Source organism: Massilia horti (assembly GCF_004614195.1).
Classification (GTDB): Bacteria; Pseudomonadota; Gammaproteobacteria; order Burkholderiales; family Burkholderiaceae_D; genus Telluria; species Telluria horti.
Map to the genome: position 1 here is coordinate 1 of NZ_SPUM01000037.1, position 51,762 is coordinate 51,762.

Consider the following 51,762-nt stretch of genomic DNA (forward strand, 5'->3'; position numbering starts at 1 on the left):
GTAAGCGCAGGCGTAACACAATTTTCGATGGCCTACTCAGGTCAGGACGCTGCACATCCGTACAGTGCTTTCTTTCACGTTACGATCCCTTCCGCTCCGCGTTCTCAGTTCTTCATGTCCTGCGCCGCCTTTGGCACCGGCCGTTTGAGCCAATCCTCCGGCACCGGCACGATGCAGATGTTCATGCTGCGCCCGTCCTCCGACAGCATCGCCGACTGGATCTCGATCTTGGTGCCGTCGGCATTGAAGGTCGGGTGCGGGTGGTCGGCCGCAGTGGTCTTGTGTCCGGTGGTGAGCATCCTCATTTCGCGTGTGTTCCGGTCGATCAGGTAGACACTGCGCGAGAAGTCGTCGCCCACTGCCCAGCGGCCGTCGCTGGAGCCGTGCACGTGCCACAGGCCGCTGCCGGATGGCGTCTGGCCCGCGATCGTCATCTGGCGCGTGCGCAGGTTGACGATCGCAAGGCCGGTCGGTTTTTCGCGGGTGCCGCTGTCGCCCCACGCCGTGTCCTGGCCCGGGTTGGCGCCGCCCACGTCGGTACCCGGTGCGTTGACCGCGGCGGCCGCGCCCGGAATCTGGCGGTGGCCCATGATCGCCATTGCCACTTCGTCTTTCGAGATCACCGCTTCATGCGTGACCCATTCGTACGGCGCTTCCGGGTACAGCGGGCGCAGGCCGCTGCCGTCGGCCTTGACGGTCCAGGTGCGCTGCGGCGATTTGCCGCCGGTCTCCCAGCAGAACACGATCTCGCCCGGGTTCCACAGGTTGGCCTGGATGTGGCCGATCTGGAACGGCACCGATACCACGTGCCGAACCTCGCCGGTACGGATGTTGGCGCGGGCGATGCCGTTCGGGCCGGCGCCCATGTTGCGCGGGCCGAAGTTCGGCTCGATCTTGGTCCCTTCAGGCAGGTGGCGCGCGGCTTCGTCTTTGCCGACGCGGAAGTACACCCATTCCTCGTCGGCGTCGAGCGCCATGTCGCCGCCGGCTTCCAGGCTGGCTGGCAGGGTGACGCTGACACGCTGGTAGCTGCTCGCCGGCTGCATTTTGCCGGCCTTGCTGTCTGCGAACACGCGCGCCAGGTCGACCTCGACCACCTGCACGCCATCGTCTGCCTTGCGCATGAAGTACAGCTTCATGGATTTGCGCGCCAGGTTCAGCATGCCTGCATAGCCGCCCTCGGAGACCTGCACGATGTCGCCGGTCGCTTCATTGACCGCCATCGCCTCGCCTTGCGCCAGGCGCGAGCGGAACACGACCCATTTGCCGTCCGCGGTCCATTGCGGATGGGTGGGGTAGATTTTCGAATCGCCGTGCGCTTTGCTGGTGAGGAAGGTGAGCATGGTCCCGGTTACCGGGTCTTTCACAACCTTGCGTTCGGATGGAAAGCGCTTGCCGATCTGGCAGAAGGCGTCGGGTGACGCGATCAGGGCGGCGCACAGGCAGGCGTACAGCGGCAGGCGGGTAAACATGGGCAACACTCCACGGATTGGAAAATGCCCATTTTCACTCTACCAGTTGCCGGCAACCAATCATTTTGCTGATTCTTTCCGGGTAGTGGATTTCGTACCGAACATGGTCGCATAGAATCAAGGCTCTGCAAGAACAACGCGAAGAGTTTGCCATGTCGTTCCTGTCCGTGATGCTGCGCGCTGCCGCAGCCTTGCTGGTCTTGTCCGGCCCGGTCCTGGCGCAATCGCTGCCGCCCGCCGTCAATACCGATCCCGCCCGCGCCCAGGTGGTACTGCCTGAACCGGCCAATCCCAAACTGCCATCGATTATCCTGATCGGCGATTCCACCGTGCGCAATGGACGCGACGACGGCCAGGGCAAAGGGCCGGCCGGCCAGTGGGGTTGGGGTAACCCGATCGCGGCTTACTTCGACCCCGCGAAGGTCAATGTGGTGAACCGCGCGGTCGGCGGCCTTTCCAGCCGCACCTACCTCACCAGCGGCCACTGGGAGCGCACGCTGGCCTTCGTCAAGCCGGGCGACATCGTGCTGATGCAGTTCGGGCACAACGACGCCTCGCCAGTCAACGACACCAGCCGCGCGCGTGGCACCATCAAGGGGGTTGGCGAGGAAACCGAGGAAATCGACAACCTGCTAACGCAAAAGCACGAAGTGGTGCACAGCTATGGCTGGTACCTGCGCAAGTTCGTCGCCGACATCCGCGCCAGGGGCGCCACGCCGGTCATCGTTTCGCTCATTCCCCGCAAGATGTGGGACGAAGAGGGCAAGGTGCGCCGCAACAAGAACGATTACGCCGGCTGGGCGGAGCAGGTTGCGGCTGCGGAGAAGGTCGGCTTCATCGACCTGAACGAGCTGGCCGCACGCCGCTACGACGAGCTGGGGCGCGAAGCCGTGATGAACATGTTCCCGCTGACGACGCCGGACGAACGGGTACACACCAACTGGGCCGGCGCCGAGCTCAATGCGCAGATCGTGGTGCAGGGCCTGAAGGCGCTCGGTGACCCGCGCATCGCCTCGTTCATCAAAGCACGCGAGGACGAACGCCCGGTGCAGGATGCGCGCACCGTGCGGTCGGAGGCGCCGCGCGATCCCAAGCTGCCGACCCTATTCCTGGTCGGCGATTCGACCGTCAAGAGCGGTGGCCAGAACGGCGCCATCGGCTGGGGCGAGCGCATTGCGCCGTTCTTTGACGAGCGCACAATCAACGTCGTCAACAGCGCCATTGGTGGGCGCAGCAGCCGCACCTTCCTTACCGAGGGCCGCTGGGACAAGGTGGTATCGATGCTCAAGGCCGGTGACTGGGTCGTGATCCAGTTCGGCCACAACGACGGCGGGCGCATCGGCGACCCGGCGATGAAGGGACGCGCCTCCGGCCCTGGCACCGGGCCAGAGACGGTGGAAGACGCCAAGCGGGACGGCACCAGGGAACAGGTGCACACCTTTGGCTGGTACATGGCCAAGTACGTGGCCGACGCCAAGGCCAGGGGCGCTACCGTCATCCTCGCTTCGCCGATCCCGCACCGCGACAAATGGCAGGAAGAGCGCGACTTCGCCAACTTCGCCGAATGGGACAAGCAGGTGGCCGCCAGCAGTGGCGCGTTTTTCATGGACCTGACGATGTGGGTTTCGAACGGCTACCGCGAGATCGGCGCGGACAAGGTCAATACCTTTTTCTCGGACGCGCGCACGCATACCAATGCCGCCGGCGCGCACTTCAATGCAGAGCGCGTGGTGGCGGGCCTGAAGGCACTGCCGGGCAATCCGCTGGCGCCGTATTTCTCTGCAATGGCAGGAGCTGTTAAATGATGAAAACGATGAAATGGGGACTGGCCACCGGCGCAATGGCACTCCTTATGACCGCGGGCGCAAGCCAGGCCGCGCCCGCCGATGTGGCCGTCAACTGGGTCGGCGATGCACCTGCCGTCAACACCGGCGTGAGCTGGGGCGTGCCCTGGCCGCAGGGCGCGGTGCGCAAGGACCAGGCGTTCGCCTTGAAAGGCCCGGACGGCAAGGCGCTGCCCCTGCAGACCTGGCCGCTGGCCTACTGGCCGGACGGCTCGCTCAAGTTCAGTGGCTTTGCCACCGTGGCTAGCGCGGCGGGGCCGTATGTGATCTCGGCGGGAGCAGGCGCGGCACCTGGCGCTGCCCTCAACGTGCAGGTCGGGAAGGAGTTCATCGATATCAGCACCGGTGCGTCGAAGGTGCGCGTGGGTACGCGCGGCACGGATTTGATCCAGACGATTTCCGTCGATGGCCGGGAGGTGGCGCGCAGCGGCCGCCTGGTCGGACTGGTCCAGCAAGGCCCGGATCCGGAAGAGGGCGCCATGCCCGCCCGCGCCGGCTTCGCATCCAAGATTGACAAGGTCACGGTGGAGCAGTCCGGCCCGGTGCGTGCCGTGCTCAAGGTCGAGGGCAAGCACAAGCTGGCCAAGGGCGGGCGTGAGTGGCTGCCGTTTTCGCTGCGCCTGTATTTTTACGCAGGCGATCCGGCCATCCACGTGGTCCACACCTTCGTCTACGATGGCGACCAGAAGAAGGACTTCATCCGCGGTCTCGGCCTGCGCTTTACCGTGCCGATGCGCGAAGAGGTGTACAACCGCCACGTGGCGTTCAGCGGCCAGGATGGGGGCCTCTGGATGGAATCGCTGCAGCCGGGTGACCTGAATGCCGATCCGCGCCAGGTGGCTGGCGAGAAGATCGACGGCGGGCGCTTCTACGGCGTCAAGGACAAGGAGCAGCTGGCCATCTGGAGCGATTACAAGCTCACCCAGCCTTCGCCGAACGGCTTCAACATCCTCAAGCGCACCAATGCCCAAAGCACCTGGGTGTTCTCGGATGCTGGCAAGCGCGCATCCGGCCTTGTCTTTGCGGGGGACGTGTCGGGCGGCCTGGCCGTTAGCGTCAAGGATTTCTGGCAGAGCTATCCGACCGCTTTCGATGTGCGCAACGCGGCCGGCAAGGCAGCCGAGCTGACTGCCTGGCTGTGGTCGCCCGAAGCGCCGGCCATGGACATGCGCCACTACGCCACCCGCGCACACGGGTTGACGGCAACCTACGAGGACGTGCAGGACGGGATGTCGCAGGCCTACGGCGTGGCCCGCACTAGCGAGTTCACGCTGTATCCGTCCGCCGCCGTGCCTTCGCGCGACCAGCTGGTGGCCATGGCCAAGGCCGGTGGCGCGCGTGCGCTGCTGTCGGCGTCGCCGGCGTATATCCATTCGGCCGGGGTGTTTGGCGTGTGGAGCCCGGTGGATCGCTCCACGCCGGCGCGGGCGGCGATCGAGGACAAGCTCGATTCGGTGCTGGCGTTTTACAAGCAGCAGCAGGACGACCGCCACTGGTACGGCTTCTGGACGTATGGCGACGTGATCCACAGCTACAACTTCCGCCGCCATGTGTGGAACTACGACCATGGGGGCTACGCCTGGGATAACACGGAACTGGGCACGCCGCTTTGGATCTGGGCCAGCTACCTGCGCAGCGGACGCGCCGACCTGTTCCGCATGGCGGAGGCGCTGGCACGCAACACCAGCGAGACCAACGTGTATCACATCGGCCCGATGATGGGCCTCGGTTCGCGCCACAACGTGGTCAAGTGGGGCGACGGGTCCAAGGAAGGCCGCATCAGCCAGGCCGCGCACTGGCGCCCGTTCTACTACCTGACCACTGACGAGCGTATCGGAGACGTGATGCGCGAGCAGCTGCAGGCGGACAAGGCGATGATCAAGTTCGACCCGATGCGCCTGGCGCAGCCGGTGCTGCCGCAGGACCCGAAGTATCCGGGCCGGATCCGCATCGGCCCAGACTGGTACGTACTGGCCGGGAATTGGATGACCGAATGGGAACGCACCGGCGACACCAAGTGGCGCGATCGCATCAACGCGGGCGTGGACTCGATCCTGCAAATGCCGTTCTGGCTGCGTTCTGGCGTGCGCAACGGCCTCAATCCGGACCTGGGCGGTAACAAGATCGGCCCGCTCAAGGGGCGCGGCAGCATGACCGTTGGCTACGATCCCGCCACCGGCAAGCTGCACCCGATCCCCGACCCGCTCGAGGGCCAGCAAGTGCCGGTGCTGTACAACCTGTCCACCATTCAGGGCGGCGCGGAGGTGATGTTCGAGCTGGTGCCGCTGCTCGGCCGCAAGGACTTTGCTACCGCATGGCTGCAGTATGCGCGCCTGGGCGAAGCGCCGGCGGAGGTCTTGTTGAAGGACAAGGAGACCGGTACCGAAGGCGCCAATGGCGAGTACGTGGAAAAGGCGCAGGGTGGTCCGCGTCTTGCGGCCTACGCCTACGCGCAGACGAAGAATCCGGCCTTCGCCAAACACGCGATCGAGAACATGGTCCGCTGGCGCGGCGCGGTTCCGCGTCCGTTGAGCGGCCCGGATGTGCTCAATCCGACCACCGAAGCATTCGGCGTCTCGACCAACGACGCGGCCCAGAGTGGACTGACGATGATCGAATCGCTGGCCCTGTTGGGCGACGCGCTGCCGCATGAATTGCCGCCACCGCCGCCGATGGCTGAGCGCCGCGGAACGGGCGAGGGCCCGGCGCGCAGGCAGTAAGGAGACGCCAGCATGCTGATCAAACTGCTGGCCGCCGCCGCTATCGCCACCGTTACCGCCGGTGCGCAAGCGGCGCCGGCCGCCTGCACCCAGTGGGGGCAGCGGGGCGCACTGCTGTACCAGGACGACTTTGAAGGTCCGCTCAGTGGCTACGTGACCGAGTACGCAAAAAAGCCCGGCAACGTGATCGCCAACCAGGACGGGCGCCTGCTGATCGACGTCGATTCCGGCGCGACCGTATGGCTTGACAAGCCGCTGTCCGGCAACCTGGTGATCACGTACACGCGGCGCGTGGTGATGGACGGCGGAAAGAACGACCGCCTGTCCGACTTCAACCACTTCTGGATGGCGCACGATCCCAACAATGCCAAGCTGTTCACGCGTTCCGGCAAGTTCGAGGATTACGACAACCTGAACATGTACTACGTCGGCTTCGGCGGCAACACCAACTCGACCACGCGCTTTCGCCGTTATGGCAACGGCCAGCGCGTGGTGCTGGGCGAGTACCTCGATTCCTCCCACCTGCTCGAGCCGAACCGCGACTATGCCGTGGAGATCGCCGTCTACAACGGCTGCACACGCATGCTCGTGGACGGCAAAGAATACTTTTCATACCGCGATCCGCAGCCGTTCACGAGCGGCTATTTCGGCTTTCGCACCACATGGTCGCGCCAGACGATCGACAACCTGAAGATCTATCAGCTCAAATGAAGGAGACGTGTTTGATGAATGCCTCGAAGCTGCGCCGCCCCCTGATCGGCATGCTCGTCGCCGGCCTGTTCCCGGTGGCGCTGAACGTATCCGCCCAGGAAGCGCCGGCCGCTCAGGAGAAGGGCCCGGCCGCCGCCGACGCCATGCTGCACGCGCTGGAGGTCAAGTACCCGACCCCGTACCGCGCGATGGACGCGGCCGAAGTCAAGGCTGTGCTGGACCGCGTGTTCACCTACCTGGACCGCACCACTCCGGCCGAAATCATCAACAAGACCACCGGCGCACCGGTCACCGACCTGTCCAGCGCCGATCCGGAAGCTGTGCTCAAGCCGGGCGACTTCCGCCTGACCAGCTACGAATGGGGCGTGACCTATAGCGGCATGCTGGCCGCGGGCGCGGCCACCGGCGACAAGCGCTACACCGACTACGTGATGAAGCGGCATCAGCTGCTCTCGGATCTGACGAAGGCCTACTATCCGGCAGTGAAGGCGGACCCCAAGAATTCGCATGCGCCGATCAAAAGCTTCCTGAACCCGCATGCACTCGATGATGCGGGCGCCCTGTGCCACAGCTTCATGAAAGCCAAGCTGGCGGGTTCCGCCGTCGACTACTCCCAGATGATCGGCATCTGCGGCGACTTCGTGACCAAGAAGGAGTACCGCCTCAAGGACGGCACGCTGGCGCGCGGAGGCCCGGACGGCAATGGCGGCGCCAAGATGCGGCCGCTGCCCAACACCCTGTGGCTGGACGACCTGTTCATGGGCGTGCCGACCATGGCTTACATGGGCAAGACCACGGGCGAGCGCAAGTACTATGACGACGCCGTCAAGCAGGTGGTGCAGTTCTCCAAGCGCATGTTCAATCCAAGGCTCGGCATCTTCATGCACGGCTACGTGGAAGGGATGCGCGACCACCCCGAGATGCACTGGGCGCGCGCCAACGGCTGGGCGTTGATGGCCATGGTCGAGGTGCTGGAAGTGCTGCCGAAGGACCACAAGGGCTACAACGCGGTGCTGGAACAGCTGCGCGCCCACATCAAGGGCCTGGCCTCATATCAGACCAAGGAAGGCTTCTGGCACCAGCTGATCGACCGTAACGACTCGTACCAGGAAACCTCGGCCACGGCGATCTACACCTACGCGATCGCACGCGCAGTCAATCGCGGCTACGTGGACGCGCAGATGTACGGCCCGATGGCCAACCTGGCCTGGAACGCCGTCGCCACCAAGGTCACGGGCAACGGCCAGATCGAAGGCATCTGCGTCGGCACCGGCATGGCGTTCGACCCTGCGTTCTACTACTTCCGCCCGACCAGCGTGAAGGCCGCGCATGGCTACGGCCCGACCCTGCTGGCCGGCGCCGAGATCATCGAGATGAACAAGAAGTTCAAGTTCGGGTTGAACGACAGCGGCCTGATGTTCCAGGGCGTGCGCCAATAACCGCGGAGACAGCATGAAACTCAAACATATCGCGGGACTGGTGCTGGCGTCATGCCTGACCCATGTCGCAATCGGTCAGGAAGTGGTCGAAACCGGGTCACGCAAGCCGATGCCGGCCGAGTGGATCGACAAGGACACTGGCCACCGTGTGGTGCGACTTTCGGGGCTGGATGGCCAACCGATCAGCAACTGGTACTTCCACAACAATCCCTTCATCGAGCAGTTGCGCGACGAAGGCGACAAAATGGTGTTCCAGAATCAGGTTGACGGCGTCAACCAGATCTTTACCATCAACCTGAAGGACCGCAAGGTCGAGCAGGTGACCACCGATCCGGCGCAAAAGCGCATGCTCTCAATGCTCGCCAAGACCACGCGCGAGGTGCTGTACCAGAGCGCCGACACCATCTACGCGACCAGCGTGGACACCAAGAAGACGCGCAAGCTGTACACCTTCCCGGCTGGTACGCGTGGCGGCATCGCGACCATCAACGCCGACGGCACCATGTTAGCGGGCAGCATTGCCAGCCCCGAGCAGATGGAGATCCTGCGTCAGTATCCGAAGAAGAGCGATTACTTCAACCGCATCTACGACGCGCACCTGGAAAACAAGATCTTCACAATCGACATCAGGACCGGTGAATTCAAGATTGTCCATGCGGAGAACAACTGGCTCGGCCACATCCAGTTTTCGCCGACCGATCCGGACGTGCTGATGTTCTGCCACGAAGGGCCGTGGCATAAAGTCGACCGCATCTGGCGCTACAACATCAAGGACAAGACCACGACCCTGATGCACAAGCGTTCCATGGATATGGAAATCGCCGGCCATGAATACTTTTCCCCGGATGGCAAGTCGATCTGGTTCGACTTGCAAAAGCCACGCGGCGAGACCTTCTACATGGCCGGCGCCGACGTCAAGACCGGGAACCAAGTGGGCATCTACCAGCTGACCGCGGATGAATGGTCGATCCACTACACGCTGTCGCCGGACCAGAAGATGTTCGCCGGCGATGGTGGCGACCCGACCCAGGTGGCGCGTGCGCAGAACGGCACGTGGATCTATGCGTTCTACCCCGAGGGCAAACGCTTCCGTTCAGAAAAGCTGGTGAACATGAAGGCGCATGACTATCGCGGCCTCGAGCCGAACGTGCATTTCTCGCCGGACGGGAAGTGGATTGTCTTCGGCGGCACTTTCGAGGGCCGCAAGGAGACCTACGCGGTGGAGATCGCGAAGAAGAAATAGGGCCAGCGCCTGAGAACGCCGGCTGCGTCATTCCGATCGTACGGCTTATCGAAGGGTGCGCACCTGTGCGCACGCGGTCACCGCATGCTGACTTGCGGCTGACACTCGGTCACGCGTCGTTCGCGAACCGCGTGCGCACAGGTGCGCACCCTACGACGGTCCGCCTCCGCAGGGGCGACGTGGCTACGCAGGGCAGACCCGCTGGGTGTAACCGCGTTCAAGGTGTTATGCTTGTACCAGGCCGACTGCTCAGCCGGCTGTCCAACCAGCAAAGGAGACATCCCATGGCCCAGTCAGTGAGACCGTTTCTAATGTTCGAAGGATCCGCCGAGGAGGCGATGAACTTCTACGTCTCCTTGTTCCATGGCTCTCAGATTAGGCGGATCGAGCGCTACGGCCCCGGCCAGCAGGGTGCCGAGGGCACAGTATTTCGCGCCGAATTCACGCTGGCGGGCCAGGAGATTCTCTGTATCGACAGTCCGATACATCACGCCTTCACTTTCACTCCATCGTTTTCGCTCTTCGTCGAGTGCGAAAGCGAAGCGGAGCTCGACAATGCATTCAGCCAGCTTTCCATCGGCGGATCAGTTCTGATGCCACCGGGGAACTACGGTTTCAGCAACAAGTTCAGTTGGGTAAGCGATCGCTACGGGGTTTCGTGGCAGCTGAATCTTCAATGACGCGCGGAATTAGCGTTGCGCTTCGGCGCTCGGCCATAACCGAACCTTGTTTTGGGGGTTCTACAAGGAAGGCACTTGCATAATGAGTTCTATCGTTGGCAGCGCACTACCAATTTGCCTGTTTATTCCGCTGGCTCAGGTGACCGGTTTTTGGTATTTTTGGCGAGAGAAACTTACTAGTCCTTGGCCGGACCGATCAAACGAGGAGCAAGTTGAAGGCGCCATCTCATATGCGGCAAGGGTGTTCAAACGATGTACGTTTTCATGAGCGGCTAACTTTCTCAGAAAATGGCAACCCGGCGGTGAATCACCGCGTTGCCCGTCGTCCCCGCGCAGGCGGGGACGACGAATATTTTAAGGCCTGCTATTGTTGTGACGTTCGCTTTCCTTGATTGACGAGCTCTACTTTACGTTTTTCGAGATGACCTCATCCTTTATTGGCTGCGCTCGCAGCGCGGTGATGAGCGCGCGCGGCACCGCGATCGCCGTCCCGTGGCGCATGCGCTGCGGCGTGCCTTCGTCCGGAAAATGCATCTGCCCGGTCACATCCTCCCAGTGCACCAGGTCGCGTGAACGCAGCGCGCCGTAGTGCTTGGTGGTGTAGGCGTCGTAATAGACGATCACGTCCTGCCCGATCTGCAGCGCGGTCGGCCCTTCGGTCCACAGGCCCTTGGGCGTGATCGGTTCGCTCAGCTTGCCGTACGGGCCATGCAGGTCGGGCGCCTCGGCGATCTGCAGGTACTTTTTGGCCGGGTAGCGCGTCTCGTCCTTGACCAGCAGGTAGCTGCGGCCATTCGCGCGCAAGAAGGTCGCGTCGATCACCGAAAAGCCCGGATCGTACAGCACCGTGGTCGGCGTAAAGCTGGCGAAGTCCTTCGTCGTGGTCGCGTAGATGCGGTGGTTGTACTTGGCGTCGGACGCGCCGTCCGTTTGCGGGAACTTGCCCGGCATGGTCGACGACCAGAAGATCAGGTACTCGCCGCGCTGTTCGTCGTAGACGATCTCCGGCGCCCAGGAGTTGAGCACGCCCGCCTCGTGGGCCATCACCGGTAGTTCCTTCTGCTCCGACCAGTGCACCAGATCCTTGGACGACGCATAGCCGATATTGTTCTCGTTCCAGCCCGAGGTCCAGACCATGTGATACACGCCGTCCGGCCCGCGCAGGATGCATGGGTCGCGCATCAGTTTCGATTTGCCGACCTTCGGCTGCAGGTAGCTGGCGCCGCCGCCCAGCTTTTGCCAGTGGTAGCCGTCGTCGCTCGCGGCCAGGTGCAGGCCGTCTTCGCCGTTCTTGGTGAAGTACGCGAAGACGTAGCCAGCGCCATCCGGTTCTGGGACGCGCGTGGCGCTGCCGGCGCAGCCCGCCAGCAGTGCCAGGATGGGGAGCAGGGCGCACAGCTTCATTTGTTGGCCTCGTCGCCGAGCGGGCGTTCGCGGGTGATGTTGGGGCTGGGCGGCACCGAGAACGACGCCACCGGGTCCGGATGCGCCGGGTCGAAGCTAAAGCCATCGACCACGTAGTCGGCAACCGGCAGCTTGGCCTGGCGCAGTCCGGTCACCACGGCCTTGGCCAGCTCGTAGCTGCCGTAGCTGTTGTGGTGCGTGTTGTCCAGCTGGCGCTGCGGCGGATGCGCGAAGGCGAGCTTGGACTGTTCGGGGCCGAGCGCCTCGTACAGCGTCTTGCTCATCGCATTCAGGTCAATGAACGGCACGCCCAGTTCCTGCGCCGATTGCCGCGCGGCGGTGGCGTATTCGATCAGCGAGGGGATCACGTGCCCCTCGGCGTCGAAGGCGCGCCGCTCCATTGACGAGACGATGACCGGCAGGCCGCCGCGCGCGCGAATCGCGTCGACGTGGGTCTTGATCTCGGCCTTGTAGGTGGTGAACGGGCCGCCGTTGCCGGCTTTGATCTGCTTCTGGTCGTTGTGCCCGAACTGCATCAGCACAGTGTCGCCCGGCTTGAGCACGCTGACGATCTTGTCGAGCCGGCGCCGCGCGATCGAATCGCGGTAGGTTTCGCCCGATTCGCCGTGGTTGGCCACCGCGATGCCTGGCTTGAAAAAACGCGTGAGCATCTGGCCCCAACTGTTGAAGGGTTCGCCCGGTTGATCGCAGACGGTCGAATCGCCGATCAGGAACAACGTCGGGCCGCTGGCGGGCGTGATGTCGACGGTGCGCACGGCCGGGTGGTCGCCATTGAATTCGAGCGTCAGGCGGCGGTCCCAGGCCCAGGCCTCCTGGACGGTTTCGCGCGGCTCCTTCAGGCGCACCTGGCCCGCTGCGATGTTGTCCACTGCCGCAATCTGGGGCGTGCGGATGTTGACGGTGAAGGTGCGGGTGACGGTTTCGCCGGGCGCGGTCTTGACGTTCTCGAGCATCAGCCTGCGCAGCTCGGCCTTGACGGTGGTCGTGGCCGGCGCCTTGTCTTCGCCCAGCGTGACCGTGACGTTGTAATTACCTTCCGGGAGATCGACCGAGAAGTAGTATGGCTTGCCGCTGTCGGGCTGCGTGCCGGGTTCGAAGCCGTAACCGCGCGCCTGGCTGTAGGTGGCGCTTGGTGCCACCGCGGTGTAGCCGGCAGGCGCCTTGGCGCCGAATGCGAACTTGTATGATTCTGCCGCATTGACTTGAGTGGCGGCGAGCAGGGTCGCGCAAAGCGCGAGCCGATAGGGTGCTTTCATTAGTGTCCTCCTGTGGATGCCGTATCGCTGGCGATGCTTATTTCGATTTGCCCGAGTATTCGAACGCGCCCAGGTCAGGCGCCTTTCCATGGAACGGCAAACCGACATCGGTGCCCTTGTCGATCAGGGCGCTGCCGGCACGCAGGCGCAGGTTCCGGATCACGGGCAGGCTCCCGTCCGGCTGGCGCGGCGCGTCCCAGCCGGCGTTGGAGACGGCTTCGAAATCGGCTTCCGAAACGGTCAAGGGCAAATCCCAGGAGTTGAAAGCGGAATCCACGCCGTCGATCTTCAGCTTCGATTTGGGTTGCAAGGCGAGGTTATTGCGCAGCTTGCCAAAGTTGATCGGCGAGCCATCCGGCGCGATGCCGAGCATGTTGAAATCGGTGCCGTTGTTGAATGCCGTGTTGTTGTAGAAGTCGATTTCGACCGGGTGGTGGTTGGCGTAAATGCCATTTACCTTATTGTCGAAAGCGACCGAGAAACGAACGATGTGCCTGACGCCATTGGGTACGTATTTACCGCCGTAGCCGCCGGCCTTGATGCCATTGCCATTTCCGGCTGGGAGCGACGTATGGGTGCCCGGCAGGTAGCCGTGCTGCCAGGCCCATGAATATTCGATCGTGACCGGCGAAAACGCATTGATCAGGTCGAATCCGTCGTCCGTGTTGGCCCATGCGCGGCAGCCGCGGAACGCGTTGCCCGGCTGATTGACGCCGACATGGGCGCCAAAGCCGTCCGCACTCTGGCCGGCGCCGTTCGAGGTGTAGGGGTCGTAATTGTGGTGCGAATCGCTGTTGAGTACCAGGTTGTAGCTGCCGTTCTTGATGAACAGACCTGGACCCATGTTGTGGTGCAGGTTAAGCAGTTCGAAGATGTTGTGGCTGCCGCTGACCCAAATTCCCCACGATTCGTGATTAAGACGGTTTTCCGGCTGCTGTGGCGCGCCGGTCACTTCCAGGCCTTTCAGGTGGACCCAGTCGGCGGTGACGTTAAAGCCCTTGACCCGGCAGTCGTCTTTCATCTGCGAGAAATCGAATACCGGCGTTTCGCCCGGATAGGCCCAGTAGCGGATCGGCTGTCCTTCGGCGCCGCTCTTGTTCAGGTCGATGCCGCTGACCACCGCTCTGCGCGTGGCGCAAGTGGAGGTGGCAACCGTGTAGGCGTAGGTCCCGCCGCGGAAGAAGACAGTATCGCCCGGCACTGCGACCGATTGGGCGTGCGCGAACGATTTCCAGGGCTTGTCGATCGTGCCAGCAGCATTGTCATCGCCGGATGGGGAGACGTAATACGTTGCTGCGCTGGCGCCGGCGGCGGCAAAGCCTGCGAACAGGCCGGCGAGGAGTTTGATGCGACGGAGTTTGTTCAATTCGGGTCCCCCGGATGAGTGGCTTTTCGCCAGATTCTAGATGAGCGATCGGCCGATTGAGGCGAACGGCCGGGAATAATCATGGGCTTGATTGGCGGGACTTGCGCGATAATGACGCCGCACGGATCGGTTTTCCCGCATCGAGAGAATGGAATGAGTGATACAAATCCGCTGGTGGCGCAGCTTTTGCAAGAAGCCGTGGCCCTGCACCAGCAAGGCAAGCTGCAAGCGGCACAGGCGCTGTATGAGCGCATCCTGGCTGTGGCTGCGCGCCAGTTCGATGCGCTGCACCTGTCGGGCGTGATCGCGCGGCAGCAGGGGCGGCCCGAGCGTGCCGTCGAACTGATTTGCGACGCGTTGACCATCGACCCGATGCACGCCACTGCCCGCTGCAATCTGGGCGCCGCGCTGCAGGACATGGGGCGAACGCAGGATGCGCTGGCCAGCTACGATCTGGCGGTGCAGCTCAATCCACGCTACGCGCTGGCGCTCAGCAATCGCGGCAATACGCTGCGCAAGCTCGGGCGGTTGGAAGAGGCACTGGCCAGTTATGATCGCGCGCTTGCGTGCCGGCCGGACTATCCCGAGGCCTGGTGCAATCGCGCCATTACTCTGCACGACCTGGACCGGCCGGGCGACGCTTTGGTGAGCGCCGAGCGGGCGCTGGCGGGGCGTTCGAACAATGTCGATGCGTGGTGCGCGCGTGCAAACGCGTTACAGGCCCTGGGCCGGTTTGAAGAGGCGGTGCAAAGCTACGATCGGGCACTCGCGGGCAAGGGCGGTGACGCGAAGATGTGGTGCTCGCGCGGCACCGCCCTCAAAAAATTGAACGACCTGCCCGGTGCGCTGCAAAGTTACGAGCGAGCGATCGAGCTCGATGCCAGTTACGCCACCGCCTACCATTACCGCGCCAATACCTTACGGGCGCTGGGCCGTAGTGACGAGGCGGTCGCGGCCTACAGGCAGGCCCTTGAGCTTGGCGCCGACGCGCAGCAGATCGGGTTTGCGCTGGCCGCGCTCGGCGTGCAGGAGGTGCCCGCCGCCTCTCCGACCGGCTATGTCAAGGAGCTGTTCGACCAGTACGCGGATCACTTCGACCGGCACCTCGTGGATGTGCTGAAGTACCGTACCCCGGAGCTGCTTGGCGCCGTGCTGCGCAAGTGCGTCGCCCCGCAATCGATGGACGTGCTGGACCTGGGCTGTGGCACGGGCCTGTTCGGTGGCCATCTGCGCGAGTATGCGCGGACCCTGGTCGGCGTCGACCTGTCGGAAAAGATGCTCGAGAAGGGGCGTGAGCGCGGGCTCTACGACAAGCTCGAATGCGGCGACATCGTGCAGTACATGGAAGGCAGGACCGGCGAATTCGATTTGGTCGCCGCAGCCGATGTGCTGGTGTACTTTGGTGAGCTGGACCAGTTGTTCGCGCAAGTGCACAGGGCGCTGCGCGCAGGTGGCTGGTTCTGCTTTTCAATCGAGGCGGTGCAGGAGGGCGACTACAGGCTCACGGCGGCGAACCGCTATGCCCATTCGAAGCGCTACCTCCAGCGTCTGGCCGATGCCGCCGGGTTTTCGATCATCGCTTTGGAAACCGGCCCGTTAAGGACGGAGAACGAAGTAGCGGTACTGGGCAACCTGGTCGTGCTACAAGCCCGCTAGGCGTCTGCGCTGTTTATCTGGCACAGGATGCTGATTAACCTCCTAATTCAACAGTTCGTCTCAAGGCGTGGATAGCCTGGTGCTAACGGGTTTATTGTTCAGCATCCAAACAATAGGGTAATCGGATGCGCGTCCGTATTTTTCTCATCTTGCTGGCCGTTGCGAGCAGTGCCCAAGCGGCCGATATCAGCGGCGGTCATCGGTTCGTCACGGACGAAGGCCCCGCTGTCCAACTACGCCTGCTTTCGCCGGATGCGATTGAAGTCAGCTACACATTGCCGGCGCAATGCACCGCTGTTCCCTTTATTAAAAAAGGGCAGGATGGCCAGGAAACGCGCGCCAATTGGCAAGCGTTGGACGACTGCGGCGCCGCTGGGGCGGACCAGCTAAGTCGCAACAAAGGCGCATGTCCAGTATTACGCTTTCGTGTGCCGCCAGCAATCAGTCAACCGGGCTACCCGGCAGCGTTCCCGTTGGGGCAAGGCGTATATGTCCACCTATCCAAATACGCCTTGGCTGACAGCTGCGGCAAGGTTGGCTACCATTTTTCCGCCCCCGGCATCTTGATGGATGGTCATTCCTATCAAGGCGCCGCTGTTGCGAATGCGGCTGAAGACACTGCGGCGCTGTTATTGCAGGCACCCCAGGCACAGCGCGACGGCGAGCCGGTAGCCTGGTTCGATCCCCGCCTGTCTGCGGCTGCTGTCGCGCAAATTAAAGCGGTGGCCGAAGGCACGGTGAATTACTTGCGCGTTGCGCTTCCGGACGCTCGGTACCACCCCCCGATTATGGCGGCAGTGTATGCGACCCGACCTGGCGGTCCAGGGATCGGCGGAGATGCGGGCGATGTCCTGCGCCTGTCTTTGTTCAACTGGCCGAGCGCTCCAGGCCCGGACGAACAGGCTAATCTGCGGCTATTGGTGGCGCATGAATTCAGCCACCGTTTTCAGCTGCGCGATGCGGTCGATGTTTATCCTGACGCGAGCTTGATCCATGAAGGAGGCGGCGAATTCTTGCGTTGGATGACCTCGGTGCAGCAAGGTTGGCTTACGCGTGCGCAAGCGGCCGCCGATCTGGATCAGGCATTGACCAATTGTGCTCTATACGCCGAACAGCGAAGTTGGCGTGCCCTGACGCCGCGATTCATCCGTGCCAACCGGCTGCAGTACAGCTGCGGACTGGCGATATACACGTATGTTCTGGCGGCACGCCAGGGAGTGGGTACGGCGATGTCGCGTATCAACGGTTTCTATAAGGAGCTTGGCAGCGGCGGCAAGCCCGATTTTGGGAAGTCGATGGAATGCGGCTCCAGTTCTCCTTGCGAACCACGTTGGCTGAACTTACTGCTAAGCGCAAATGGCAGTATGGATCAACACTGGATCGACTTATTTGGCGCGACTGGCTTAGCCACGCTGCAGCAGCCTAGCCAGGCACAGCGCGATGCGATGGTGTTACGCGCGGTCGTCAAGCTGATGAAGGACAATTGCGGCGGCAGTAGCGGCACGACGGAAACACCAGAAGGCATCATCCTGGACGGTATAAAGGACTGTAAAACATTCTCACAAGATGCTTACGTGACGCGCATTGAAGGCTTACCGGTATTTGGCAATCCAGCTACCGGAGAAGCCATCACGGCCGCCTGTAAGTTGCGTCACCGAATTGAACTTGGCTTACGGGATGGCGGAAAACTGGATGCACCATGCCAGCAACCTTATGTCATGCGACAGCAGTTCTACCACGCCGATATTGATAAGGTACTTGCTGCACTAACGTCGGCGAGACGCGAGGCCGAGTACAAGTAGCTGGCCGGCGATTTCGCTGCCCGCCGCGGACGCGCTGTCCGCCACCGGCAAGGTGACGGCCAGCGCGCTGGCCTTTAAGAAGTCGCGGCGGGTCAGCGGCGGCACGTCAGTTGCTGGACGAGAGGGTGACCTTCACCGGTGAGCGCAGGCGTGCCGCCTCGTCGGCAACGTAGCGCTGCCATTGCTGCTGTGAGGTGATCTCGCCGCCGCGGTTCCAGGCCGCCCCGACGTAGTAGCGCAGCGGCTGGCCGGAAATGACGGTCGCAGTCATCATCGAGTTGCGCGCGTCTTCCGCGTAGGTTGGCTGCGCCGACGGCAGGACCACGGCCACGCCGAACTCGCCCTTGGTGCGCTGCGTTACACATTGCACCAGCGCGGCGTCGTCGCGTTGCTGGGCGTAGCTGATCTTCGGTTCCTCGCCCTTGTCGCTCGGGGTCTTGTTCAGGCCGACGGCGGCGGTGAGCTGTTGCGGACCCGTGAAGGTGAAGGTGCTATCGATGCGGTCGAGGTAGTGGCCGGCATCGACCGTGAAGCGCTTGACCTCGGAGACCTTGGTGCCGCCGGCATCCCACTCGTCATAGGTCAGTTCGAAGATCGCGCGGATCGGGCCGTTGGCCAGCACGTTCCACTTGACGAAGTTGATGCCGCTGTAAAGCTTGGTGCCGTCCCAGATGCCGGTGCCGCCGGCGCCCATCGTGGTGCCGACGTTGTACATGTCCATGCCTTCGCCTTCGTCCACGTGGTAGTGGTCATGTCCCTTGTTGTACCAGCGGTCGACGATCGGGTAGGGAACGCGCTTGAACCAGATATCCAGGCCGCTGGTCTTGAGCACTTCCTTGTTCGAGCCGGCCGGCGCGGGCGCGGCCAGTCCAGGGCCGTAGGTGCGGTGCGCGACCTTGTCGTTCTCCCACGCGAAGTCGTCCAGGCGCTCGGGAACGATGCGGGCAAAGGCCTTGACCGGGAAAGGTGGCGAGGTGGTGTCGGTCTTTTCGACCGTGAACTTGGCCGACTTTTCGCCTGCGGCGAAGTCGTGCTGGAACAGCAGCTCGCCATACGCGATGCCTTCGTTCTTGGGATCCTTGGCCTGGGGCGCTACGTTGGTCACCTGGTACGGCAGTACTTTGCCGGCGGCGTCCTTGACCACGATCTGCTGGACGCGCGCGTGCGGAAGCGCCGCATTGACCTGGGACCAGGGAATGGAGATGGTTTCGCTGGGGCGTGCGATGTCCAGGCCGTGGCTGACGGTGACGGTGAGGCGCTCGGCGGCGCTGGCAACGCAGGTGGCGCCGGCAGCCAGCGCGAACAGGGTAAGGCGAAGTTTCATCGTTATCTGTCTCATGGTGTATAGATGGGTTCCTGTGCGACTGGTGCCATGCCCTCGCCCAGGAAAAAGCTCGGATGTGGCGGCTGGTTGTAACCGGCGTTCTGGCCTGCCACCTGCACCCGATACTGCGGATTATGCATGAGTGTCGGGATTCGGTGGCGGGAAGGTAGAGTCGTTGAAAAAATCAGGAGCGCGCTGTCGTCGGCACTACGCCAGACCACTTCTTCGCGCCAGTCGCCGAACAGGTCGGCCGAGAGCACCGGCGTGCCCTTGGTGCCGTTGTTCGAGGCGGCGTTGTACTGGCGGGCGTCGAGCACCATCTGGAGGCGCTCCGTTTTGGGATTCCATTTTTCGATCAGCGTGTGATCGAGCGATTCGCGCAGCAGGTCGCCGTCCCACCAGACACCGAAGTTGAACCTGCGTGGACGGTTGCTGGAGATCTGCTTGCCGTCGGCGCTCATCAGGCCGCCGATCGAGGCCCAGCATTCCTCGCCCGGGTAGGCTGGGTCGATGTCCATACAGGTGCCGCGGCCAATGTCGCCGTCCTCGCCAAAGCTCCACAGGATTTTGCCGGTGGCTGCGTCGTGCATTTCGACGCCATGGCCGCGGTAGCAGGACGGCGTCTCGTGCACCATGAATATCTGCTGGCCCGGCAGGTTGGGATTGAGCTTGCCGACATGGAGAGCGTCGCCGTGGCACAGCCCTGTACTGTAGAGCATCTGGCCGTCGCTGCCGACCGTCGCGGCGCCGTAGACGATATCGTCCTTGCCGTCGCCATCCACGTCCGCGACAGACAGCCAGTGCGCGCCCTGGTGATTGACCGCCGCGCCCGGGCCTGGCTTGTCGCTGTCGAACACCCAGCGGCTGATCAGTTTGCCGTCGCGCCAGTCCCATGCCGCGATCACGGCGCGGGTGTAGTAACCGCGCGAGAACACAGCGCTGGGCCGCTGGCCGTCCAGGTAGGCCACGCCGCCCAGGAAGCGGTCGACCCGGTTGCCGTAGGCGTCGCCCCAGTCGCTCACCTGGCCACGCGCAGGCAGGTAGCCGGTGGTGGCCATGGCGGCCCCGGTCATGCCGTTAAAGACGGTGAGATATTCGGGACCGTGGAGGATGTAGCCGTCCTTGTTGCGGTAGTCGGCGCTGGCATCGCCGATCGCCTTGCCCTGGCCGTCGACGCTGCCGTCGGCCGTCTTCATCATCACCTCGGCCTTGCCGTCGCCGTCGAAGTCGTAGGCGAGGAAGGTGGTGTAGTGCGCGCCGGCGCGGATGTTGCGGCCAAGGTCGATGCGCCACAGGCGGGTGCCATCGAGCTTGTAGGCGTCGATGTAGGTGTTGCCGGTGTAGCCGCGGTGCGAGTTGTCGTGCGCGTTGGTCGGCTGCCACTTGATGATCAGCTCGTAGGTGCCGTCGCCATCCAGGTCCGCCGCCGAGCCGTCGTTGACGACGTAGCTGTAACGCTGGCCGTCTGGCGTCACGCCATCGGCAGGCTTTTGCAGGGGAATGGTCTTGTAGGGCCGGTCCCACACCGGGCCGCTGCCGGCCGCGGCCTGCTCGGCGCCGCCAAGCACCGGCCGCACCGAGTAGGTGGCGCCGGCTGGCGCGTTGGCGTCGGTGAAGTTGGTGACCGTCAGCGGCGCGGCGTTGAGCTTGAGCGCGCCGCGGTAGACGTTGAACGCCATCCCGGCAGGATCGGTGCCCAACGCGCGCCAGCTCAGGAAGGTTCCGCCGCTGGTGCGGATCGCGACTACGCCGCGATCGAGTTTTTCGACCTGCTTGCCAGTGGCGGCGAAGGTGCTGCTGCTGGCGACCACCAGCACGGACAGGGCAAGCGCGCGTTTATCGATGCCCATGGCCGGTCACCAGTCCCGCGGAAGCACGATGTGCGAGCGGTTCGCGTCGCGCAGGTCGCGAATGCCGGACAGCGCCATCGACACGTCCAGCTCCTTGCGGATCAGTTCCAGCGCTGTGGTGACGCCGGGCTTGCCCATCGCGCCCAGGCCGTAGACGTAGCTGCGGCCGATCATGACGCCGCGCGCACCCATGGCGCAGGCCTTGAGCACGTCCTGCCCGCTGCGGATGCCGCCATCCATCCACACTTCGATGTTCGGATTGGCGCTGGCGGCGATGGCGTCGAGCACCTGCGGCAGTGCGCGGATCGAGCTCATGGCGCCGTCGAGCTGGCGTCCGCCGTGGTTGCTGACCACGATCGCGTCGGCGCCGGTCTGGGCCGCCAGTTTGGCGTCTTCCGGATCGAGGATGCCTTTGAGGATCAGCTTGCCGTCCCACTGTTTGCGGATCCATTCGACGTCGTCCCAGTTCAGGGTCGGGTCGAACTGCTGGCCAACCCAGGCCATCAAGGTCGACAGGCCCTCGGCGCCCTTGACGTGGCCGTCCAGGTTGCCGAACGTCTTGCGTTTGCCCATCAGGACGCTGGCGCACCAGCGCGGTTTGCTCAGCATGTCGAGCAGGTTGGACAGCGTCGGGCGCGGGGGCACGGTCAGGCCGTTCTTCAAGTCCGCATGGCGCTGGCCGAGGATCTGCAGGTCGAGCGTGAGCACCAGCGCCGAGCATTTCGCGGCCTTGGCGCGCGCGATCAGGTCGGCGGCAAAGGCACGGTCGCGCATCACGTACAGCTGGAACCAGAACGGCTTGGTGGTGGCGGCGGCCACGTCCTCGATCGAGCAGATGCTCATCGTGGTGAGCGTGAACGGCACGCCGAATTCTTCCGCAGCCTGGGCGGCGAGGATTTCGCCGTCGCCGTAGTTCAGGCCCGTGAGCCCGACCGGTGCAAGCGCAACGGGCATGCGCACGTCGTGGCCGGCTAGCGTGGTCGCAGTGTTGCGCTGGTCGACGTTGACCGCGACGCGCTGGCGCAGGTGAATGGCATCGAGGTCGCGTTTGTTCGCGTGCATCGTGCCTTGGGAATACGAGCCGGAATCGACGTAGCCGAAGATGGCCTTGGCGACGCGCCGGCGGGCCTGCTGGCGCAGGTCTTCAATCTCTGTAATGACAGTCATGGCGGGCAGGGTGTTGCAACAAGTGCCTTTGAGTATCGATTTTCAGCGCAGACGATGTCAACAGCCGGGCGGCATCGCTCAGCAGATAATCAAGTTGCTGAGCGATACGCGACGGGTGGCTGTCATGGCCGTGTTCTGGACAATACTGTCGGCCAACGCACCTTGCCAGCCTGCGCCGGCGAGCTTTCCAAACCCGATCGCGGCGGCGTGGCGGAATCTGCGCTGTTCGACTATGGAGTCATGGGACCGTCCGCGACGCCCGCCATCGTCGCCGCTGCCGATGCGGCGGTGACTACGGCCTTGCCTGCCGGGCCATTCCGGACCGACTGGGAATCGATCCGCCAGCACTACCGGCCGCCCGCCTGGTTCAACGACGCCAAGTTCGGCATCTTTATGCATTGGGGCCTGTCGCTGCCGGTGTCGCTTGGCACGGTGACCAAGGTCGAGCGCCTTGGCGGTCCCGGGCTGGCGTTCACCCAGGACGAGGGCGGGCTGCACGTGCAGCTCGGCGACGTGGCGCAGGACGGGATGCCGTTCGCCCTTAAAATCTCCGGCCTGCGTCTACAGTGATCGCCGGCCGCTCTACGCTTCAGTCTTCGTGCGCGCAGCCGCCGGCGCGCCATTACGCATGCGGCTCCAGTAACCGACCCCCAGCACGGCCAGCCAGGCCGGGATCAGGTAGACGGAAATGCGCAGGTCCGGCGTCATGTACATGATGACCAGGATCGCCGCCACGAAGGCCAGGCACAGGTAGTTCGCCAGCGGAGAGCCCGGGCTCTGGAACAGCGTCGTGGCGCCAGCCGCGCGCTTGTGGGCGCGGAAGCGCAAGTGACTCCAGCTGATCATGGCCCAGTTGATCACCAGTGCGGAAACGGCGAGCCCCATCAGCAGCCCGAACGCCTTCCCGGGCATGAAGTAGTTGATGCTCACCGCGATGCCGGTGGCGGCCGCCGACACGCCGAGCGCCACGATCGGCACGCCGCGCCGGTTGACCTTGAGCAGCGCGCGCGGCGCATTGCCCTGCATCGCCAGGCCGTACAGCATGCGGCTGTTGGCGTACACGCCGCTGTTGTACACCGACAGGGCAGCAGTGAGCACCACGATATTGAGCACGGTGGCCACGGCATTGCTGTTCAGTGCGTGGAAGATCAGCACGAACGGGCTCCCGCCGCTGGCGACCTTCTGCCACGGATAGAGCGAAAGCAGCACGGCCAGCGCGCCGACATAGAAGATGAGGATTCGGTACAGCGCCTGGTTGGTCGCACGCGGAATGCTGCGCGTGGGGTCGTCTGCTTCGGCGGCGGTAATGCCGATCAGCTCCAGGCCGCCGAACGAGAACATGATGACGGCCATGGCCATCACCAATCCGCTCACGCCATTCGGGAAAAATCCGCCGTGCTGCCAAAGGTTGGCGATGCCGGCTTCGGGACCGGCGGAGCCGGAGAGCAGCAAGTAACCGCCGAATACGATCATGCCGATCACGGCCACAACCTTGATGACGGCGAACCAGAATTCCATCTCGCCGAAGGCCTTCACGTTGAGCAGGCTGATCGCGTTAATGACGAGGAAAAACGCCAGGGCCGACACCCAGGTCGGAATCTCCGGCCACCAGTATTGGACGTAGATGCCGACTGCGGACAGTTCGGCCATGCTGACCAGGATGTACAGCACCCAATAATTCCAGCCCGAGACGAAGCCGGCGAGGTGGCCGCCGTATTTGTCGGCGAAATAGCTGAAGGAGCCGGCCACCGGTTCGTCGACTACCATCTCGCCAAGCTGGCGCATGATCAAAAAGGCGAGCAGGCCGGCGATGGCGTAGCCGAGGATGACGGACGGGCCGGCCATCTGGATGGTCTGGGCGATGCCGAGGAACAGGCCGGTGCCGATGGCCCCGCCGAGTGCGATCAGCTGGATGTGCCGGCTCTTGAGGCCGCGCTTGAGTTGGTTGCTGTGGTCTGCCATCGTGGCCTCGAGCGGTTGCTGTAGGCCATGATTCTAATGGATAGTTGGTTGGTTGGGTGTCGTGGAGGAAATTTCTTGGTTCGACAATGAGCTTGTCTTGTAAGTAATAGAACCGTAGACTGAGCCTTGACCTAACGTCTGCGATTGGCCAGATGGGCCAATTTCTGGGTGATGACAATGCCATGATATTTCTCTGGTTGCCTCATAAGGGAATGCCAGCAACAGAGCGTTCCACCTCATTGATCGGGACCTGATGAAGAAGATATTTTTAGCGCTGGCTGCTTTCCTGGTATGCGGTGTTTGTCTTGCTGGAGCATGGGGGCCGGGAAGCTTTGAAAACGATGATGCTCTCGACTGGGTGCAGCAATGCATCGAGTCGAAGGGGGCGGGAGTTATAGCTTCAGCACTGCAAATCGGTCTGAAGGCGAACCCGCTCGAGGCTCCGGAAGGCAGCATGGCCGTTGCGGCAGCAGAAGTGGTGGCGGCTGCAAAAGGAAAGCCAAGTAAAGAAATGCCACAAGAGCTCCGCGAATGGCTCGCGCGTCAACCAAAGGAAGAGATTGCGAAGCTGGCACCGCTCGCAAGGAAGGCTCTCCTGAAAATCAAGGATGCAAAGAGTTCTGAATTAAGTCAGCTTTGGAGTGAATCGCCTAAAAAGCAATGGGCCAGTGCGATTAGTGAGCTTGAAGCGCGCTTGAAGTGAGATTCAAAAGTTCTCCGAAGGGTCCGAACCAGATGTTCGGGATTAGAATGACGTTTTATGGTCAATCATATCGTCTGTTGTTTCGATTGTGGATGCTTTATGTGTGACATTTGTTTTCCTTGTTCCACAGTGGTTGCCAATGACAAGAAAGTACTTTTTTCGCGAGTGGGTGGTGAATCTTGGAATTTTATTTCTGGGAATTTCGATTCTTGTCCTTGCGACCGCTGCAGCAGCTCTGGTGGCAGAAATTTACCCCCAGATCGGCTTTGCTGGCGAAACGGGTCCGCCGCAGCACCTCATTGATTCGTCCGTTGTAGCATTCTCCCATCCGAAAGATAACCAACGCCGAGGTCATGAGATGAACGAAATATCCGAAAAACGATTGCTTGAAATCGAAAGTCGCGCTAACCGCGCTACCCCGGCACCATGGAAGTCGTATGTGGAAGGACGCGATCATACAAGTGGTACTAGCTTTATCATGACTGGAACCCCTGAGCAGCGTGGAGGGGATATCGAATTGAGTGGTGCAACTGTAGCGGATCAGGATTTTATTGCCAGCGCCAGGCAAGATGTTGTTGATCTGGTAAACGAGGTGCGCAGGTTGCGAGCGATGCAAAACAAGGTTTGAACGGCGCAAGTTTCTGCTTGCCGGAGCCTCCGAAGGACAGCCTAAGGAACCAATGAAAGAGAGCTAAATGGACGATGAACAATTGGTACGGATACCGCTGAAGATGGGTCAGGCCCATGTACAACGCGAGATTGTCCTTGCCGTGCCAAATGAATCGCATGATACGTTTATTGTTCGCAGCATTCCGGCATTCGCATATGGCGTTGCATACGGTGATGTGATTCGGGTGCTGGACCAAGCAAGCGGTGACTTCGAAGTGCTAGAGCATAACGGCCAAGTGACGGTGCGAGTGTTTGTAAGAGGGAGTTTGGAGAAGCCGGAAATTCGATCTTTAATCAATGACATTCTTGGGCACAAGGGGTTGTACGAGGTTGGAAAGGCAAGCGACGATCCGGACCATCTCTCGTTGCTGCTAATTAGCCTCGATGTCAAGATCGGTTTTCCTGAAATTGAAGAGATCCTATCGAGCGTTAAGCACGCTGGACATCAGTGGGAATATGGCAATATTTATGATGAAAATGGCAGGCAATTAAGCTGGTGGAATAGGAGCGTGTAAGGACGAGCTTATCGTCAGACGCAACTTGTGCGAACAAAAAAAGCTGTTTTCCTCTAGTGCCCCGCATCTGACTGGGCGTAGTTCAAAAGGAAAACAAAGGCATCTTTGATCCCGTTACCACCGAAACCAACACCGGCCGCAGCTTCAACCGCTTCAGATATTATGAATATTCGCAAATCGTACTGGCGATTTTTCAATTTCCTAATTAGACGAATCATGGCCGTGGCATTCATCTTTGGAGGAACGGTTTCGTTTATTTATGGGATGTCAAATATTCTTCCAGGGGGAACTGTTCAATTTAATGGCCAGCCAACAGATGACATGGTTCTTAGATGTTTTTCGGCGTTGTTTCCATTGATTATGGCGGTGCTGGGAATATTTTTATTTCGAGCCAAACCTTACTATCCGTGGTCCATCATACGTACCGCGCAGAAAGTAGAACAAGAAAAGTGAGCGCGGATCTACCGCCGCGTCTACCTGCGGAATCGCCGCGGGGAAACGTCTTGATGTGTGCGCTACCCCGCCGGCTGCATTACCCGCAAAATCGGGCGCGGCTGGTTCAACGGAATATATAGCTCGTGGGTATCTGGGTTGACCGCAAGGGTGTGCGCGTTCGGTCCGACCCGGATTGAGCCGATCTTTGCCGTACCGTCCGGCCCGAGACGGAAGAGGTGCACCGGTCCGGACTCGGTTGCGACGTACAATATCTTGCGACCGGGATCGTACGCCAGCACATCCGGTTCGCCGTCCACCGTGAATTGCGCTGCCACGCGCTTGGTGTGCAGGTCCAGCACAAGCAGTTTGTCGTTGCCCTCGCAAGCGATGAAGGCAAGACGCAGGTTCGGTTCGATCAATAGTCCATGGTTCCCTCGCGCGCTCGGCAAGCGCATGCGGTCGATGATCTTGTCGGTCGCCGGGTCGACCTCGACGAATCCACCCGTCCCTTCCACGTTAATAAATATGTGCCTGCTCACCGGGTCGTATTGGGTGTTCCCCACGGCGCCGCCCAAGTCGATGGTGGCGACGCGCTTATTTGTGCGCGCATCGACCACGCTCTCCGTCTTGCCTTCCTTATCGGACACGTAGATTTTACTGACACTAGGCGCATAGGCCAGGCCATCCGGATAACGGCCGACCGGCACGCGCGCCAGAATCGCAAGACTCGGCTCGTCAATGACGACCAGTTCGTCGCTACCCGTCGCCGTCGCATAGATCCGCCCCATTTCCGGCACCGCGAGTACACCGTGAACCTGCCGCACATTGCCGATGGTGCCGAGCGCCTTTTTCGATTGTGTGCTGACCACGACGACGGAATTGTCGCCCAGGTGGGCCAGTGCCAGTTTCTCATGGGCGGCGTCCAGGCTCATGTAGTCCCATCGGCTTGCTCGGCCGGGCAACGGATAGTCACGAACCAGCTGCAACGTCGATGGCGATGGCGCAGTCGTCGCTGTCGAGGCGTGTAGGGACGGGATCGCGGCACAGGTGGTGGAAACCCAGAGCAATGCAAACAAATACGATCTTGTCATCCCAGGCTCCATACATTGTCAGCGGGGGCTCCACGTGAGGCCGGCCCGAATCTCCGAAATGCTGCTGTTCCCGACCCGGCCCAGGCGCAATCCGGCGTCAAGCTCCAGGTTGTCTGCCATCGACACGATCACCCCTGCCAGAGCCGAGCGTGTCTTCAATCCGTCCGACCTGGCCCCCAGGAATATTTCGAACACCGGCATGAGCTTGCCCTGAGGCGGAGCTTCCACGATCACTCCAAGCGTGCGCTCCCACTGGCGTTCCCGATTCTTGAAAAGCGCGGCATTGAAGTGAAACATCGCGCTCGAGATTCGCCGCGAGATGATACCAGCGCAGCCTGCGCCGGTTCGCTCACCGGCAGCGGTCGGCAGCAGCAGGGTGCATTCGCTCGCGACACTCGGCCCGTGCGCATTTTGCAGCTCGCCGGGCCGGTACACCTGTTTCCATGAAAGCTCCACATCGTCAAAGCTTGTTCCCGAAGAATTGGGTCCGCCCCCAAATTGGGTGCGCAGGAGGCCTTCTGCCACCAATTCGCTCGAAGGTGAGACGCCGAAGTTCGCCACGAGACCCGGAGCGGAGAAGCTCTTTTGCCTCCCTTCTCGAAGCAGATTCAGATACGCGAACTCGAACTCCACTCCGCCTGGGCGCACTACTGCCGCATCTGTGCCATCGAATGGACGCAACGCGAGGGCACACGGCATACCGGAGACCGCCAAGGTGAGCGCCACAATGATTCGCTTCATCGCTACGCCAGCACCGATGACTGAACTACGGCGTGCCACCGCGCTCAGGCAAGATGCTGCTGCCCGGGTCGCGGGATGCGAAGTCGACATCTGCTTGTTCCTCCGGCGGGCGAATATGCTTGAATCTGGCATACAGTAACAAGTCGTAAGCGATCTTCAAAGCGCCGGCCGCAATCAATGGCCAGCCGAAGGTGCTGATGGTCAGGAGGTATCCTGCCAGTGCGGGGCTGGCAGCTGCGGCCAGGCTGCGCGGCACCGAGGTCACGCTTGCGGCGGCAGCACGTTCGTCAGGCAGCGTGATCGCCATGACATAGGAGCCGCGTGTCGGCACGTCCATTTGCGACAAGGCGCTACGGGCGAGCAACAACAGCAGTGCCCAGCCCAGGGTCGGCGTGAACGGTATCAAGATGAGCAGCACGCTGGATGGCAGGTGCGTGAACACCATCGTGTTGACCAAGCCGAAGCGGCCGGCGATCCTGACCGCCGCCAGATAGGATAGTGCGGACACGAGGCCGGTCCAGAAAAAAATGGTTCCAGCCACAAGAGGCGACAGCTGGAACCGGTCGAACAGCCACAGGGCAAACATCGATTGCACGACGAAGCCGCCCGCAAATGCGTCCATGCTGAACAAGGCCGCCAGGGTATAGACGTTGCGCTTCGATTGCCTCAAGGGTGCTCCCGGCCTTGCGCCAGCCGTCTTGTGCACGGTCGGCAAGCTGCGGTAAGCCATTGCGCAAACCAGACCAAGCAAGCCATACAACACGAACATCGAACGTATCGCTGTCAGTGTGCCGACATGTAGTGCCGCAGCGATTACCTGTGGCATGCCCGCCAACAGCGCTCCCAGCGCCGCCACAAGTGAGCCGACCAAATTGTAGCGGGCGAAGAACGCGGTACGGCGCTGATCCTCCACGGAACCAGCGAGCAGCGCGTGTTCAAGCGGCAGGAACACGCTGACATCGCCGCTGGACGGATTGAGCGTGCCGACAACGGCAATGATCAGCAGTGGCCAGAAATCGCTGGCGATCGCGAAAGCGAAGCCGGTAGCGGCCATCAGGACACACGCCAACAGGAGCCATGTGCGGTATGGGAGGCGCCGGGCGTGCAGTCCAACCAATAACGACAATACGCCGGAGCCGAGCAAGGTTCCGGTAGTGATAATGCCTACCTGGAATGGATTCATCCCGAGACCGAGCAGGTAGACCGGCAGCAAAAGGCTCACGAAGCCATCGGCGCAAGCGCGCAGGCCGCGTCCCCATAACAGGCGCGTCTGGACAGCCAACTTCATTTGCAATGCTGCCACGATCGGCCCCGGGCGGAATCACTTGCGCGCTGTCGAGTCGATCTTCGTATCGGTCAGATTGATGGCGGCTCGGACCGATTTGGCCAGGTCCTGCGCCTTGCCCTGTCCCAAATAATGCAGGAACATCAGCCGCGGCTCCTCGCCGGTCATATGCTGGTGAATGGCGACAACGTTAATTCCTCCGCTGCGCAAGGACTTGAGCACTGGCTGGAGCTCGCTTTCCAGCACCGCAAAGTCTCCATCGACAACCGCCTGCTGGTCGCTCCCGGCAAAGCCCGCCCAGGTGTTCGCGCCCATTGCATCACCCGCGGTCACCCCATGCATCTTGACTGGGCGGCCGAAACTCACTTTGTACATCCCATTGTTGGACTCGCCCTTCTTGCCGAACACCGCGTCCAGTGGCGCCGCGCTGATTCGGTTTTCGTTCGGCACGCGCCATTCGGGGAAGGCAGTCGCTGGCGCATGGTGCGCAGCACGGATGTGCTGGGGGGCGTCGAGTACCTTCCTGACTGCTGCCGCCATCGCGTTGGCCTCTCCCATGCCGCTAATGTGCATGAAATACAGGCGTGGCTGCTCGAAGAAGAAGTGGTTATGCAGAGCGGTCACTTCGAGCCCGTTGTCCAGGGCCGCATCCATCGCTGGGGCAACCTCATCTTCATACAGGACCATGTCGCCCATGACCATGACTTTCGCGGCGTTGCCGGTCGGTGCGAAGCCCGCGTAGGAGGTGGTGCCGAGGAATGGCGGAAGCTTCCAGCCGTTGATAGTCGCCATATCCGGCCTTGGCTTGGAGATCTTGTACACGTTCTCCTTTGCGTTATAGCTCGGTTTCATCCCACTGGCCTGCTCAATTGCTGCAGGCACGCCGGAAGCCGGCTGCGCCAGTACGGCAGGCGCGGACAGCGCGAGTGCAATCATTAAAGCGCGCTTCAACATCACAACCTCCTTTAGAAATGCATGAGCGGGTAAAGGATGAGTTTTGTTGCGGCTGCGGCAACGATGATGTGTGGTCCCCTCAGCTTCGGTTGGCAGCCGCCGCGAGGTCGGACCAGACTACCTGGATGTCGTTCAACGCTTTGCCGGGGAAGCTTGCATTCGGGTGTGCTAACGCAATATCAAATTGCCCAGCTCGGTTCGGATGCGACCGCTGTCCGCATAATGACGACGACTGACGGGCGCGCCAAAGCGCTGGTCCCAGACGTTTGCCGCCTCGGCGAAAGGTTTGTCATGCGCCATGGGGCAGCCCGAGGTTGCGGTTGGCCGGCACGGCCACATCGATCAGCTTGGGCCGGGGCAGGTCCAGATTGGCCATCAGCTCGACGAACTGTTCGAGGCTGCGGTTGGCCAGGCGCGCGTTATGGCGCTTTTCCCAGCCGATGGTCGATACCGACTGGCCCTTGTAGTCGTGCCCGGGCCACATGCGCGTGTCGTCGGGCAGGCGAAACAGCTTGTTCATCACGCTGTCGTAGAGCGCCGCGGCGCTGCCGCTTTGGAAGTCGGTGCGCCCGCACCCGTTGATCAAGAGGGTGTCGCCGGTGAACACGTTGTCGCGCCAGACGTAGCTCATGCTGCCGCCGGTGTGCCCGGGCGTGTGCAGCACCGCGATTTCCTCGCCAGCGCCGAAGCGGATCACGTCGCCGTGCCGGAGCTGCAGCTCGGCGGGGGAAATCCCGCAGCCGCTCGGCACCGCCGCCATGGCGCCGGTGAGCGCGCGCAGCTTGCCGGCCGAGGTCACGTGGTCGGCGTGTGCATGCGTCTCGAGGATGTAGGCGAGTTTGAGTCCAAGCCGTTCGATGTGCGCCAGATCGCGTTCCCAGTGGTGGTCGACGGGGTCGATGATCGCCGCCTCGTTACTGCCTGGAGCCGCGAGGATGTAGGTATAGGTCGACGACTCGGCATCGAACAGCTGGATCGGGTTGACGTTCATGAGGGGCTCCTGTTGATCAAAGAACGGCCTTGGCGACCATGCCAACGGCGACGAGCGCCGCGACCGCGGCAAAGCCAAGCTGCAGATGCGGGCCGGCCAGGCGCGCGGATACCAGACGGCCGGCCAGCATGCCGGACAGGGCTCCGCCGGCGAACGGCAGGGCCACTCCCCAATCCATGGTCGCGGCGCTGGCGATCACGCTGCTGGCGGACACCAGCGCAATCACGGCCAGCGAGGTGGCCACGACTGACTGCATGGCCAGGTCAGTGCAGCGCTGAAGCGCGGGCACCATGACGAAGCCGCCGCCGACCCCGAGCAGGCCAGAAAGCAAACCGGCGATGCTGCCCGACAGCGCGAGCGAGCGTGCGCATGCCGAGGTCCAGACGAAGCGGCCGCCGGCGCCGCGGATGCAGGGAGGATCAGCTTGCGCCACGACCGCGGGAACCAGCCCGAGGGCCTGGCGTGCGGTGCGAACGGCAACGTAAAGCAGCACCAGCGAGAAGAACAGCATCAGCCAGTGGTTGTCGATGCGCCGCGCGAGCCACAGGCCGCAGGGCGCGGCCAGCGTTCCGGCCGCCGCGATCAGCAGGGCGGCGCGATAGCGCACGATGCCGGCTTTCAGGCCGAGCACCGCCCCGAGGGTTGCGGCCATGCCGACCGCGAGCAGGCCGATCGGGCCTGCCTGTGCGACCCCGATGCCGGCGCCGAACACCAGCAGTGGGACTGCGAGTATGCCGCCGCCGGCGCCGGTCAGCGCCATGATCGTGCCGACGGCAAGGCCTAGTACAGGCAGGTTGCTCATCTTTTGCCGCGCCCGAGGAATTCATAGACCGCCATGCCGGCGACCATGGCGATCGTGAAGATCATGGGCTTTGCGCTGCCAGAGAACAGGGACGCGAGCGCAGGACCGGGGCAAATGCCGGCCAGGCCCCAACCGGCGCCGAAGACCAGGCTGCCAAACACCAGGCGGCGGTCGATCTGCCGCGCCGTTGGCAGGCGGATTGCCGCTCCGAGCGGCGTGCGTTGGCGTGCACCCGCCAGGCGGAATGCGAACAGGCCGACCAGGATGGCCCCGGCCATGACGAAAGCGAGCGATGGGTCCCAGTTACCGGCAAGGTCCAGGAACCCCAGCACCTTGGCCGGGTTGGACATGCCGCTGACGATCAGGCCGATACCGAAGATCAGGCCCACGATGAATGAAACAACGAGCTGCATGGGTAATCCCTTAACCGATCAGGCGGCGTGCTACGAACACCGTCGCGATACCGGCGGCCATGAATGCGATGGTCGCCACCAGCGAGCGGGGCGATAGCCGCGACAGCCCGCATACGCCGTGGCCGCTGGTGCAGCCGGACCCGTAACGGGTGCCCAGTCCGACCAGCAGTCCGGCGGCGATCAGCGTGCCGCTGCCTGCATCAAATCGCGTGTCGGGCAGCCGGTGGACGAGCGCATATGCCAGCGGCGCCAGCACGAGCCCGAGCAGGAAGGCGATTCGCCAGCCGAGATCGCCGCGGGCAGGGCGCAGCAGGCCGCCGAGGATGCCGCTGATGCCGGCAATGCGGCCGCTTAGCAGCACGAACAGCGCTGCCGACAGGCCGATCAGCAGCCCGCCGGCGAACGAGGTCCACGGCGTGAAATGGGTCCAATCGATGTGCATCCGATTCTTTCTATGTCTTCTTGCAATACAGCTCATGCAGCAGTTGCATGACGGCCAGCGCTTCCTTGCTCGCGATGCTGTAAAAAATCTGCTTGCCTTCGCGCCGCGTGACCACGAGCTTTTCCTCGCGCAGCACGCCAAGTTGCTGCGACAGGGTGGGCTGGTGGATGTCCAGTGCGCTTTCCAGGTCGCTCACGCAATGCTCGCCCTGGCTCAGTTGGCACAGTAGCAGCAGGCGGTCGGGATTGGCGAGCACCTTGAGCAGGCCGCGCGCTTCCTCCGCCGCCACGCGCATGGCGCGCAGATCCATTTGTCCGGTTTCCGTCATCGTTTTATTATATGCGGCAACAAAATATCGTTCAATAGAATGTTTGGTGCCGGGTGATTAGCCATCGTAGGGTGCGCACCAGTGCGCACGCGGTACGGGTGAGTAGACGCGGCGTCGTTTAGTGCCGGTCACCTACTGCGCAGTTTCACGCGCAACCGGGGTCACCAGCAGGCGATCGATCCGGTTGCCGTCCATGTCCGCGATCTCGAAGCGGTAGGCGTCCCAGTCGAAGTATTCGGACGGCTTGGGAATGTAGCCTAGCTGGTACAGCACGAATCCGGCCAGCGTGTGATAACTTCCATCGCCCTCGCCGGGAAATTCGACGACCGCGCCGAGCACTTCGCGGAAGCGGTCAAGCGAAATGCCGCCATCCATGTACCAGCTGCCATCCTCGCGCCGCACCGCGTCCGGCGCCTGCTCCTCGCCACACACGGACACTTCGCCGACCAGCACGCTCATCACGTCCGCCAGCGTGACTATGCCCTGGATGTCGCCGTATTCGTCGACCACCAGCGCCAGCTCGGCGCGGTTTTTCTTGAACAGTTCCAGCAAGTCCATTGCGCTGACCGACTCGGGCACGAACAGCAGCGGTTTGAGCGCGGCGGCAATGTCCACGGCGTTCAGGGCATGGCCCCGGATGGCCTGTGCGAACAGGTCACGCGCGGTCACATAACCCAAGATGTTCCCCTGGTCGTGCCGGATTACCGGGAAGCGGTTGTGCATGCTGCCCGCGATCCTGGCAAGGTTGCGTTCGGCCCCGTCGTCCAGGTCGAGGAATTCGATGTCCACACGCGGCGTCATGAGGGCGCCCAGATGGCGGTCGTCGAGCCGCAGCGCGCGCGAAACGATTTCGTATTCCGTCGGTTCGAACACGCCGGCCTCGGTGCTTTCGCGCAGCATGCCGGTGATTTCTTCCTCGGTCGGAATCTCGGCCCCCGGCTTTTCCATGCGCAGCAGGCGGGTGATGAAGTCGGTCGTAACAGCCAGCAGCCTGACGAGCGGTGACATCAGCAGCGCCAGCGCGTGCAGGGGCCGCGCGAGCGCGGTGGCGACCCGTTCGGGGTGTTGCATGGCGATGCGTTTGGGCACGAGTTCACCAAGGATGATGGAGGCGAACCCAATGCAAATCACCACGATCGCCAGCGCGAGATGGTCGGCGAAGCCGGCGAGCTGCGGCGCGGCCGCCGCAATGTGCGGCGCCAGCCGCGCCACCAGCGACGCGCCGCCGAAGGCGCCGTTGAAGATGCTGACCAGGGTCACGCCCGCCTGGACGGTCGACAGGTAGATGCTCGGCTTTTCAGCCAGGTCGAGCGCGGCGCGGGCGCCGCGCTTGCCCTCGGCGGACAGTTTTTCCAGGCGCAGGCGGCGGGCGGAAACCAGCGCGAATTCCGCCATCGACAAGATGCCGTTCAGGAAAATCAGGGCAAGGATGAGCAGCATGTCCTTGATCGGCCGGGGCAGTCATCCCCGTGCCTTGCCGTGCTTGGAAGCCATCATCGCACGGCGGCTCATGGCGCGCCAACGCGCACGGCCAGCCGTATCAAGGCTCGGGCCGGAAGGCCTTGCCGATGCCGGCCCAGCATTGCTGGTAATTGCGCTGCAATTGCTGGCTGGCCAGCGCGTACGCGGTCGGGATGATCACGTGGCGGGTTTCAAACATGAAGGCCATCGTGTCGGCAACCTTGCTGGGGCGCGAGGTATCGGCATTGCTCGCTTTTTCGAACGTGGCGGCATCGGGGCCGTGCCCGCTCATGCAGTTGTGCAGGCTGGCGCCGCCGGGGACGAAGCCTTCGGCCTTGGCGTCGTAGGCGCCGTGGATCAGGCCCATGAATTCGCTGGCGACGTTGCGATGGAACCAAGGCGGGCGGAAGGTGTCTTCGCCGGCCAGCCAGCGCGGCGGGAAGATCACGAAATCGAGCGTGTCCACGCCGGGAGTGTCCGAGGGGGCCTGCAATACGAGGAAGATCGACGGGTCCGGGTGGTCGTAGCTGATCGAGCCGATGGTGTTGAAGTGGCGCAGGTCGTATTTGTAGGGCGCGTAGTTGCCGTGCCAGGCGACCACGTCCAGCGGGGAGTGGCCGATGTCGGCCCGCCACAGGTTGCCGCAGAACTTGGCGACCAGTTCGAACTGGCCTTCCCGGTCTTCGTACCGTGCGGCTGGAGTCAGGAAGTCGCGCGGGTTGGCCAGCCCGTTGGAGCCGATCGGGCCCAGGTCCGGCAGGCGCAGCAGGGCGCCGAAGTTCTCGCAGATGTAGCCACGGGCCTGGCCGTCCGGCAGCGCGACCTGGAAGCGAATGCCGCGCGGGATGACGGCGATCTCTTGCGGTCCAAGTTCCAGGAGGCCAAGTTCGGTGGCGATGTGAAGGCGACCGTGCTGGGGCACGATCAGCAGCTCCCCGTCAGCCGAATAGAAATAGCGGTCGGTCATCGACTGGTTGGCGGCGTACAAGTGGATCGCGCAGCCGCTCATGGCCTCGGGCGAGCCGTTGCCGGCCATGGTGACCCAGCCGTCGATGAAGTCGGTCGGGGCCAATGGCATCGGCAGCGGGTCCCATCGCAATTGGTTGGGCGGGGGCGGGACCTGGCCGAACTGGCTGACCATGCGGCCGTTGTCGATCTGTTTGAATTGGCCGTGGACGGCAGCCGGACGGATGCGGTACAGCCACGAGCGCCGGTTGTGGCTGCGCGGCGCGGTAAACGCGGTGCCGGAAATTTGCTCGGCGTACAGCCCGTAGGCGACCCGCTGGGGCGAGTTGCGGTGTTGCGGAAGCGCGCCGGGTAGGGCTTCGGTGGCGAATTCGTTGCCAAAGCCGGACATGTAGCTTGCTGCCGATGGGGTGGGTTCGAGCACGGATGGTCTCCTGCGGGTTTTGTTGTGCGGACAACTGTAGTGGATATGCGAACGTTTTACGAGATGAATACAGAAATGTAGACTATTGATTTCGTAAATAATAAGGCGCTTCCATGATCGAACCGGGCAATATCGACCTGAACCTGCTGGCGGTGTTCCAGGAGGTTTATCGCGAGCGGCAGATATCCAAGGCGGCGCGCAAACTGGGGCTGACCCAATCGGCGGTCAGCAATGCGCTGGCCCGCCTGCGGCGCACCTTCGACGACGAGCTGTTCGTGCGGACGGGCGGCGGCATGCAGCCCACGCCTTTCGCGCAGCAAGTGGCCGAGCCGGTCGGTGCGGCAATGCTCCAGATTGGGCTGGCGCTGAACCAGCGCAGTCAATTCGATCCCGCAACCAGCACGCGTCGCTTCACCATTGCCATGACCGATGTGGGCGAGGTGTATTTCATGCCGGTGCTGGTCGAGCGCTTGCGGGCGTTGGCGCCGCGGGTGCAGGTGAGCTCGATCCGGGCGGGAGGCATTGCGCTCAGGGAAGCGATGGAGAGCGGCCGCGTCGATCTGGCGGTGGGCGCGTTCGACGACGTGTCCGGCGCCTTGTACCAGCGGTTGCTGTTCCGCCAGCCTTTTGTGAGCCTGTTCCGCAAGAGCCATCCGCTGGCGCAAGGCGAGGTCACGCTCGATCGCTTCATCGCCGCCGAACACTTGCTTGTCGATACGGACGAAAGCCCGTACGACCGCATCAACCAGTTGCTGGAAAAGGCCGGGGTGGGCGTGGTGACGCGCTACCGCGTGCCGCACTTTACCGCCGTGCCGTACATCGCCAGTGCCAGCGGATTGGTGGTGACCGTGCCCCAGAAGCTGGCCGAGCGGGCGGCGGCGCCCTTCGATCTGGCGTGGACGATGCCCCCGTTGCAATTGCCGATGCTGCAGACGAACGTGTTCTGGCATCGGCGCTTCGGCCAGGACCCGGGCAATTGCTGGCTGCGCGAACTGATGGTGGAGCTGTTTGCCGAGTAGCTGGCGCTTTCAGAATCCGTACATCTTTTTCATGGGCATGTTGTCGACGGGGCGTACCCCGTTTGCGTCCAGCACGAACGCGTCCAGGTACTGCAACGGCGGGACGAGGGCGATGTTTTTCGCAGCAAGCCAGGTGGCCAGGCGCGTGTCGCGGAAGGGACTGGTGTTGCCCTGTTCGAAGGGAACGAAGACATTGCCGATGTGGTTGACCACGTAGGCTCTGGGTTTGAGCACCGGCGCGATGATCGCGGCGACCGCGTGGCCGCCGGCGCCGATCCAGAGATCGACGCTTTTCAATCGGGCGCCGCGCATCGCCAGAGCCAGGCGTTCGATGGGCTTGCCGTAATTGATGCCGTCAGTGATTTGATCGACCGTCAGGCCCTGCGGCGCACCTGAATCGGTCACGAAGAAACTGAGGGTGGTTTTGCTGGCGGTCTTGACCGTGAAGAGGTAGCCGCGGCTGCCACCGCCGTTGGGAAAGTCTTCCAAGGCGCCGCCTTTGAGCTTGCCGTCGGCATCGGGCGTGGGAACGTGTTGCAGTTCGCGCGGGGCGTACTGCTCGCTGCCGTCGTGCGTCCAGCGGACCACGCGCATCGTCACGTACTTATTCAGGCGGAAGGTTTCGCCGCCGTAGACCGGTTTGCACTGTTCGAGGGGGATGCCTTGCGCCTGCAATTGGTAGCAGGTCGAGCGGGAACCGATGACCGTGGCTTTGGTGAGAGAGGCCCAGTATGCGGTATCGAAGCTGTGGTCGAATTGGCTGGAGCCGGTGAGCACCAGGTTGATCGGCGAGCCGGGCTTGTTCGAGAGCACGCTGTGGCTCCAGCGCACAGCACCCTGGTCGACCGGCCAGGGCGCCCTGGTGTAGGCCAGGCCGTCACTGCCGCCTTGGAAATATCCGGGCGGAATCCGCGTCATGTAGCCGTCCATCATGATGTTCAGGTCGCCAATCTTGAAGGTCCAGTTGGCCAGGCCAAACCATGTCAGGCGTACTTCGCTTGGCGCGGTGTTGTCGGTGCCGGGGACCAGCACGTCGTCGCCGCGCTCGCCGCCGCAAGCGCAGAGCAGGGTGAGCGTGGCGGCGGTGATGAGCCAGGATGGGGAGCGGGCATGCGTGTGGCTGCGCGACAGGGAGCGATCCATTGCTGTCTCCATTGCTTAACAGAAGCGGCTCCGGTGAAAGCGGACGGCTCGGCTGTCATGACCAATGTAGCAGCGGGCTCAGCAGGAGCGCTCTGCGCTGGCGCAGGGCGGGGTGGAGAAGTCGGCGGATCAATTCCGGGTGGAATTGACGGGGGCGCAGGTTCTGTGTGCGCGTGATGCGAACGATGCCTTATGGCAGCGACGCCGCGGGCCAATCAAACGGTGACGCGTGCGCACGGGTGCGCACCCTACGCTACGGCCTGAGGCCGCGAGCGGGCGCAATTGGCCTTACGGCAGCAATCGCCGCCCGTCCGGCCCGAACACGTGCGTGCGCTGCGGCGGCGCCGACAGCAGCAGCTCCTGGCCGGGCTCCCAGTGCCGTTCGGCGTCGGCGCGTACGACCATCTGTTCGCCGCTGCCCTTGACGTTCGCGTACAGCCAGCAGCCGTCACCCAGCCGTTCGATCGCGAACAGCGTGGCGGGGATACCAGCGCTGGCGCCAGCATCGAGATGCTCCGGCCGCACGCCGACCGTGACGCGAGTGCCAGGCCGCACCGGCTCGGCCAGCGGCACCTCGAGCACGGTGGCGCCGCCGGCCACCGCGACTGCCGCACGGTCACCGGCGTACGCCTCCACTTCACCCGCCAGGAAGTTCATGGTCGGCGCACCGAGAAAGCCGGCGACGAACAGGTTGTCCGGCTCGTGGTAGAGCTTGAGCGGCGGCCCGGCCTGCTCGATGCGGCCTCCGTTCAAAACCACGATGCGGTCGGCCAGCGTCATCGCCTCGACCTGGTCGTGGGTCACGTAGATCATGGTGGTGCCGAGCGAACGATGCAGTCTGGCCAGCTCGATGCGCATCTGTACGCGCAGCGCGGCGTCCAGGTTGGACAGCGGTTCGTCGAACAGAAATATGGAGGGCTCGCGCACGATCGCGCGCCCGATCGCGACGCGCTGGCGCTGGCCGCCGGAAAGCTCCTTCGGCCGGCGGTCGAGCAGGGCGTCGATCTGCAGAGCTCTAGCCGCCTTCAGCACAGCCGACTCGATCTCGGTCTTTGGCCTGCCGGCGAGCTTCAGTGCGAACCCCATGTTTTCGCGCACCGTCATGTGCGGATACAGCGCGTAGTTCTGGAAGACCATCGCCAGCCGCCGGTCAGCCGGGGGCAGCTGGTTGATGCGCACGCCGTCCATGAACAGCTCGCCCTCGTCGATCTCGTCCAGTCCGCAGATCGCGCGCAGCAGCGTCGACTTGCCGCAGCCGGAAGGTCCGACGAAGACGACGAATTCGCCGTCTTCGATGTCCAGGTCGATACCGTGCAGGATGGCGTGCGCACCGTACGACTTGCGCACGCCGGTCAGTTTGAGGCTTGCCATGTCATTCTCCTTGCCGCTCTAGCGCGCTGATCTCATGCATTGTGCCAGTTCCCGGTGCGCGGTAGCGAATCACGAAGCCGGGCCAGCTCGCGGGGATCACCGGGCGCAGCCCTGTGCGCCCCTACGATCTGCAGGAGGCGACGGGTGCGCAAATGCGCACGCGAACGCAAACTCGGCACTGCCGTCAAGCAGGCGGTGCGATAACAAGCGTGTGCGCGTCGGGGTGCACGGGTGTACCCAGCTCCGCGCACAGTTCGCTCATCTGTCGGAAGATCCAGGCGCGCTGCGCGGAATCGGCGCGGATCGTGCGGCAATCGGCAATGAACAGCGGATGGAGCACGATGCGTTCGACCTTGTCCGGCCCCAGCTGCAATTCGAACAGTAATTGATGATCGTTGCAGAACGTCGGGTCGACATAGTAGTCATCCACCAGGTCGCCGGCCGCATACATGATTGGCGCACCATTGCGCCATTCGATCCCCTGGAAAACGTGCGCGCTGTGGCCGAACAGGATTTTCCATCCCATGTCGATCGCCGCATGGGCCAGGCGGCGAAAGCGCGGCGAGGGCCGCCATGCCATATTCGGCCCCCAGTGCAGCGAGAGGATCGGCCAGTCGACATCGGCGCGCGCCAACGCATCGAGCGCGCGAGAAAACGCAGCCAGGGCGGCGGGCTCGTCGCGCAGGTCGAGCCACGCGATACCGGGACGCGCCGGCCCGGCTGCAAAATCCTCCTGGTGATCGCAAAAGGCAGCCATGCCGATCCGAAGCCCGTTGCGTTCGACGATCACGGGACGCAGTGCCGCTTGCAGGTCCGCTCCGGCTCCGGCGTGCGCGATTGAATGGGCGTCGAGCGCATCGACCGTGTCGAGCAGGCCGCGCACATCGAAGTCAAGCGCGTGGTTGTTGGCCAGGCTGACGAGGTCGATGCCTGCGCCGGTCAGCGACTCGATCGCTTGCGGTGGCGCGCCGAAGTAGAAGGCTTTCGGTTCGCCATGCCACTGGCGGGTGCTGGCGGTGATGGCGCATTCGAGGTTGACGATGGCCAGATCGGCGGTCCGTAGAAGAGGCGCGATCGCGCCGAGCGGATAGCCGGGGCCGTGCAGCCCGATCGCATCGTTTACGAGGCGCCCGAGCATGGCGTCGCCGCCGAACACCAGGCGCAGCCGAGGTTCGGGGGCAGGGTGGTCCGACATGGTCAGCCGTTCGGGAAATGCGACACGAACCAGTTGGTGGCCAGCGAAGCGACTTCCTCCAGCTTGCCGGGTTCCTCGAACAGGTGGGTGGCGCCGGGCACGATGACGAGCTGCTTTTCGCAGCGCAGATCGTCGTGTGCGCGCCGGTTCAGTTCGATGACGATGTCGTCGTCGCCGCCCACGAGCAGCAGGGTGGGCGCGCGCACCGCCTGCAATGCATGTCGCCCGGCCAGGTCAGGGCGTCCGCCGCGCGAGACCACCGCTGCGATGTCAATGCCCGGTTCGGCGGCCAATTGCAGCGCGGCGGCGGCGCCGGTGCTGGCGCCGAACAGGCCGAGTTTCAATGTTGAGGTGGCCGGCTGCTGGCTTAGCCAGGCCGCGGCAAAGCCGAGGCGCTGGGTCAGCAAGGGAATATTGAAGCGATTTTCGTAGGTGCGGTCTTCCTGCGGCGTGAGCAGGTCGAGCAGCAGGGTGCCAATGCGCGCTTCGCGCAATACCCCTGCCACGTAGTTGTTGCGCGGGCTGAGGCGGCTGCTGCCGCTGCCGTGCGCGAACAGGACGACGCCGATGGGAGGTGTTGGAAGCTCCAGCATGCCTTCCATGGTTGCCGTGCCGGCGCCGATTTGAACGAGTTCCTTGCTTTCCATTGACCGTTCCTCCGTTTGCCTTTTGACGCAGGGGAGCGGGGAAGATTCCTATGTTTAGTCGAGTGTTTGAAGTGGCCGCGACAAAATTAAGGAACAATTGTGAAACTTTTTATAAAGAAAAATGTTACGCTGGCTACGCAAGCTAGACACATCTAATTCTACGGTTCGGTTGAGACGATGAAGCCACGAAAGAGGTATGTTGCATGATGCAGGCGTTTTTTTCCAAGCGAGCGGGGATGATAATCCTCGCAGCTTTTGTCGTGGCCTGCTCACAGCAAAAAGAGTCCGACGTGAAGCCCATGCTGGTGGCTGGCACACCCGCAGTTTTGCCTGGCGCAGCCTCCGTTTCTGCAGCTACGCCGAGTGAGGCTCCCGCCTTGAGCAGGGAGCACGAAGGGCAACTGATGCGGGCGATTTTCCAGGACAATTATGATTCCAACAGCGGCAACGCGGTGGTGGACATCCGACAAAACGGAACCGACTCCACGTACCTGATGGCACTCGTCTGTGCAAACGAGTTAGCTGACGGGCGTACCGCCGTTATTGTGAATGGCTCGCCATCTGACCAAAATGGCGCCGACATGTCTGCACACGTCACACCCGGAATGCTCAACGTGTATACAGTGCGGCGTGAAGATGGCGATTGGACTGTCTTGGAACGCCGTGAAAATGTCGCGTCCGTAGGATCGCATGGCCAGATCGGCAGCGTAAAATGGATAAATCTCAGCCCCAACAAACAAGGCTTCATTGTCTCCTCAGGCGGGGTATGGCAGGGTTATGAAATCAGCATGGCCGATGTCTTCGACCTCGGCGACGGCGTACGCCATCTCGGTGGTTTCCGCGAAATGTCCGGCAATTCTGGTGCTTGCATGCCTGAGGTGGACGAGTGCTGGGAGATCGATAGCAGCATGCGCTTTGTTGACAGTCCCCAACCCGCAGCCTATCGCGACATTTTGGTCGACTTCAAGGGGAAGCGTTACAAGGTCACCGAGAACAAATCGGGCGATTTTACAGAGCACCTTAAAGCCAACATCGAACAGTCCGCTCGCTACCATTTCGACGGCAAGAAATACGTGCTGGTATCAGGCACCAATCCGGTACCAAGTATCTAATATTGCGGTCGCAGCCAGGCGCTGCGACCGCAGTTGCTTGCTTACGAGCGCCACGGCAGTTCGATCGCCTCTCCACTTGGCAAATGCACCGGCACCGTTGATTTGTGACAATTCGTGAACATATATGTTGACAATTTGATCGAGAATGTCGGAATCGTCGAACAATTCGAATAGGCCTCAATATGATCAAACGGGAGCATGCAGGAGACAAAACGACGGAACATGGTGGCGATGACGGTGACGGAGGAAATCAGGGCGGTGCAGAGATTGCACGCAAAGGGCCCAACGCGGCACCCCTCCTTGCGGTCATAATTGCAATTTGGATTCCTGATTTCATCGCCAAATTATCCCAGCCCTTTGATTGGCTGCTTCTTTTATTTGGCGCGGGACTGGTTTTCGCTGCCGCGATATTGTGGGGCGCACTGTACAGCTACCAAAGGCGCACTCCATTTCTGAGGATTACGGGTAGCCATTTCGAGTTCTATGGCCATACACTTTTCCATCGACGTATTATTCCGCTACGCGACATTACACAGGTGTCCTTGTCCAGGACGCCGAGCTTCATTGATGGCGCCTATTTATTGACTGTGGTGTCGTCGTCGCGCGTCACCACGATGCGGGTGCCTCCCCGTCCTCCGTCCGTCGTTACAGAAGTGAAGAATTTGCTTGCTTGCCAATTCAAGGGTCTCTTTTTCGAGGCAGAATAATCACATGCATTCCGGTCATCAGGGAATGGAGCGGCTGGAAAGTAACCTGTGAAAGCCATAGGCTACAAAAAATAGTGTCATAAAAAAACCGGCCCACGAGGGCCGGTTTTGGTTTGGCGAGCTCCAGCGCTCAGTCGCGTATCTCCAGCGCCCTGTTCAAGCTCAGCGCCGCCAGCGTGCCGACGGCGCCCGACAGCAGATACAGGCTCACATACCCCAGGCCGAAGTTGGCCGACAGTCCGAGCGCGATCACCGGCGCGAACGCGGCGCCCACCAGCCAGGCCAGGTCCGAGGTGAGGGCGGCGCCGGTGTAGCGGAAGCGCTGCTGGAAGTTGGCGGTCACAGCGCCAGCGGCTTGGCCATACGACAGGCCGAGCAGGGCGAAGCCGACCAGGATGAAGATGTTCTGGCCGGTTTCGCCGCCGTCGATCAGGCTCGGCACGCAGGCCGAGAAGATCGCGATCAGCACCGCGACCGTGCCCAGCGTGTTACGACGGCCAAATTTGTCGGCGACGACGCCCGAAAGCAGGATGCCGAGCGCGGCGATGCCGGCGCCGATCATCTGCAAGTTGAGGAATTCGTCGGTCGGGCGCGTGTCGTACAACTGGATCCACGACAGCGGGAACACGGTCACGAGGTGGAAGAGGGCATAGCTGGCCAGCGCGGCCAGTGCGCCGATCAGGATGTTGCTGCCTTGGACGCGGGTCAGCTCCACCACTGGCGCGGGATCGAGCTCGTGGGCGTCGAGCAGGCGCGAATACTCGCTGGTCGACACCAGCCGCAGGCGCGCGAAGAGGGCGACCACGTTGATCGCAAACGCCACGTAGAACGGATAACGCCAGCCCCAGACGAGGAAGTCATCCATCGTCAGGTTGCTGATCAGGTAAGAAAATAACCCGGCGGCTAGGATAAATCCCACCGGTGCGCCAAGCTGGCCCAACATCGCGTACCATCCACGCTTGTTTTCCGGCGCGCTCAGCGCGAGCAGGGAAGGCAGGCCGTCCCACGAGCCGCCCTGGGCCACGCCCTGGCCGATGCGTGTGGCGGCCAGCATGACGACCGCCAGCACGCCCCACTGCGAGTAGGTTGGCAGCATGGCAATGCCGGCGGTGGATGTGCCGAGCAGGAACAGCGCGATGGTCAGCTTGATTTCACGGCTGAAGCGGCGCTGGATGGCCATGAAGGCGATGGTGCCGATTGGTCTTGCAATAAATGCAAAGGCGAAGATCGTAAACGAGTACAGCGTGGCGTTCAGGCGGTCTGCCCAGGGAAAGAACACTGCGGGAAACACCAGCACCGAGGCGATGGCGTAGACGAAGAAGTCGAAATATTCGGAGGCGCGGCCTATGACCACGCCCACCGCGATTTCCCCGGGGTGGATTTCGCCGTCCCGGGCGTTGATGTTACGGGCCCCGCTGCGCGGGTTGCTAATCGGAGCGGCACCTGCACCGCCGTAGCCTGTCGTGCTTTGCATATCTTCGTCTCCATGTAGTCATTCTGACGGCCCTGGCTCACCCCGGAAAAACAAGCCTTGAGGCAAGGGGTGGGACAAAACGTCCAATGTGCAGCTAAGGCCGTTAGCGTTACAGTAGCATGTTCTCATTCCCATGTAACGTCCTATACAAGCATGATTCCTAAGACCGTCCGTCGCGGACTGGTTCTTGCCTCCCTTGCAGCGCTGGCTGGCTGTAATGCGGTGGTGATGAACCCGTCCGGAGACATTGCCAAACAGCAGGCGCATCTGATCGTCATCTCGACGCTGCTGATGTTGCTGATCATCGTTCCGGTGATAATCCTGACCATCGCGTTCGCTCGCAAATATCGCGCAAGTAATAAAGATGCGAAATACGAACCCGATTGGGACCACTCGACCAAGCTCGAACTCGTGATCTGGGGCGCACCGCTCCTGATCATCATCGCGCTGGGCCTGATCACCTGGATCTACACCCACAAGCTCGACCCGTACCGTCCGCTCGAACGCATCGATCACATGCGTCCGATCTCCACCTCGACCAAGCCGTTGGAAGTGCAGGTGGTGGCGATGGACTGGAAGTGGGCGTTCTTCTATCCGGAGCAGGGCATTGCGACGGTCAACGAACTGGTGCTGCCGGTCGACGTGCCGGTGCGCTTCAAGATCACCGCCACCTCGGTCATGAACGCGTTCTACGTGCCGGAACTGGCAGGCATGATCTATGCGATGCCGGGCATGGAGACCGAACTGAACGCGGTGCAGAACAAGCCGGTCAAGTCGGAAGGCTTCTCGGCCAACTACAGCGGCGCCGGTTTCTCGGACATGCGCTTTGGCTACCGCGGCGTGACGCAGGCCGACTTTGACAGCTGGGTCCAGTCCGTCAAGTCGGGCGGGGGCGAATTGAATCGCACCAACTACCTGGAACTGGAAAAGCCCAGCATCAAGGATCCGGTGCGCCACTACGGCACCGTCGAGCCGACGCTGTACAACCTGGTGCTGAACCGCTGCGTGGCAGACGGCTCAGTGTGCATGAACAAGATGATGGCTGACGACGCCAAGCGCGCCAAGGCCGTCGCGATCAAAGAGATGCCGAAAAAGGCCGCGACCCAGGTCGCTGAAGCCGAGGTCTGCACCTCGCCCACCAATTCCCTGAAGAAGTAACCATGCAAGAGCATTTTGATTTGACGAAGCTAATCTTCGGTCGGCTCAGCTGGGAAGCGATTCCCTACCACGAGCCGATCCTGATCGGAACCTTCATCATGGTCGCGCTGGGCGGTATTGCCTTGCTCGCGGTCCTGACCAAGCTCCGCCTGTGGGGCTACCTGTGGAACGAATGGTTCACCAGTATCGACCACAAGAAAATCGGCATCATGTACATGGTGCTGGGCCTTGTGATGTTCCTGCGCGGCTTTGCCGACGCACTGATGATGCGCGCCCACCAGGCATTCTCGTTCGGCGACGCGCACGGCTTCCTGCCGCCGCACCACTACGACCAGGTCTTCACCGCCCACGGCGTGATCATGATCTTCTTCGTGGCGATGCCGCTGGTGACGGGCCTGATGAACTACATCGTGCCGCTGCAGATCGGCGCGCGCGACGTGGCTTTCCCGTTCCTGAACAACTTCTCGTTCTGGATGACCGCGATGGGTGCGGTGCTGGTGATGGCGTCGCTGTTCGTCGGCGAATTCGCGCGCACCGGCTGGCTGGCTTACCCGCCGCTGTCCGGCATCCTGGCCTCGCCTGATGTCGGGGTCGACTACTACATCTGGTCATTGCAGGTGGCCGGTGTCGGCACCTTGCTGTCCGGCGTGAACCTGATCGCCACCATCGTCAAGATGCGCGCGCCGGGCATGGACATGATGAAGATGCCGGTGTTCACCTGGACCGCGCTGTGCACCAACATCCTGATCGTCATGTCGTTCCCGGTGCTGACCGCGGTGCTGGCGATGCTGGGCCTGGACCGCCTGATCGGCACCCACTTCTTCACCAATGAACTGGGCGGCAACGCCATGATGTACGTGAACCTGATCTGGATCTGGGGCCACCCTGAGGTGTACATCCTGATCCTGCCGGCGTTCGGTATTTTCTCGGAAGTCGTCTCGACCTTCTGCAACAAGCGCCTGTTCGGCTACACCTCGATGGTGTACGCGACCTGCGTGATCATGATCCTGTCTTACCTGGTGTGGCTGCACCACTTCTTCACGATGGGTTCGGGCGCGAGCGTGAACTCGTTCTTCGGCATCACCACGATGATCATCTCGATCCCGACCGGCGCGAAGATCTTCAACTGGCTGTTCACCATGTACAAGGGCCGGATCCGCTACGAGTTGCCGATGATGTGGACCATCTCGTTCATGATCACCTTCGTCATTGGTGGCATGACCGGCGTGATGCTGGCGGTACCGCCGGCCGACTTCGTGCTGCACAACTCGCTGTTCCTGATCGCCCACTTCCACAACGTGATCATCGGCGGCGTGCTGTTCGGCCTGTTCGCTGGCGTGAACTACTGGTGGCCGAAGATGTTCGGCTACAAGCTGGAAAAGAAATGGGGCACCGCTTCGTTCTGGCTGTGGTCGGTCGGCTTCTGGGTCGCGTTCACCCCGCCGTACATCCTGGGCTTCATGGGTTACACCCGCCGCATGTCGCACTTCGAGAACATGGACGACCAGTGGCTGTTCCGCATCTCGCTGTTCGGCACCCTGATGATCGCGGCTGGTATCGGCTGCCTGCTGATGCAGATCCTGGTCTCGATCCGCGACCGCAAGAAGCTGGCCGACGTCACCGGCGACCCGTGGAATGCGCGCACCCTGGAGTGGGCCACCTCGTCGCCGCCGCCTGACTACAACTTCGCGTTCACCCCGGTCGTGTACGACAACGACACCTGGGCTGACATGAAGAAGAACGGCTACAAGCGTCCGCTGAAGGACTTCGTGTCGATCCACATGCCGAAGAACACCTGGGCAGGTTTTGTTGTCGCGGCGCTGTCGGCCGTGCTGGCGTTCGGCATCATCTGGCACATGTGGCTGCTGGTTGGCGTGTCGTTCCTGGCGATGATCGCTGCAACCATCTACCACACCTTTGATTACAAACGCGATTACTACATCCCGGCGGAAGAAGTGACCCGCACCGAGGAAGCTCGCACCCGTTTGCTGGAAGCCCATGTCTGAAATTAACGTAATGAACGGCGGCGCGGTGGCCGCCGACAGCAGCTCGCGCTACCTGGTGCGCGAGCACCACCCGGAAAACGGCACCCTGCTCGGTTTCTGGATCTACCTGATGAGCGACTGCCTGATCTTCGCCTGCCTGTTCGCGACCTATGCCGTATTGGGCCGCAATTACGCAGGCGGCCCGTCGGGCGCCGAGATCTTCGACCTGCCGCTGGTGGCGCTGAACACGGCGTTCCTGCTGTTCTCGTCGATCACCTACGGCTTTGCGATGCTGGCCGCGCAGAAGAAGAACCTGGGCAGCGTGCAGCGCTGGCTGGCGATCACCGGTGTGCTGGGCGCCTGCTTCCTGGGCCTGGAACTGTACGAGTTCTCGCACCTGATCCATGAGGGCCTGGGCCCGCAGCGTTCGGGCTTCCTGACCGCGTTCTTCGCGCTGGTCGGCACCCACGGCCTGCACGTGACCTTTGGTATCGTGTGGCTGGTGACGCTGATGTTCCAGCTCGGTAAGCATGGCATCACCAGCGAAAACTATCGCCGCCTGTCGTGCCTGTCGATGTTCTGGCACTTCCTGGACGTTGTCTGGATCGGCGTCTTCACCTTTGTCTATTTGATGGGAGTCCTGCCATGAGCGGCCACCACATTGAACACGGCCACCACGGCCACGGCCACCACGGCCACGGCGATGATCACCTGGAAGCCCATGGCAGCCTGAAGGATTACAGCATCGGCTTTATCCTGTCGGTGATCCTGACCGCGATCCCGTTCTGGCTCGTGATGGGCCACGTGGTCGAGCCGGGCGCAACCCGCGCGATCATCCTCGGCTTCGCCGCGGTGCAGGTCGTTGTGCACATGATCTACTTCCTGCACATGAACTCGAAGTCCGAAGGCGGCTGGAACATGATGGCCTTGATCCTGACCGTCATCCTGCTGTTCATCGTGCTGTCCGGTTCGATCTGGGTCATGTACCACATGAACGCCAACATGATGCCGGGCATGGGCCCTGAGGCCATGCAGGGCATGCACGACATGCCATGACGCAGGACCAGCACGAACCAGCGGCGCCGGCGCCAAACCGGCGTGGGCTCGCGCCCATCCTGGTAGTCTTCGGGATGCTGCTGTTCGTGCTGTTTGCGGGGCTCGGCACCTGGCAGGTCTACCGCCTGCAATGGAAGCTGGCCCTGATCGAACGCGTGAATGCACGCGTTCACGCTGCCCCGGTCGCGCCACCCCCTCCGGCGCGCTGGGCGCAGGTTAATGCCCAATCCGACGAATACCGGCATGTACGCCTGGCCGGTACTTATCTCTACGAATACACCACCGCCGTGCAGGCGTTGTCCGAACTGGGCAGCGGCTACTGGCTCCTCACGCCCCTGTGCACGCCGGACGGCAGCATCGTGCTGGTCAACCGCGGCTTCGTGCCCCAGGAGCAGGGTGGTCCCAAACACTATCCGCTGCGCCGCGCGCAGGGGCCCGTGTGCCCCGCGAACGGCTCACCGGTCACGATCAGCGGCCTGTTGCGCATCAGCGAGCCGGGCGGCGGCTTTTTGCGCAATAACGACCCCGCGGCCAACCGCTGGTACTCGCGCGACGTGGCCGCGATCGCAAGCGCGCACGCTCTCACGAACGTGGCGCCGTATTTCGTCGATGCCGGCAGGGACCAGGACCCACTGGAGGCGCCGGACCACCCGGTCGGCGGCCTGACCGTCATCGCTTTTCATAACAGTCACCTCGTCTATGCCATCACTTGGTATGCTCTTGCTTTGATGGTTGCCGCCGCCATGTGGTGGGTGGCACGCAAGAGGCATGAAGAGGACGAATGACTGCTAATCCCGAAGTATTGAACAAGCCGGACGCGGACAGCGAGCCGGCCGCGGCGGTTGCCAACGTCGAATACGCGGCAGGGCACCGCAACATGCTGCAGCTGATCGAGCTGCGCTGGATTGCCGTGATCGGCCAGATCACGACCATCGCCGCCGCCATCATGGTGTTCGACGTGCGCCTGCCGCTGGTGCCGATGCTCGAGGTGCTGGCCTGCCTGATCGCGTTTAACATCGCCAGCCACCTGCGCTGGCACGAGCACGTACCCGTCACCAACCGCGAAGTGTTCCTCGCGCTGCTGGTGGACGTGGCCACCTTTACGGTGCAGCTGTACCTGTCCGGCGGCACCACCAATCCCTTCGCTTTTCTCTACCTGCTGCAGGTGATCCTGGCGGCGGTGCTGCTCGATATATGGGCCACGTGGACCATCACCGTCATCACGCTCATGTGCCTGGCGCTGCTGTCGGTGTTCGCCAAGCCCCTGGCGCTGCCGTTCGACCATGCGCGCGGGATCGCCAGCCTGTATGTGCAGGGCCTGTTGATCTGCTTTGGCCTGAATGCCGCGCTGCTGGTGATTTTCGTCTCGCGCATCAGCGGCACGCTGAAGGCCAAGGCGACCCAACTGGCGGACCTGCGCCAGCGCGCGGCCGAAGAGGAACACATCGTGCGCATGGGCCTGCTCGCGTCCGGCGCGGCGCACGAATTGGGCACGCCGCTTGCGACGCTGTCGGTGATCCTCGGCGACTGGAAGCGCATGCCCGAGTTTAAGAAGAACCCGGAGCTCTTAGAAGAGATCGCCGAAATGCAGACCCAGCTCAAGCGCTGCAAGTCGATCGTCAGCGGCATCCTGCTGTCGGCCGGCGAGACGCGCGGCGAGTCGGCGATGCGCACCACCATCCGCACCTTCCTCGACCAGCTGGTCGACGAATGGAAGGGCAGCCGGCCGGTGCGTTCGTTCAGCTACCAGAACCGCATCAGCGAGGACATTCCGGTGGTGTTCGATTCGGCGCTCAAGCAGATGATCGATAATGTGCTGGACAACGCGCTCGAAGCCTCGCCCGATTTTGTCGGGCTGGAGGCGAGCGTGACGGAGGACGGCACGCTGACCCTGAATGTGACCGACGCTGGCCCCGGATTCGCGCCGGCCATGCTGGCCCAGTTCGGCAAACCATACCAATCCACCAAGGGCCGGCCGGGCGGCGGGTTGGGCCTGTTCCTGGTCGTGAACGTCGCGCGCAAGCTGGGCGGCTCGGTCGCAGCCGCCAACCGGCCGCAGGGCGGGGCGCAGGTGACGCTGACGCTGCCGCTGTCGTCCATCGCACTAGAAAAGGAAGTTACGCATGTCCACTAGCCGCCTGTTGCTCATCATCGAAGATGACGAGGCATTCGCACGCACGCTCACCCGTTCGTTCGAGCGGCGCGGCTACCAGGTGCTGGTCGCGCCGGGCTACGACGAAGCGTCCACGCTGCTGGAGACGCATTCGCCGGATTATGCGGTGGTGGATTTGAAGCTCAAGGGGAACACCTCCGGGCTGGCCTGTGTGCAGCTGCTGCACCAGCACGATTCCGAGATGCAGATCGTGGTGCTGACCGGGTTTGCCAGCATTGCCACAGCGGTTGAGGCGGTCAAGCTCGGGGCGTGCCAGTATCTGGCCAAGCCGTCCAACACTGACGATATCGAAGCGGCGTTCGGGCACGTGGCGGGCAATACCGAACTGGAGGTGACCAACCGCTCGACGTCGATCAAGACGCTGGAGTGGGAGCATATCCATGCGGTGCTGGCCGAGACGGACTTCAACATCTCCGAAGCGGCGCGGCGGCTGGGGATGCACCGGCGTACGCTGGCGCGCAAGCTGGAAAAGCAGCGGGTGAAGTGACGCGCTCTTCGCCGGCTTGCGATTTTTGCCGCGCCGGTGGTGGATCGTAGGGGGCGCGGGGCCGCCGAGGACCCGTGCGCACAGGTCCTCGGCGGCCC

At 62.6% G+C, this 51,762-nt stretch carries 47 protein-coding genes; 23 read left to right on the forward strand and 24 right to left on the reverse strand.

Annotated elements, in window-relative coordinates; translation table 11 throughout:
• Positions 1 to 104: 104 nt before the first annotated feature.
• On the reverse strand, positions 105 to 1,472 hold the full coding sequence (locus tag E4O92_RS05715; protein ID WP_229483085.1) for a TolB-like translocation protein: 1,368 nt from the start codon (positions 1,470 to 1,472) through the stop codon (positions 105 to 107).
• A 152-nt stretch (positions 1,473 to 1,624) separates the two neighbouring features.
• On the opposite strand from E4O92_RS05715, the gene E4O92_RS05720 reads away from it, so the two are divergent.
• The 6 genes from E4O92_RS05720 (at position 1,625) to E4O92_RS05745 (ending at position 10,109) form a co-directional block, all read left to right on the forward strand.
• Positions 1,625 to 3,277, forward strand: coding sequence for a rhamnogalacturonan acetylesterase (locus E4O92_RS05720; RefSeq protein WP_135188793.1), 1,653 nt, complete (start codon positions 1,625 to 1,627; stop codon positions 3,275 to 3,277).
• Positions 3,274 to 6,036 (forward strand): exo-rhamnogalacturonan lyase family protein, encoded by a 2,763-nt coding sequence (locus E4O92_RS05725; protein ID WP_135188794.1) that lies wholly within the window; start codon positions 3,274 to 3,276, stop codon positions 6,034 to 6,036. Before E4O92_RS05720 ends, E4O92_RS05725 begins: the two co-directional genes overlap by 4 nt.
• Before the next feature lie 12 nt (positions 6,037 to 6,048).
• A complete protein-coding gene (locus E4O92_RS05730; RefSeq protein ID WP_135188795.1) occupies positions 6,049 to 6,747 on the forward strand; it encodes a DUF6250 domain-containing protein in 699 nt (232 codons plus the stop codon).
• 14 nt (positions 6,748 to 6,761) lie between these two features.
• A complete protein-coding gene (locus E4O92_RS05735) occupies positions 6,762 to 8,186 on the forward strand; it encodes a glycoside hydrolase family 88/105 protein (protein ID WP_135188796.1) in 1,425 nt (474 codons plus the stop codon).
• A gap of 13 nt (positions 8,187 to 8,199) precedes the next feature.
• A complete protein-coding gene (locus E4O92_RS05740) occupies positions 8,200 to 9,429 on the forward strand; it encodes an oligogalacturonate lyase family protein (protein ID WP_135188797.1) in 1,230 nt (409 codons plus the stop codon).
• Positions 9,430 to 9,713: 284 nt separating this feature from the next.
• Entirely contained in the window at positions 9,714 to 10,109 is a 396-nt protein-coding gene (locus E4O92_RS05745; RefSeq protein ID WP_135188798.1) for a VOC family protein, read from the forward strand.
• Positions 10,110 to 10,511: 402 nt separating this feature from the next.
• Here the strand turns inward: E4O92_RS05745 and E4O92_RS05750 are convergent, their stop codons facing one another.
• The 3 genes from E4O92_RS05750 to E4O92_RS05760 are packed head-to-tail and all read right to left on the reverse strand — an operon-like array spanning position 10,512 to position 14,156.
• Positions 10,512 to 11,513, reverse strand: coding sequence for a glycoside hydrolase family 43 protein (locus E4O92_RS05750; protein ID WP_135188799.1), 1,002 nt, complete (start codon positions 11,511 to 11,513; stop codon positions 10,512 to 10,514).
• Entirely contained in the window at positions 11,510 to 12,790 is a 1,281-nt protein-coding gene (locus E4O92_RS05755) for a rhamnogalacturonan acetylesterase (RefSeq protein WP_135188800.1), read from the reverse strand. The genes E4O92_RS05750 and E4O92_RS05755 overlap by 4 nt, the downstream gene beginning before the upstream one ends.
• A gap of 37 nt (positions 12,791 to 12,827) precedes the next feature.
• Positions 12,828 to 14,156, reverse strand: a complete 1,329-nt coding sequence (locus E4O92_RS05760; RefSeq protein ID WP_167759701.1) for a right-handed parallel beta-helix repeat-containing protein — start codon at positions 14,154 to 14,156, stop codon at positions 12,828 to 12,830.
• A 153-nt stretch (positions 14,157 to 14,309) separates the two neighbouring features.
• Here E4O92_RS05760 and E4O92_RS05765 point away from each other — a divergent pair, with 153 nt between their 5' ends.
• The gene (locus tag E4O92_RS05765) at positions 14,310 to 15,812 is read left to right on the forward strand and encodes a tetratricopeptide repeat protein (protein WP_167759702.1); all 1,503 of its coding nucleotides are present in this window, start codon (positions 14,310 to 14,312) and stop codon (positions 15,810 to 15,812) included.
• 125 nt (positions 15,813 to 15,937) lie between these two features.
• Positions 15,938 to 17,614 (forward strand): hypothetical protein, encoded by a 1,677-nt coding sequence (locus tag E4O92_RS05770; RefSeq protein ID WP_135188802.1) that lies wholly within the window; start codon positions 15,938 to 15,940, stop codon positions 17,612 to 17,614.
• A 106-nt stretch (positions 17,615 to 17,720) separates the two neighbouring features.
• Here E4O92_RS05770 and E4O92_RS05775 read toward each other — a convergent pair whose 3' ends face one another.
• Genes E4O92_RS05775 through E4O92_RS05785 form a run of 3 tightly spaced genes read right to left on the reverse strand, consistent with a single transcriptional unit; the run spans position 17,721 to position 21,955 of the window.
• Positions 17,721 to 18,938: a BT3233 family polysaccharide utilization protein gene (locus E4O92_RS05775; RefSeq protein WP_135188803.1), complete on the reverse strand. Its 1,218-nt coding sequence runs from the start codon at positions 18,936 to 18,938 to the stop codon at positions 17,721 to 17,723.
• 11 nt (positions 18,939 to 18,949) lie between these two features.
• Entirely contained in the window at positions 18,950 to 20,788 is a 1,839-nt protein-coding gene (locus tag E4O92_RS05780; RefSeq protein ID WP_135188804.1) for a rhamnogalacturonan lyase, read from the reverse strand.
• A 6-nt stretch (positions 20,789 to 20,794) separates the two neighbouring features.
• On the reverse strand, positions 20,795 to 21,955 hold the full coding sequence (locus E4O92_RS05785; protein ID WP_135188805.1) for an alpha-hydroxy acid oxidase: 1,161 nt from the start codon (positions 21,953 to 21,955) through the stop codon (positions 20,795 to 20,797).
• A 240-nt stretch (positions 21,956 to 22,195) separates the two neighbouring features.
• Between E4O92_RS05785 and E4O92_RS05790 the strand changes: the two genes are divergently transcribed.
• A complete protein-coding gene (locus tag E4O92_RS05790; protein WP_135188836.1) occupies positions 22,196 to 22,525 on the forward strand; it encodes an alpha-L-fucosidase in 330 nt (109 codons plus the stop codon).
• Between the two features lie 12 nt (positions 22,526 to 22,537).
• Here E4O92_RS05790 and E4O92_RS05795 read toward each other — a convergent pair whose 3' ends face one another.
• Positions 22,538 to 23,917, reverse strand: coding sequence for an amino acid permease (locus tag E4O92_RS05795; RefSeq protein ID WP_135188806.1), 1,380 nt, complete (start codon positions 23,915 to 23,917; stop codon positions 22,538 to 22,540).
• Positions 23,918 to 24,170: 253 nt separating this feature from the next.
• On the opposite strand from E4O92_RS05795, the gene E4O92_RS05800 reads away from it, so the two are divergent.
• The 4 genes from E4O92_RS05800 to E4O92_RS05815 all read left to right on the forward strand — a co-directional run bounded on the left by E4O92_RS05800 (position 24,171) and on the right by E4O92_RS05815 (position 26,257).
• Positions 24,171 to 24,620 carry a DUF4259 domain-containing protein gene (locus E4O92_RS05800; RefSeq protein ID WP_135188807.1) on the forward strand — a complete coding sequence of 150 codons (450 nt, stop codon included), beginning with the start codon at positions 24,171 to 24,173 and terminating at the stop codon, positions 24,618 to 24,620.
• A gap of 139 nt (positions 24,621 to 24,759) precedes the next feature.
• Positions 24,760 to 25,248 (forward strand): hypothetical protein, encoded by a 489-nt coding sequence (locus tag E4O92_RS24985; RefSeq protein WP_206076821.1) that lies wholly within the window; start codon positions 24,760 to 24,762, stop codon positions 25,246 to 25,248.
• 67 nt (positions 25,249 to 25,315) lie between these two features.
• Positions 25,316 to 25,804 carry a DUF4265 domain-containing protein gene (locus E4O92_RS05810; protein WP_135188808.1) on the forward strand — a complete coding sequence of 163 codons (489 nt, stop codon included), beginning with the start codon at positions 25,316 to 25,318 and terminating at the stop codon, positions 25,802 to 25,804.
• 216 nt (positions 25,805 to 26,020) lie between these two features.
• Positions 26,021 to 26,257 carry a hypothetical protein gene (locus E4O92_RS05815; protein WP_167759703.1) on the forward strand — a complete coding sequence of 79 codons (237 nt, stop codon included), beginning with the start codon at positions 26,021 to 26,023 and terminating at the stop codon, positions 26,255 to 26,257.
• Positions 26,258 to 26,319: 62 nt separating this feature from the next.
• On the opposite strand, the gene E4O92_RS05820 is transcribed toward E4O92_RS05815, so the two are convergent.
• From E4O92_RS05820 to hmgA, 11 genes are all read right to left on the reverse strand, one after another.
• A complete protein-coding gene (locus tag E4O92_RS05820; RefSeq protein WP_229483087.1) occupies positions 26,320 to 27,171 on the reverse strand; it encodes a YncE family protein in 852 nt (283 codons plus the stop codon).
• Between the two features lie 177 nt (positions 27,172 to 27,348).
• Positions 27,349 to 28,071, reverse strand: a complete 723-nt coding sequence (locus E4O92_RS05825; RefSeq protein WP_135188811.1) for a hypothetical protein — start codon at positions 28,069 to 28,071, stop codon at positions 27,349 to 27,351.
• A 25-nt stretch (positions 28,072 to 28,096) separates the two neighbouring features.
• On the reverse strand, positions 28,097 to 29,359 hold the full coding sequence (locus E4O92_RS05830) for an MFS transporter (RefSeq protein WP_135188812.1): 1,263 nt from the start codon (positions 29,357 to 29,359) through the stop codon (positions 28,097 to 28,099).
• A 33-nt stretch (positions 29,360 to 29,392) separates the two neighbouring features.
• A complete protein-coding gene (locus E4O92_RS05835; protein ID WP_229483089.1) occupies positions 29,393 to 30,310 on the reverse strand; it encodes a DUF1259 domain-containing protein in 918 nt (305 codons plus the stop codon).
• A 289-nt stretch (positions 30,311 to 30,599) separates the two neighbouring features.
• Entirely contained in the window at positions 30,600 to 31,301 is a 702-nt protein-coding gene (locus E4O92_RS05840; RefSeq protein WP_135188813.1) for an MBL fold metallo-hydrolase, read from the reverse strand.
• A gap of 16 nt (positions 31,302 to 31,317) precedes the next feature.
• On the reverse strand, positions 31,318 to 32,103 hold the full coding sequence (locus E4O92_RS05845) for a sulfite exporter TauE/SafE family protein (protein WP_135188814.1): 786 nt from the start codon (positions 32,101 to 32,103) through the stop codon (positions 31,318 to 31,320).
• Positions 32,100 to 32,516: a YeeE/YedE family protein gene (locus E4O92_RS05850; RefSeq protein WP_135188815.1), complete on the reverse strand. Its 417-nt coding sequence runs from the start codon at positions 32,514 to 32,516 to the stop codon at positions 32,100 to 32,102. Before E4O92_RS05850 ends, E4O92_RS05845 begins: the two co-directional genes overlap by 4 nt.
• A gap of 10 nt (positions 32,517 to 32,526) precedes the next feature.
• Positions 32,527 to 32,958 (reverse strand): YeeE/YedE family protein, encoded by a 432-nt coding sequence (locus E4O92_RS05855; protein WP_135188816.1) that lies wholly within the window; start codon positions 32,956 to 32,958, stop codon positions 32,527 to 32,529.
• A 10-nt stretch (positions 32,959 to 32,968) separates the two neighbouring features.
• Positions 32,969 to 33,268, reverse strand: a complete 300-nt coding sequence (locus E4O92_RS05860) for an ArsR/SmtB family transcription factor (RefSeq protein ID WP_307721741.1) — start codon at positions 33,266 to 33,268, stop codon at positions 32,969 to 32,971.
• A gap of 150 nt (positions 33,269 to 33,418) precedes the next feature.
• Positions 33,419 to 34,726, reverse strand: coding sequence for a hemolysin family protein (locus tag E4O92_RS05865; RefSeq protein ID WP_135188818.1), 1,308 nt, complete (start codon positions 34,724 to 34,726; stop codon positions 33,419 to 33,421).
• 100 nt (positions 34,727 to 34,826) lie between these two features.
• A complete protein-coding gene (gene hmgA / locus E4O92_RS05870; protein ID WP_135188839.1) occupies positions 34,827 to 36,104 on the reverse strand; it encodes a homogentisate 1,2-dioxygenase in 1,278 nt (425 codons plus the stop codon).
• A gap of 146 nt (positions 36,105 to 36,250) precedes the next feature.
• Between hmgA and E4O92_RS05875 the strand changes: the two genes are divergently transcribed.
• Complete coding sequence (locus E4O92_RS05875) at positions 36,251 to 37,156, forward strand: LysR family transcriptional regulator (protein WP_135188819.1); 906 nt, start codon at positions 36,251 to 36,253, stop codon at positions 37,154 to 37,156.
• Between the two features lie 9 nt (positions 37,157 to 37,165).
• On the opposite strand, the gene E4O92_RS05880 is transcribed toward E4O92_RS05875, so the two are convergent.
• The 4 genes from E4O92_RS05880 to E4O92_RS05895 form a co-directional block, all read right to left on the reverse strand.
• On the reverse strand, positions 37,166 to 38,299 hold the full coding sequence (locus E4O92_RS05880) for a hypothetical protein (RefSeq protein WP_135188820.1): 1,134 nt from the start codon (positions 38,297 to 38,299) through the stop codon (positions 37,166 to 37,168).
• Positions 38,300 to 38,587: 288 nt separating this feature from the next.
• Positions 38,588 to 39,670 carry an ABC transporter ATP-binding protein gene (locus E4O92_RS05885; protein ID WP_135188821.1) on the reverse strand — a complete coding sequence of 361 codons (1,083 nt, stop codon included), beginning with the start codon at positions 39,668 to 39,670 and terminating at the stop codon, positions 38,588 to 38,590.
• Positions 39,671 to 39,854: 184 nt separating this feature from the next.
• A complete protein-coding gene (locus E4O92_RS05890) occupies positions 39,855 to 40,826 on the reverse strand; it encodes a CapA family protein (protein WP_167759704.1) in 972 nt (323 codons plus the stop codon).
• A 41-nt stretch (positions 40,827 to 40,867) separates the two neighbouring features.
• On the reverse strand, positions 40,868 to 41,512 hold the full coding sequence (locus E4O92_RS05895) for a dienelactone hydrolase family protein (protein ID WP_135188823.1): 645 nt from the start codon (positions 41,510 to 41,512) through the stop codon (positions 40,868 to 40,870).
• A gap of 203 nt (positions 41,513 to 41,715) precedes the next feature.
• Here E4O92_RS05895 and E4O92_RS05900 point away from each other — a divergent pair, with 203 nt between their 5' ends.
• On the forward strand, positions 41,716 to 42,624 hold the full coding sequence (locus E4O92_RS05900) for a hypothetical protein (protein WP_135188824.1): 909 nt from the start codon (positions 41,716 to 41,718) through the stop codon (positions 42,622 to 42,624).
• A 182-nt stretch (positions 42,625 to 42,806) separates the two neighbouring features.
• On the forward strand, positions 42,807 to 43,331 hold the full coding sequence (locus E4O92_RS05905) for a hypothetical protein (RefSeq protein ID WP_135188825.1): 525 nt from the start codon (positions 42,807 to 42,809) through the stop codon (positions 43,329 to 43,331).
• A gap of 130 nt (positions 43,332 to 43,461) precedes the next feature.
• Here E4O92_RS05905 and E4O92_RS05910 read toward each other — a convergent pair whose 3' ends face one another.
• On the reverse strand, positions 43,462 to 44,805 hold the full coding sequence (locus E4O92_RS05910; RefSeq protein ID WP_135188826.1) for an MFS transporter: 1,344 nt from the start codon (positions 44,803 to 44,805) through the stop codon (positions 43,462 to 43,464).
• 153 nt (positions 44,806 to 44,958) lie between these two features.
• On the opposite strand from E4O92_RS05910, the gene cyoA reads away from it, so the two are divergent.
• Genes cyoA through E4O92_RS05945 form a run of 7 tightly spaced genes read left to right on the forward strand, consistent with a single transcriptional unit; the run spans position 44,959 to position 51,664 of the window.
• Positions 44,959 to 45,963 (forward strand): ubiquinol oxidase subunit II, encoded by a 1,005-nt coding sequence (gene cyoA, locus E4O92_RS05915; protein WP_135188827.1) that lies wholly within the window; start codon positions 44,959 to 44,961, stop codon positions 45,961 to 45,963.
• 2 nt (positions 45,964 to 45,965) lie between these two features.
• Positions 45,966 to 47,969 (forward strand): cytochrome o ubiquinol oxidase subunit I, encoded by a 2,004-nt coding sequence (cyoB, locus tag E4O92_RS05920; protein WP_135188828.1) that lies wholly within the window; start codon positions 45,966 to 45,968, stop codon positions 47,967 to 47,969.
• Complete coding sequence (cyoC, locus tag E4O92_RS05925) at positions 47,962 to 48,597, forward strand: cytochrome o ubiquinol oxidase subunit III (protein WP_135188829.1); 636 nt, start codon at positions 47,962 to 47,964, stop codon at positions 48,595 to 48,597. The genes cyoB and cyoC overlap by 8 nt, the downstream gene beginning before the upstream one ends.
• Positions 48,594 to 49,004, forward strand: a complete 411-nt coding sequence (cyoD, locus tag E4O92_RS05930) for a cytochrome o ubiquinol oxidase subunit IV (protein WP_135188830.1) — start codon at positions 48,594 to 48,596, stop codon at positions 49,002 to 49,004. The genes cyoC and cyoD overlap by 4 nt, the downstream gene beginning before the upstream one ends.
• Positions 49,001 to 49,789: an SURF1 family protein gene (locus tag E4O92_RS05935; protein ID WP_135188831.1), complete on the forward strand. Its 789-nt coding sequence runs from the start codon at positions 49,001 to 49,003 to the stop codon at positions 49,787 to 49,789. Before cyoD ends, E4O92_RS05935 begins: the two co-directional genes overlap by 4 nt.
• A complete protein-coding gene (locus tag E4O92_RS05940; protein ID WP_135188832.1) occupies positions 49,786 to 51,138 on the forward strand; it encodes an ATP-binding protein in 1,353 nt (450 codons plus the stop codon). Before E4O92_RS05935 ends, E4O92_RS05940 begins: the two co-directional genes overlap by 4 nt.
• The gene (locus E4O92_RS05945; protein WP_135188833.1) at positions 51,128 to 51,664 is read left to right on the forward strand and encodes a response regulator transcription factor; all 537 of its coding nucleotides are present in this window, start codon (positions 51,128 to 51,130) and stop codon (positions 51,662 to 51,664) included. The genes E4O92_RS05940 and E4O92_RS05945 overlap by 11 nt, the downstream gene beginning before the upstream one ends.
• The last annotated feature ends 98 nt before the right edge of the window (positions 51,665 to 51,762 follow it).

Coding starts and splice junctions, on each gene's coding strand:
- E4O92_RS05910 (WP_135188826.1), bottom strand. CDS start 44,805: ATGCAAAGCACGACAGGCTACGGCGGTGCAGGTGCCGCTCCGATTAGC.
- E4O92_RS05945 (WP_135188833.1), top strand. CDS start 51,128: ATGTCCACTAGCCGCCTGTTGCTCATCATCGAAGATGACGAGGCATTC.
- E4O92_RS05885 (WP_135188821.1), bottom strand. CDS start 39,670: ATGGCAAGCCTCAAACTGACCGGCGTGCGCAAGTCGTACGGTGCGCAC.
- E4O92_RS05830 (WP_135188812.1), bottom strand. CDS start 29,359: ATGAAGTTGGCTGTCCAGACGCGCCTGTTATGGGGACGCGGCCTGCGC.
- E4O92_RS05715 (WP_229483085.1), bottom strand. CDS start 1,472: ATGTTTACCCGCCTGCCGCTGTACGCCTGCCTGTGCGCCGCCCTGATC.
- E4O92_RS05720 (WP_135188793.1), top strand. CDS start 1,625: ATGTCGTTCCTGTCCGTGATGCTGCGCGCTGCCGCAGCCTTGCTGGTC.
- E4O92_RS05725 (WP_135188794.1), top strand. CDS start 3,274: ATGATGAAAACGATGAAATGGGGACTGGCCACCGGCGCAATGGCACTC.
- E4O92_RS05750 (WP_135188799.1), bottom strand. CDS start 11,513: ATGAAGCTGTGCGCCCTGCTCCCCATCCTGGCACTGCTGGCGGGCTGC.
- E4O92_RS05875 (WP_135188819.1), top strand. CDS start 36,251: ATGATCGAACCGGGCAATATCGACCTGAACCTGCTGGCGGTGTTCCAG.
- E4O92_RS05810 (WP_135188808.1), top strand. CDS start 25,316: ATGGACGATGAACAATTGGTACGGATACCGCTGAAGATGGGTCAGGCC.
- E4O92_RS05820 (WP_229483087.1), bottom strand. CDS start 27,171: ATGAGCCTGGACGCCGCCCATGAGAAACTGGCACTGGCCCACCTGGGC.
- E4O92_RS05840 (WP_135188813.1), bottom strand. CDS start 31,301: ATGAACGTCAACCCGATCCAGCTGTTCGATGCCGAGTCGTCGACCTAT.
- E4O92_RS05905 (WP_135188825.1), top strand. CDS start 42,807: ATGATCAAACGGGAGCATGCAGGAGACAAAACGACGGAACATGGTGGC.
- E4O92_RS05900 (WP_135188824.1), top strand. CDS start 41,716: ATGATGCAGGCGTTTTTTTCCAAGCGAGCGGGGATGATAATCCTCGCA.
- E4O92_RS05800 (WP_135188807.1), top strand. CDS start 24,171: ATGAAGAAGATATTTTTAGCGCTGGCTGCTTTCCTGGTATGCGGTGTT.
- E4O92_RS05795 (WP_135188806.1), bottom strand. CDS start 23,917: ATGGCAGACCACAGCAACCAACTCAAGCGCGGCCTCAAGAGCCGGCAC.
- E4O92_RS05745 (WP_135188798.1), top strand. CDS start 9,714: ATGGCCCAGTCAGTGAGACCGTTTCTAATGTTCGAAGGATCCGCCGAG.
- cyoD (WP_135188830.1), top strand. CDS start 48,594: ATGAGCGGCCACCACATTGAACACGGCCACCACGGCCACGGCCACCAC.
- E4O92_RS05940 (WP_135188832.1), top strand. CDS start 49,786: ATGACTGCTAATCCCGAAGTATTGAACAAGCCGGACGCGGACAGCGAG.
- hmgA (WP_135188839.1), bottom strand. CDS start 36,104: ATGTCCGGCTTTGGCAACGAATTCGCCACCGAAGCCCTACCCGGCGCG.
- cyoC (WP_135188829.1), top strand. CDS start 47,962: ATGTCTGAAATTAACGTAATGAACGGCGGCGCGGTGGCCGCCGACAGC.
- E4O92_RS05785 (WP_135188805.1), bottom strand. CDS start 21,955: ATGACTGTCATTACAGAGATTGAAGACCTGCGCCAGCAGGCCCGCCGG.
- E4O92_RS05835 (WP_229483089.1), bottom strand. CDS start 30,310: ATGTTGAAGCGCGCTTTAATGATTGCACTCGCGCTGTCCGCGCCTGCC.
- cyoB (WP_135188828.1), top strand. CDS start 45,966: ATGCAAGAGCATTTTGATTTGACGAAGCTAATCTTCGGTCGGCTCAGC.
- E4O92_RS05755 (WP_135188800.1), bottom strand. CDS start 12,790: ATGAAAGCACCCTATCGGCTCGCGCTTTGCGCGACCCTGCTCGCCGCC.
- E4O92_RS05850 (WP_135188815.1), bottom strand. CDS start 32,516: ATGCAGCTCGTTGTTTCATTCATCGTGGGCCTGATCTTCGGTATCGGC.
- E4O92_RS05780 (WP_135188804.1), bottom strand. CDS start 20,788: ATGGGCATCGATAAACGCGCGCTTGCCCTGTCCGTGCTGGTGGTCGCC.
- E4O92_RS05825 (WP_135188811.1), bottom strand. CDS start 28,071: ATGAAGCGAATCATTGTGGCGCTCACCTTGGCGGTCTCCGGTATGCCG.
- E4O92_RS05790 (WP_135188836.1), top strand. CDS start 22,196: ATGGGACCGTCCGCGACGCCCGCCATCGTCGCCGCTGCCGATGCGGCG.
- E4O92_RS05860 (WP_307721741.1), bottom strand. CDS start 33,268: ATGGATCTGCGCGCCATGCGCGTGGCGGCGGAGGAAGCGCGCGGCCTG.
- E4O92_RS05845 (WP_135188814.1), bottom strand. CDS start 32,103: ATGAGCAACCTGCCTGTACTAGGCCTTGCCGTCGGCACGATCATGGCG.
- E4O92_RS05740 (WP_135188797.1), top strand. CDS start 8,200: ATGAAACTCAAACATATCGCGGGACTGGTGCTGGCGTCATGCCTGACC.
- E4O92_RS05775 (WP_135188803.1), bottom strand. CDS start 18,938: ATGAAACTTCGCCTTACCCTGTTCGCGCTGGCTGCCGGCGCCACCTGC.
- E4O92_RS05735 (WP_135188796.1), top strand. CDS start 6,762: ATGAATGCCTCGAAGCTGCGCCGCCCCCTGATCGGCATGCTCGTCGCC.
- cyoA (WP_135188827.1), top strand. CDS start 44,959: ATGATTCCTAAGACCGTCCGTCGCGGACTGGTTCTTGCCTCCCTTGCA.
- E4O92_RS05880 (WP_135188820.1), bottom strand. CDS start 38,299: ATGGATCGCTCCCTGTCGCGCAGCCACACGCATGCCCGCTCCCCATCC.
- E4O92_RS05935 (WP_135188831.1), top strand. CDS start 49,001: ATGACGCAGGACCAGCACGAACCAGCGGCGCCGGCGCCAAACCGGCGT.
- E4O92_RS05770 (WP_135188802.1), top strand. CDS start 15,938: ATGCGCGTCCGTATTTTTCTCATCTTGCTGGCCGTTGCGAGCAGTGCC.
- E4O92_RS05730 (WP_135188795.1), top strand. CDS start 6,049: ATGCTGATCAAACTGCTGGCCGCCGCCGCTATCGCCACCGTTACCGCC.
- E4O92_RS05895 (WP_135188823.1), bottom strand. CDS start 41,512: ATGGAAAGCAAGGAACTCGTTCAAATCGGCGCCGGCACGGCAACCATG.
- E4O92_RS24985 (WP_206076821.1), top strand. CDS start 24,760: ATGACAAGAAAGTACTTTTTTCGCGAGTGGGTGGTGAATCTTGGAATT.
- E4O92_RS05865 (WP_135188818.1), bottom strand. CDS start 34,726: ATGCTGCTCATCCTTGCCCTGATTTTCCTGAACGGCATCTTGTCGATG.
- E4O92_RS05855 (WP_135188816.1), bottom strand. CDS start 32,958: ATGCACATCGATTGGACCCATTTCACGCCGTGGACCTCGTTCGCCGGC.
- E4O92_RS05815 (WP_167759703.1), top strand. CDS start 26,021: ATGGCCGTGGCATTCATCTTTGGAGGAACGGTTTCGTTTATTTATGGG.
- E4O92_RS05765 (WP_167759702.1), top strand. CDS start 14,310: ATGAGTGATACAAATCCGCTGGTGGCGCAGCTTTTGCAAGAAGCCGTG.